The sequence below is a fragment of the Frigidibacter sp. MR17.24 genome (assembly GCF_037095655.1).
Classification (GTDB): Bacteria; Pseudomonadota; Alphaproteobacteria; order Rhodobacterales; family Rhodobacteraceae; genus Frigidibacter.
Window position 1 is genome coordinate 965,970 of sequence record NZ_JBAWKE010000002.1, and the last position, 54,495, is coordinate 1,020,464.

Genomic DNA, 54,495 nt, shown 5'->3' on the forward strand with positions numbered 1-54,495 from the left:
GGCTCGGGGGGGCCTCGCAGGCCCCCCCGACCTTCCGCCCGGCTTTCCGCTTGCCGCATCGCGAGGCGCTGCCTAGATGAGGGGCATGAAACTCAAGGTCCCGTTCCGGTCCCGTCCCCCGATCGTCCCGGTGATCCGTCTCTCGGGCGTGATCGGCGGTGGCGGCCGCCTGTCCCCGGGCCTGACGGATGCCGGCCTCGCGCCGCTGATCGAGCGCGCGTTCCGCAAGGGCAAGCCCGCCGCCGTGGCGCTGGCGATCAACTCGCCCGGCGGCTCGCCCGCGCAAAGCTCGCTGATCGGGGCGCGGATCCGCCGCCTCGGGGACGAGATGAAGGTGCCGGTGCTGGCCTTCACCGAGGATGTCGCCGCCTCGGGCGGCTACTGGCTGGCCTGCGCCGCCGACGAGATCTTCGCCGACGACACCTCGATCCTCGGCTCGATCGGCGTGATCTCGGCCAGCTTCGGCTTCCCCGAGTTCCTCGCCCGGCACGGGATCGAGCGGCGGGTGCACACCGCGGGCGGATCGAAAAGCTTCCTCGACCCGTTCCGGCCGGAAAAGCCCGACGACATCGCGCGCCTGACCGCGCTGCAGGAACAGATCCACCGCACCTTCATCGCGCATGTGCAGGCGCGGCGCGGGGCGCGGCTCGACACGACCCGCGATCTCTTCACCGGCGAGATCTTCGTCGGCGCGGCCGCGGTCGAGGCGGGACTCGCCGACGGCATCGGCCATCTGGCGCCGGTGCTCAAGGAACGCTTCGGCGACAAGGTCCGGTTGCAGCCGATGGGCCGGAAAAAGCCGATCTGGCGCCGCCTCGGCGTGGGGCCCGCGGGCGGCGGCGCGGCGGCGGACATCGCGGCGCAGGTCACGGCAGAGGCACTGGGCGCGGTCGAGGACCGGGCGCACTGGGCGCGGTTCGGGCTTTGATGATCAAGGTCATCTCCCTGTTCCTGATCGCCATGCTGGTCATCGGCATGTTCGGGGCGTTCCGCGTGCGCGGGCAGCGCTGCCGGCGCTGCGGCCGCCCGCTGGTGGCCCGGCACGGCGAGGCCTGCCGCTGCAAGACGCAAGGAACGGGGACGAGATGAGCACGGGCGACGGCGTGGGCAAGGCACTGGTGACGGGGGCGGGCGCGCGGCTCGGCCGGGCGATGGCGCTGCATCTGGCGCGCCGTGGCCACGACGTGGCGGTGCATTACGCCGGGTCTTCGGCGGCGGCCCAGGAGGTGGTGGCCGAGGCGCGGGCGCTGGGCGTGCGCGCCGAGGCGCTGCAGGCCGATCTTCTGGACGAGGCCGCGGCCGCGGCGCTCGTCGGCCGCGCGGCGACTGCGCTGGGCGGGCCGCTCACGGTGCTCGTCAACAACGCCTCGATCTTCGAGCATGACGACATCGCCAGTGCGACCATGGCCAGCTGGGAGCGCCACATCGGCTCGAACCTGCGCGCGCCGTTCCAGTTGATCCAGGCCTTCGCCGCCCAGGCCCCCGCCGCCGGCACCGCGGACGGCGAGCCGGTGGCGACCGGTCTCGTGGTCAACATGGTCGACCAGCGGGTGCTGAAGCCCACGCCCGAATTCGTCACCTACTCGATCGGCAAGGCGGGGCTGTGGTGGCTGACCCAGACCGCGGCCCAGGGCCTCGCGCCGCGGATCCGGGTCAATGCGATCGGCCCCGGCCCGACGCTGAAGGGCGCGCGGCAGTCGCCCGAGCACTTCGCCGCGCAGCGCGCGGCGGTGCTGCTGCAGCGGGGCGCCGACCCCGACGACATCTGCGCCGCGCTGGATTACCTGCTCGCCGCGAAGGCGGTCACGGGGCAGCTGATCTGCGTTGACGGGGGGCAGCATCTGGCCTGGCGGACACCCGACGTCCTGGGGGTCGAGTGACCCCGCGGCAGGGGGCGCGCGGCAAGTTATGCACCTGCCCAAAATCCGTCACGCAGCCGTGATGGAACTTTAATGAAATCAACGTTTTGCCGCTGATGAAAAATAATATCGTTTATCATCAGTAAGTTAAAAAACAGCCCAAACTTTGGGCGAACCGATCCGAGAGCCCGAAAACAAGGGGAATTGCGCGAAGCCGGAAGTTTGTCTCCAGACTTATCCACAGAAACGGTGGAGAGTTTCCGCCTTGCCTCGGGGGCTTCGGCATTGCAGCGAGACCGAGAATCGTTGAGCCAGCAACCATGACCCATCCAAGCGATCCGAACCTGCATCCGGAGGCTGACAAGGGCCCCGCCGCGGCCGCCGAAACCGGCCACGCGGTGATCGCGCGCGAGGTCCGCAAGCTGGATGGCTCGCCCGGCGTCTACCGGATGCTGAACGCGAAGAACGAGGTGCTGTATGTCGGCAAGGCGCGCAACCTGAAGGCGCGGGTGTCGAACTATGCCCGGCCCTCGGGGCATTCGGGGCGCATCGCGCGCATGATCCGCGAGACCGCCTCGATGATGTTCCTGACCACGCGCACCGAGACCGAGGCGCTGCTGCTCGAACAGAACCTGATCAAGCAGCTCAAACCCCGCTACAACGTGCTTCTGCGCGACGACAAGTCGTTCCCGAACATCCTCGTCAGCCACGAGACCGCGTTTCCCCAGATCAAGAAGCACCGCGGCGCGAAGAAGGAGAAGGGCGAGTACTACGGCCCCTTCGCCAGCGCGGGCGCCGTGAACCGGACGCTGAACCAGTTGCAGAAGGTGTTCCTGCTCAGGAACTGCTCGGACGCGATGTTCGCCAGCCGCACGCGGCCGTGCCTGCTCTACCAGATCAAGCGCTGCTCGGCCCCCTGCACCGGCCTGATCGGCGAGTCCGAGTACGGCGCGCTGGTCGCCGATGCCGAGCGCTTCCTCCAGGGCCGCTCGACCACCGTGCAGGAGGAGCTGGCGGCGCAGATGGCCGCGGCCTCCGAGGCGATGGAGTTCGAACGCGCGGCGGCGATCCGCGACCGGATCCGGGCGCTGACCAACGTGCAGCAGGCGCAGGGCATCAACCCGCGCGGCGTGGCCGAGGCCGACGTGGTGGCGCTGCACATGGAAGGCGGGCAGGCCTGCGTGCAGGTGTTCTTCATCCGCGCCAACCAGAACTGGGGCAACCACGACTTCTACCCCCGCACCGGCTCGGGCGCCGACGAGGCCGAGGTGCTCGAGGCGTTCCTCGCGCAGTTCTACGACGACAAGCAGCCGCCACGGCTGATCCTGCTCAGCCATGCGATCGAGGACGAGGACCTGACGGTCGCGCTTCTGTCCGAGCGCGCGGGCCGCCGGGTCGAACTTGCCGTGCCGCAGCGGGGCGAGAAGGCCGAGCTGGTCGAGAACGCGGCCCGCAACGCCCGCGAGAGCCTCGCGCGGCGGATGAGCGAGAGCGCGACGCAGATCCGCCTGCTCGAGGGGCTGGCCGAGGCCTTCGGGCTCGACGGCCCGCCGCAGCGGATCGAGATCTACGACAACTCGCACAACCAGGGCACCGACGCCGTCGGCGGCATGGTCGTCGCGGGGCCCGAGGGCTTCGTGAAATCGCAGTACCGCAAGTTCAACATCCGCGGGACCGACATCACGCCGGGCGATGACTTCGGCATGATGAAGGAGGTGCTGACCCGCCGTTTCCAGCGCCTGCTGAAAGAGGACCCCGACCGCCAGACCGAGGCCTGGCCGGACCTGCTGCTGATCGACGGCGGCGCGGGCCAGGTCTCGGCGGTGCAGTCGATCCTCGAGGATCTGGGGGTCGAGGACGTGGCGATGATCGGCGTGGCCAAGGGCATCGACCGCGATCACGGCAAGGAAGAGTTCCACCGCACCGGCCGCCAGCCCTTCGCGCTGCGCCACGACGACCCCGTGCTCTACTTCGTGCAGCGCCTGCGCGACGAGGCGCACCGCTGGGCGATCGGCGCGCATCGCACCAAGCGCGCCAAGCATGTGGGCGCGACTCCGCTCGACGACATTCCCGGCGTCGGCGCCGCGCGCAAGCGGGCGCTGCTGGCGCATTTCGGCTCGGCCAAGGCGGTGGCGCGCGCGGGCCTGTCGGACCTCAAGGCCGCCCCGGGCATTTCCGAGACCATGGCGCAGGCGATCCACGACCACTTCAACGCCAGAGGCTGACGCCCCCGTCCAGCTTTCGCGTTGGTCGAAATATCCCGGGGTCCGGGGCAGCGCCCCGGTCCGACGCCCGCCTCTTGCGCGAAGACGATGGGAAAGGGGTGGGGGGGAGCGAATTTGGCCCACCGCTCCCCCATTCGCGCCACCGGCACCGGAGATCCGGAGCTTGCATCGCCGGTGATGCGATCCAGTGGTGCCGGGGGGGAACGACTGTCGCCCCCTTGGCACCGTTAGCGTTAACATATGCTGTGCGCATCGCTTGCGCAAGGATTTCCTTTCGCAGTAATCAGGTGTCAACCGAGGAGCGAGGACGCGCGAGTGAGTACGCCAACCATGCCGACCGATCCGCGCCGACCGCTGACGCTGCGCGACGTGTCCGAAGCCTCGGGCGTGTCCGAGATGACCGTGAGCCGGGTGCTTCGAAACCGCGGCGACGTCTCGGACGCCACCCGCGAGCGGGTGCTGGCCGCGGCGAAGTCGCTGGGCTACGTGCCCAACAAGATCGCGGGCGCGCTGGCCAGCCAGCGGGTGAATCTGGTGGCGGTGATCGTGCCCTCGCTGTCGAACCTCGTGTTCCCCGACGTGCTCACCGGCATCTCGCGCACGCTCGAGGATACCGGGCTGCAACCGGTCTTCGGCGTCACGAACTACCGCCCCGAGCGCGAGGAGGCTGTCCTTTACGAGATGCTCAGCTGGCGCCCGACCGGGGTGATCATCGCCGGGCTCGAGCATTCCGAGGCCGCGCGGGCGATGATGATGAACGCGGGCATCCCGATCGTCGAGATCATGGATGTCGACGGCGAGCCGATCGACAGCGTCGTCGGCATCTCGCATTTCCGCGCCGGGCACGAGATGGCCAAGGCGATCGTCGCGGCGGGATATCGCCGCATCGGCTTCCTCGGCACGAAGATGCCGCTCGACCATCGCGCCCGCAAGCGGATGGAGGGGTTCGAGCGCGGGCTCGCCGAGGCGGGGCTGAAGCTTCAGGACCGCGAGTTCTACGAGGGCGGCTCGGCGCTGGCCAAGGGCCGCGAGATGACCGCGGGGATGATGGCGCGCAGCCCGGATCTGGATTTCCTTTACTATTCCAACGACATGATCGGCGCGGGCGGCCTGCTGTGGTGCCTTGAACAGGGCATCGACGTGCCGGGCCGGCTGGGGCTTGCCGGGTTCAACGGCGTCGACCTTCTGGAGGGGCTGCCGCGGCGGCTGGCGACGATGGATGCCTGCCGGCACGAGATCGGGCGGCGCGCGGCGAAGCTGGTCGCGGGCCAGAGCGAGACGGGTCTGGTGGGCGGCGAGCGGGTCGAGCTGACGCCCACGCTCGACATGGGCGACACGATCCGCAGGCGATGATCGGCGCGGGTGCCCGCACCGATGGACATTCGCGCATGGCTGGGGCATTAACCGCCGCGATCCAGAGCATGCGAAGCAGGGGGCGACGGGATGACCGACGTATCCATCGTGATCCCGATGAAGAACGAGGAAGGCAATGTCGCCAACCTGCTGGCCGAGATCCAGCAGGCCTGCGCGTCCGGCCCGTCCTTCGAGATCATCGTCGTCGATGACGGCTCGACCGACCGCACGGGCGAGATCGTGGCCGACCTGTCGAAAACGATGCCGAACCTGCGGCTGCTGCGCCATCCCGCGTCCGGCGGGCAGTCGGCGGCGGTGCATTCCGGCGTGACCGCGGCGCGCGGCCACATCTGCGCGACGCTCGACGGCGACGGGCAGAACCCGCCCTCGGAACTGCCGCGGCTGATGGCGCCCCTGCTCGAGGACCCGGCCGGGCGGATCGGCCTTGTCGCCGGCCAGCGCGTCGGCCGGCAGGACACCGCGTCGAAGCGCTATGCCTCGAAGGCGGCGAACGCGCTGCGGGCGCGGATGCTGCACGACGACACCCGCGACACCGGCTGCGGGCTGAAGGCGTTCCGGCGCGAGGCCTTCCTGTCGCTGCCGTTCTTCAACCACATGCACCGCTACCTGCCGGCGCTGTTCATCCGTGACGGCTGGCGCGTGGCCCATGTCGACGTCAGCCACCGCGAACGGCAGTCGGGGTCGTCGAACTACAGCAACTTCCAGCGCGCGATGGTCGGCGTCTACGACCTGATCGGCGTGGCCTGGCTGATCAAGCGGCGCAAGACCGCCCGCGCGACCGAGGTCAGGCTGCCCGGGTCCCCGCGATGAAGGACCTGCTGTTCGAGGCGCTGAACATCGATCACTGGGGCGAGTTCTGGTGGATCGTCATCGGCCTGCTGGGGCAGGCGATGTTCACGGGCCGCTTCCTCGTGCAGTGGCTCGCCTCTGAGAAGGCGCGCAAGTCGGTGGTGCCGGTCGCGTTCTGGTGGTTCTCGATCGGTGGCGGCCTGATCCTGCTGGCCTATGCCGTCGCGCGCCACGACCCGGTGTTCATCATCGGTCAGGCCACGGGCCTGTTCATCTACATCCGCAACCTCTGGCTCATCCGGGCCGAGCGCCGTGCGGGCTGACCGCAGCCTCTGGATCGCGCCCGCACTGGTCTTTCTGGCGGCGCTGACGGCGCTGCGGCTGGTCACCCTGGCGCTGACGCCGATCGACCTGTTCGTCGACGAGGCGCAGTACTGGCTGTGGGGGCAGAACCTCGCCTTCGGCTATTACTCGAAGCCGCCGCTGGTCGGCTGGGTGATCCGCGCGACCACGGCGCTGGGCGGCGACGGCACGTTCTGGGTCCGGCTCGCGGCGCCGCTGCTGCACGCGGCGACCGCGCTGATCCTTGGCGGGCTGACCGCGCGGCTGGCGGGGCCGCGCGCCGCGCTTTTCGTCGCGATCAGCTATGCCACGCTGCCGATGGTGGCGCTGTCGTCGATCCTGATCTCGACCGACACGGTGATGTTCCCGTTCCTCGGGCTCGCGCTCTGGGCCTGGGTGATCGCGGCCGGGCGCGGCGGCGTCGGGCCGGCGGTCTGCGCGGGGCTCGCGCTGGGGCTGGGGCTGATGGCGAAATACGCCGCCATCTACGTCCTTGGCGGTTTCGTCCTGCTGCAGGCCCTGGTGCCCGCGCTGCGGCTGGGGGCGCGGCAGTGGCTGGGCTTCGGCCTCGCGCTGCTGGCGACGGTCGCGCCGAACCTGCTGTGGAACGCCGCGCACGGTTTCTCGACCTTCGAGCACACGCTCGACAATGCCGACTGGGTCCGCGATCCCGAGGACCGGATCGCGCTGTCGCCGGCCCGGGCGGCCGGCTTCCTGCTGGCGCAGTTCGGCGTCTTCGGCCCGGTGCTGTTCGGGGCGCTGATCGCGCTGGTGGTCTCGGTCGCGCGCGGGGCGACCGGGGCGCCGCAGCGCTGGCTGCTGGCCTTCGTGCTGCCCGCGATCGCGGTGGTGACGGCGCAGGCCTTCCTGTCGGGGGCCTATGCGAACTGGGCGGCCTCGGCCTATCTGGCCGCCACCGTCGCGCTGGTGCCCTGGCTGATGGGCCGGGCGCGGGTCTGGCTGGTGGTGTCGCTCGCGCTCAACACGGCGCTGGCGGTGGCGCTGGCGGTCGGCACGATCTTCGCCGACCGGATGCCGGGGCTTTACGCGCGCTACCTCGGTCGGGCCGAGGTCAGCCACCGCATCCTCGAGACCGCGCGCCAGCAGCAACTGCAGACCGTGGTGGCCGCGGATCGCGGCCTGCTGGCCGACCTGTTCTACACCGGGCGCGACAGCGGCCTGCTGCTGCGCGCCCGCCCCGAGGCCGGACGCCCGAGCAGCCATTACGCGCTGAGCTATCCGCTCGAGCCCGGCATCGCCGGCGACGTCCTTTATGCTGACCGGTCGGACGATCCGCCCGCCTGCCCGGACCGGGCGGTCGAGGTGGGCGTCTTCACCCCCTCGGCGGGCGCCTGGGCCGGCGACGACATCCACATGTACCGGGTGCCGGCCGACTGCCTTGCCGTCGTGGCTCAGGCGGGCGGCCTCTCGGGCAGCTCGACCGGCACGCCGGCGCCGCGCAGCAACCCGTAAAGCGCCGCGAAGGCCTCGGCCGAGCCGGTGGCCTCGCCCTTGCGCTGGCTCAGGAACCGCTCGGCCGGATCGGCGAAGGCCAGCGCCTGGTCGGTCTCGGGATCGGTGCCGGGGCGGTAGGCGCCGATGCGGATCAGGTCCTCCATGTCGGCGAAGCGCGCCATCGCCCGGCGCGCCGCCTCCATGATGGCGTAGTCCTGCGCCGAGTGGCAGCCGGGCAGCATCCGGCTGAGCGAGCGCTGCAGGTTCACCGCCGGGTAGCGCCCGCGTTCGGCGATCCGGCGTTCGAGCACCACGTGGCCGTCGGTGATCCCGCGCACGGCGTCGGCGATCGGCTCGTTGTGGTCGTCGCCGTCGACGAGCACGGTGAACAGCGCGGTGATGTCGCCCGCGCCCCGAGGGCCGGGGCCCGCGCGTTCCAGCAGGCGCGGCAGCTCGGCGAAGACGGTCGGCGGATAGCCCTTCGCGGTCGGCGGCTCGCCCGCCGACAGGCCGATCTCGCGCTGCGCCATCGCGAAGCGGGTGACGCTGTCGATCATCAGCAGCACCTGCTTGCCACGGTCGCGGAAATGCTCGGCCACCGCGGTGGCGGTCCAGGCCGCCTGCCGGCGCATCAGCGGCGGCTCGTCCCCGGTCGCGGCGATGACCACGGCGCGCGCCATGCCCTCGGGGCCGAGGTCCTCCTCGATGAAGTCCTGCAGCTCGCGCCCGCGCTCGCCGACGAGGCCGATCACGATCACCTCGGCATCGGTCTGGCGCGCCAGCATCGCCATCAGCGTCGACTTGCCCACGCCCGAGCCGGCGAAGACCCCCATCCGCTGGCCCCGGCAGATCGGCGCGAAGATGTCGAGCGCGCGGATCCCGGTCTCCAGCCGCGCGCCGACCCGGCGGCGGCCGAAGGCGGGGGGCGGGGCGGCCCGCACCGGGCGCAGCGCGGTCCCCTCGAAGAACCGCGCCGGGTCGAAGGGCCGGCCGAGCGCGTCCAGCACATGGCCGATCCAGGTGTCGTCGGGCGCCAGCATCGCCGGGCCCAGCAGCTCGACCCCGTCGCCGATCGCGACGCCGTCCCAGTCGCCGAACGGCAGCACGCTGAGCCGGCCGTCGGCGATCGCCACGACCTCGCCCTCGACCGGCCCGCGCCGGCCATGCACGCGCACCCGGTCGCCGAGCCCCGCCGCACGGTCGAGCCCCGCCGCCGACAGCGTCATGCCGCCGACCGCCGCCACGCGCCCCTCAATCCTTGCCTCGGGCAGGGAGCGCAATTGAGAGGTCAACCCGGAAAAGATCGTGTGCATGAATTAACTCTATCAATCCTTGGAGCACATGCTATGTATTGCAAGGATAGTTCGAGGCGGACAAGATGAAACTGGATGAGATGTCGTTTTTCCGGCTCGCATCGCAGCGGCTGGACTGGTTGAGCGGGCGGCAGCGGGTGCTGGCCGAGAACATCGCCAATGCCGACACGCCCGACTATCGCGCCAAGGATGTCCAGAGTTTCGAGAGCTTCCTCGAGGACGGCGCCGCCGAGAGCGCGCGGCAGGCCGAGGCCGGGGCCGATCCCTCCAGCCTGCTGGGTCCGCGGCGCGAGGTCGAGGATGCCGAGACCGAGGCCGCCTGGGGCGAGAGCTTCGACGGCAACAACGTCACGCTCGAGCAGCAGACGATGCTGTCGAGCGAGACCGCGGGCCAGTACCGGCTGGCCGCGAGGCTGTACCGCAAGGGCTATGAACTTCTGACCGTCGCCGCGACGGGCAACCGCTGAGGCTGAGGAGGCTGCACCATGGATCCGCTGAGCTCTATCGGGAAGATCGCGTCGAGCGGGCTGCGCGCCCAGAGCGAGCGGCTGCGGGTCGTGGCCGAGAACGTCGCCAACGCCGATTCCACCGGTGACGCGCCCGGCGCCGATCCCTACCGGCGCAAGACCATCAGCTTCGAGGAGATGGTCAACGACGCCACCGGCGACAGCGAGGTCGACGTGTCCGAGATCGGGCGCGACCGGACCGAGTTCACCCTGACCTATGATCCCGCCCACCCGGCGGCGAATGCCGAGGGCTACGTGAAGATGCCCAACGTCAATCCGCTGATGGAGATGGGCGACATGCGCGAGGCCTCGCGCAGCTATGAGGCCAACCTGAACATGATGGAAACGGCACGGCAGATGCGCCAGCAGATCATCGATCTGCTCGGCTGAGGGTGAACGGAATGGTCGAGATCACGAACACGTCTATCATCGCCTCGTCGGCGGCGCGGGCCTACCGCGGCGGCCAGGCGATGGGCGGCTCGGAAGAGCTGCTGCCGCTGGTGGCCCCGGCCGAGAGCCAGCCGCAAAGCTTCGCCGATGTCCTGCGCGAGACCGCCGAGCAGGCCGTGCGCACCGTGCAGGAGGGCGATGTGGCCGCCCGCGCGGGCATGGTCGGCGCGATGCCGACCCAGCAGGTCGTCGAGGCGACGATGGCGCTGGAATCGACCGTGCGCACCACGGTCGCCGTCCGCGACCGGCTGGTCGAGGCCTATCAGGAAATCATGCGGATGCAGATCTGACGGATCATGAACGAGGCCGATGTCTTCACGATGCTGCGTGACACGATCCTGGCGGTGCTGATCGCCTCGGGTCCCGTTCTCGCGCTCGCGCTCATCGTCGGCCTGGTCATCGCCTTCTTCCAGGCGCTGACCCAGATCCAGGAGATGACGCTGACCTTCGTGCCGAAGATCGTCGCGATCTTCCTTGGCATCGTCGCCTCGCTGCCGTTCATCTACGCCACGCTGACCGGGTTGTCGGACCGGGTGTTCGACCTGATCGGGCGGGGCGGGCCATGAGGGCGGCGGCGATCGCCCTGCTGGCCGTCATGGCCCAGCCGGTGCTGCCCGCCGCGGCCCAGGGATGGGGCGGCGGGCTGTTCGCGTTTCCGGCCGGGGATGCCGGTACTGGCGACGATACTGGCGACGGCATGGGCGACGCGACGACGCTGGCCCCGGCCGGGGTGCCCGGCGCGGCGCCGCTGCCGGCCGCCCGGGCGCCGGCCTCGGCCTTCGGCGGCGAGGGCGCGCGCCCCGAGCCCGGCAACGGCCGCGCCGGCACCCCGGCCTATGACTTCGAGACCGACGTCGCGGGCGAGGACGGCGCCTGCCTGCGCGAGATCCTGACGGCACAGACCCGCTACGGCATCCCCAACAACCTGCTTCTGGCGCTGGGGCTGCAGGAGGCGGGGTTCAACCGCCGCTCGGGGCTGACGGTCTGGCCCTGGTCGGTCAATGCGGCGGGCGAGGGCCGGGTGTTCAAGAGCCGCGACGCCGCGCTGTCGTGGGTGCGCGCGCGGCAGGCCGCCGGGATCACCTCGATCGACGTCGGCTGCATGCAGATCAACCAGAAATGGCACCCCGAAGCCTTCACCACGCTGGAAGAGGGCTTCGATCCCCGCCGCAACGTCGATTATGCCGCCCGCTTCCTGCTGTCGCTGCACGAACGCACCGGCGACTGGCTGCAGGCGGCCGGATCCTACCATTCGTTTAACCCCGGGCCGCGCTCAGTCTATCTCGCCTCTCTCAGGAAAAACCTCGAGGTCGCGAACGCCCGGATCGAGCAGTTCTATGCCAAGGCCGAGAGCGCGGGCCTGACGCAGATGATGCTGGCCTCGGCCGAAACCGGCAGCGCCGACTGGGGCAGCGCCGACTGGGATGGCGCGGACCGGGGCGGCGATGGCGCCGCGCGCGGCCGGCCGATCGCCAACGTGCCGATCGGCAGCTATCGCCCGAACCCCGACGCCCCGCCGATCGCGGTGTTCAACCCGCTGCCGCGCCGCCCGGGCGCGTCCCCCGCGCGGACCCGCGTGGCCGCGGCCGAGCCCGACGCGCCCTTCGTGCCGCCCACGGGCCCGTTCTGGAGCGCGGGCATCAGCCAGCAGGACGCGGCCGTGCTTGCCGATGCCAGCGGCCAGAATGCCGACGCGGTCGCGGCCTCGGTGCGCCGGTCGATCTACAGTTCGCAGGATCTCGAGCCGATCCTGCCCAACTTCACCCCCGTGTTCTGAGGCTCTCCCGATGGCCGCCCAGCCCCGCCGCATCGCCTCCAGCCGCCCGGTCGCAGCGCTCGGCTCGTCCGCGCAGTTCCGCCGCGGCCTGAACCTTGGTCTCGCCAACCGCGACATCGCCTTCGCCGTCGGAGTCTGCCTCATCCTCGGCATGCTGTTCGTGCCGCTGCCGACGGTGCTCTTGGACTTCGGGCTGGCGGTGTCGCTGGCGCTGTCGGTGCTGGTGCTGATGGTCGCGCTGTGGATCCCGCGGCCGCTGGATTTCAACAGCTTCCCGACGCTGCTGCTGGTCGTGACCATGCTGCGCCTGGCGCTGAACGTCTCGTCGACCCGGCTGATCCTCAGCCAGGGCCACACCGGCACCCAGGCCGCGGGCGACGTGATCCAGGGCTTCTCGCGCTTCGTCGTCGGCGGCGACTTCCTGATCGGCGTGGTGATCTTCGCGATCCTCGTCGTGATCAACTTCATCGTCATCACCAAGGGCTCGACCCGGATCGCAGAGGTCTCGGCGCGGTTCTCGCTCGACGCGATGCCGGGCAAGCAGATGGCGATCGACGCCGACCTGGGCGCCGGCCTGATCGACGAGGAAGAGGCCAAGAAGCGCCGCAAGGATCTGGCGGACGAAAGCGCCTTCTTCGGGGCGATGGACGGTGCGTCGAAATTCGTGCGCGGCGATGCGGTCGCGGGGATCATCATCACGATGATCAACGTCATCGGCGGCATCCTGATCGGGCTGTTCTCGCATGGGCTGTCGCTGAGCCAGGCGGCGAACAACTACACGGTGCTGACCATCGGCGACGGCCTGGTCACGCAGGTGCCCGCGCTGATCGTCTCGCTGGCCGCGGGCATGATCGTGACCAAGGGCGGCACCGAGGGCGCGACGAACGAGGCGCTGTTCCAGCAGCTCTCGACCTTCCCCAAGGCGCTCTACATGGCGGCGGCGCTGCTTCTGGGGCTGGGCCTGCTGCCGGGCTTCCCGTTCCTGGTGTTCCTGCTGCTGGCCGCGATCATGGCCGCGCTGGGCCGCGTGGTCGAGACGCAGGCCGCCGAGCGCGAGCGGGCGGCCGCGGCCGAGACCGTGAAGAAGGACGAACCCGCGGCCGAGTCGCCCAAGGACCTGCTGAAGGTCGACGACCTGCGGCTGGACCTGGGCCAGACCCTCGTGCCGCTGATCGCGAGCAAGGAGGCCGCGCTGCCGGGCAAGGTGCAGTCGCTGCGCAACCTGTTCGTGCGCGATTTCGGCTTCATGCTGCCCTCGGTGCGGATCAAGGACGACCCGGCGCTGCCGGTCACCAGCTACGCGATCCTCGTGCAGGGGGTCGAGGTCGGGCGCGGCGAGATCCGGCCCCATTCGCTGCTGGTCATCGACCCGCAGGGCTCGATCAGCGACCTGCCCGGCGAGAAGACGCGCGAGCCGACCTTCGGGCTGGCCGCGATCTGGGTCGACCGGCAGCATGCCGAGCTGGCCGAGCAGCGCGGCTATACCGTCGTCGACCCCGAGAGCGTGATCACCACCCACCTGACCGAGGTGGTCAAGGACCACCTGCCCGACCTGCTGACCTACGGCGCGGTGCAGGAGCTGGTGAAGGGGCTCGACAGCGACTATCGCAAGCTGGTCGGCGAGATCCAGAACCCGAGCCCGGTGATCCTGCTGCAGCACGTGCTGCAGGCGCTTCTGGCCGAGAAGATCTCGATCCGGAACCTGCCGCTGATCACCGAGGCCGTGGCCGAGGCCGCCGCGACCTCGAAGAACGTGACCACGATCACCGAGCATGTGCGGCGCAGGCTTGCGAACCAGATCTGCCGCTCGCTCGCCGACAAGGCGGGCTATGTGCCGGTGATCGTGCTGTCGAATTCGTGGGAAAGCGAGTTCACCGCCGCGGTCAAGGGCGCGGGCGACGACAAGACCTTCCTGATGTCGCCGCAGCGGGTGCAGGAATTCATCCTGGCCGCCCGGCAGGAGATCCAGAAGTTCGCCGCCCGCGACGAGTGGCCCGCGCTGATGGTCAGCCCCGAGACGCGCAGCTTCGTGCGCTCGATGCTCGAGCGGGTGTCGCCGATGACGCAGGTGATCTCGCATTCCGAGGTGCACAGGAAGGCCTCGCTGCGCACCGTCGCGACGATCGGCCCGTGACGTGGATCCCGCGGGGATCATCAGCGCGCAGGTCTTCGGCTGGATGCTGGTCTTCGCGCGGATCGGCTCGGCGCTGATGTTCCTGCCGGGCTTCGGCGAGACGCAGATCACGATCCGCGCCCGGCTGATGTTCGGCATCATCCTGACGCTGGTGCTGTACCCGGCCTCGCCGGTGCCGGCGATGCTTCCGGGCGACGCGGTGCAGATGGCGCAGCTGATCGGGACCGAGGCGCTGATCGGGCTGTGGATCGGCAGTGTCGCGCGCACGATCCTGTCGGCGCTGGATTTCGCGGGCTATCAGGCGGGCTATGCCACCGGCCTTGCCAATGCCTTCTCGCCCTCGCTCGGCAGTTTCGAGGGGGCGACGGCGGTGGCCTCGTTCCTGCTGATGTCGGCCACGGCGCTGATCTTCGTGACGAACCTGCATCACGTGATGCTGCGCTCGCTGATGTTCTCCTACGAGGTGTTCCCCTTCGGCACGCTGATGCCGGGCGATCTGGCCGACCAGTTCGCCAAGGCGCTGGCGGGCTCGCTCTACATCGGGGTGACGCTGGCGGCGCCGTTCTTCGTGATGGGCCTGCTGATCAACCTCGGGCTTGGCCTTGCCAACCGGATGATGGCCAGCCTGCCGGTGTTCTTCGTCGCGGGCTCGGTCCTGACCGGCGCGGGCTTCCTCGTGCTTGCCTTCGCCGCGCCGGCGATGCTTCATGGCTTCCTCGATCGCCTCGCCGACTGGCTGGGCACCTTCCGGTTCTAGCACGGGGTCTGGGGCGCGCGGATGGCCGAGGGCGACGAGGACAAGGACCAGCGCAGCGAGCTTCCGACCGAGAAGCGGATGCGCGACGCGCGCGAGAAGGGCGATGTTCCGTCCTCGCGCGAGGCGGGGGCGATGATGACCGCCTTCGGGATGTTCCTGCTGATGGTCTTCGTGCTGCCCGCGACCGCGCCGCGGATCACCGGCGGGCTGGCCGCCCTGTTCGAGATGGTGGGCCAGGCCCATGTCGGCCGCGGCACCGCGGGGCTGTCCGACCTGCGCGACCTGCTGTCGGGCTATCTGCTTGCGATCGCCATCGCGGCCGCGCCGGTCTTCGGGGTGCTGATCCTCGCCGCCGCGGTCGCGGTGCTGATCCAGGGCGAGATCGTCGTCGCGGCCGAGCGCATCCGCCCCCAGCTCAGCCGGCTGTCGCCGATGGCGGGGATCGGGCGGCTGTTCTCGTGGAACACGCTGATCGAATTCGCCAAGAGCGTGACCAAGGTGCTGATCGTCGGCGCGGTGGCGGTCTGGATCGCCTGGGCCGCGATCGACCGGCTGCTGCCCGGGGTCGAGATGCTGCCCGAAAGCCTGCCGGCCTACCTGTCGGGCTATGCCGGCCGGATGCTGATCGGCTGTTCGATCTTCCTCGTGCCGGTGGCGATCCTCGACATCATCTGGAAGCGGATCCAGTGGATGCGCAAGCTGCGCATGACGCTGCAGGAGGTGAAGGACGAACGCAAGGACGCCGAAGGCAACCCCGAGATCAAGGCCAAGCGCATGCAGATCCGCCGCCGCCGGGCGCAGCAGCGCATCGCCCAGGCGGTGCCGACGGCGACGATGGTGCTGACGAACCCGACCCACTACGCGGTGGCGCTGCGCTATGACCGGGGCATCGACCCGGCGCCGGTCTGCGTGGCCAAGGGGGCGGACCTCGTCGCCGCGCGGATCCGCAAGATCGCGCATGACAACGACATCCCGGTGATCGAGAACCGCGACCTGGCGCGGGCGCTGCATGCCGCGGTCGAGGTCGACGACGTGATCCCCGAGCAGCACTGGCAGGCGGTGGCCGAGCTGGTGAGCTTCGTGATCGACCTGCGCCGCCGGATCCGGCGCCGCCCGCCCGCCGGGTCCGAACTGCGCGACGACTGAGCGGCGCCGCGCGCCCGGGCCGTCAGGGCACGCGCACCTGCACCGGCCGCTGGTCGCCCGGCATCTTCGAGCGCTCCATGATGATCTTCGAGATCGCGCGCACCCGGTCGGGCTTCATCTTGGCCATGATCCGTGCGGCGCTGCGCTCGTCCATCTCGGCCAGCGTCAGCACCGACACCTCGAGGTCGAGCTCGTTCATGATCGTGGCGGCGTCGTTGGGCTTCATGCCCTTGTACAGCGCGACCAGCTTGTCGAGATCCTCGATTCGCTGCGCCGAGGCACGGTCCAGCAGCGCCTGCACGGTGGCGCGCAGCTCCTCGAGCTGGGCGGTCTCGGTCTTGATCGATTCATGCGCCAGATCGGTCTCGGCGGCGCGGGTCGCGATCTCGGCCTTCTGCTTGTCCAGAAGAACCCGCTCGCGGTCGATCGCGGCCAGAAGCTCGGCCGGGGCGTCGCAGCCCGCGACCTGCGTCGGCAGCGGCACCTCGGCGCTGCCCGCGGGCAGCTCGGCCAGCGCGGGCATCGCGGGTTCGGGCGCGGCGAAGGCGGCAAAGCTCGTGTCGCCGCCAAGCGCCAGCAGCCCGAAGCCGAGCTTGGCCGCGCACAGGACCGCGAGACCGCCGCCGAGAAGGACCGCGCCGCGCGCCATCAGACCGCCCGGCTGCGCGAGGTTTCGAAGAAGCTGCGCACGAGATCGGCCTTGTCGGCGCCCAGCTGCATCAGCCCTGCCGTGGCGGCCGCCGCGATCGGCGCCGCGGCGCCGGCGCCGGTGCCGCGACCGCGGCGCGAGGCGAAGGTCGCGTCGCCCTCGGCCATCACGCGGGCCGCGGCGGGCATCGCCACCTGCGCCGGCGCGACCGGCGCGGCGGCGGTCATCCGCGGCTCGACCCGCTGGGCGGCGGTGGTCTCGGCGGCGGTCTTCAGCTCTTTCACCGATTCCTCGGACTTGTCGACCGCGGCCGAGAACGCCCGCACCATCGGTTCAAGCTCGTGCAGCACGGCCATCAGCCGCGAGACGCGGCGCGAGATCATCCAGCCGTAGACCAGCGCGGCGCCCAGAAGGACGACGATGACGGCATCAATCGCGAGCGAGATCATGGAGGGCCTCCTTCGAAGGGGTCAGGTCTTTGGTGATGCGCAGCGCGACAGAGCCGTTCTGGCGCCGCCCGGTGGCGCCGCGGAACACGGGCTCGCCGCTGCAGAAGACGGTGGCCTCGTGGTCGAGGCCGACATGCAGGTCGATCGTCGTGCCGGCCTTCCAGCCCAGCACCTCGGTCAGCGGCACCTCGATCTCGTGCAGGACCGAGGTCAGCTTGACCGAGGATTGCGAGATCCGCTCCTGGATGTGGTCGCGCCAGCCCTGGTCGGCGCCAAGCCGGTCGCCGAAGAACACCTTGGCCAGCAGCGGCCGGATCGGCTCGACCGCGTGGTGCGGCAGCAGGATCGACAGCCGGCCGTGGGTGTCGCCGAGGCGGACGTTGAAGCTGGCCAGCACGCAGGGGCTGATCGGCTTCGAGATCGAGGCAAGCTGGGGCGACCCCTCCATCCGCTCGACGCTGAAGACGACCTCGGCCACCTGCCGGAAGCTCGAGCCAAGCTCGCGCAGCATCAGCTCGGCCAGCGTCTGGCCGATCCGCCGCTCGATCGCGGTGAAGCCGCGGCTGGTCTTGGCCGTCGGCGTGTTGCCGTGGCCGCCCAGCATGATCTCGAGCGCGGAATACAGGAAGTCGCCATCCATCCCGACCGCGAAGGCGCCGTCCCAGCTCTCTTCGTGGGCGATCGCCAGCAGGCAGTTTTCGGGCAGCTCGCGCAGGGCGCCGGCATAGGTGGTCGAGATCAGCTTGGTCATCTCGACATCGGCGACGGTGGCCGTGAACGACTTCAGCGCCGCCGCATAGGCCAGCGCGAACCGCTCGAAGATGACGTCGAGCATCGGCAGACGCTCGAAATTCGTCATCGACATCGCGATGATCTGTTCCTCGATCGCCTCGCTTCTGGGATCGCGCATCGCCATCGCCCCTATTGCACCACCAGGTCGCGGATCAGCACTTCGCGCGGGACATCCGCCCCCATCACCGCCTTGGCGCGCTTCAGCAGCTCGGCCTTCACCGTCGCGAAGCCCAGCGAGCCGTCGAGGTCGCGGGTGGTGATCTGGCGCAGATAGTCGAGGAACACGTCGCGCAGGTGCGGGATCGAGGCGTCGATGCCCGAGGGTGCGGCCTCGCCGCCGCCATGGCCGCCCCCGGCGGCCTCGGGCGCCTCGCCCGCGTGCCGCTCGAGCGCGTCGGCATCGTAGGACAGCGTCATGCTGATCCGGATCAGCCGGTCGACCGGCGCGCCGGTCGGCGTGAAGCCGCGGATGTTCAGCGTCATGTCCTGAAGCTCGTAGAGCGCCTCGGCGCCGGGCTCGGCCGGCTCGGCCGCGCCGTGGCCCTCGGCGGCATGCTCCTCGCCGCCCTCGGCCGGCGCCTCGCCATGGCCGTCCTCGGCCGCGGTCTCGGTCGTGTCGCCGTCGCGCATGAACAGCGCGAAATACAGCCCGCCGCCACCGGCCAGCAGCGAGACCGCGATCACCGCGATCAGGATCAGCTTGCGCCGCCCGGTTCCCGCAGGCGCGGCCCCGGCCGCCGCGGGCGCGGCGTCGGCACCCTTGCGGGCAGAGGCGGGGGCTTTCGACATGACCAGATCCGGCTGCAAGAAGAAACAAGATGATTATCTGGCAATGTTGCAAGTATAGCAAGATTTTCTTTGCTTGATACGGGCGGGTGTCGTAAGAATTGTTCATGAAACGGAAGCATTGACAGAGGGCCGTGTGAACCAGCTTCTCGCCAACCTGCGGGCGCTTGGGCGCGGACGCCTTCTCACGCTGGGCGGCGTGGGCCTCGGCGTCGTGCTGGCGGCGCTGTTCGGCCTGTCGACGGTGATGACGCCCGAGTACCGCGCGCTCTACACCGGGCTGTCGGCGACGGATGCCAGCCGCATGGTCACCTCGCTGGAGCAGGCGGGGTTCTCTGTCCGCGTTTCGGATGACGGCTCGGTCGTCAGCGTGCCCGAGGGCGACCTGCCGCGGGCGCGCATGGCCGTGGCCGAGACCGGGCTTCCGGACCAGGGCATGCCGGGGTGGGAGCTGTTCGACCAGACCTCGGGCCTCGGGATGAACAGCTTCCTGCAGAACGTGAACCGCCTGCGCGCGATGGAGGGCGAGCTTGCCCGCTCGATCCAGACGCTGGACGGGGTGGAAAGCGCCCGCGTCCACCTGGTGCTGCCCGAGCGCGAGGCCTTCACCCGCGACCTGCCCGAGCCCTCGGCCTCGGTCGTGATCCGCACCGCGCGCGGGGCCGACCTGTCGCGGCGCGAGGCGCTGGCGATCCGCAACCTCGTGGCCTCGGCGGTGCCGGGCCTTTCGGGCACCCGCGTGACCGTGCTGTCGGCGACCGGCGAGACGATCCTGGCCGAGGATGGCGCGGACGGCACCGAGGCCGGGCTGGAAGGCAAGCGCGCGCAGCTTGAAGACCGCATGGCGCGCAACATCGAGCAGATCCTCACCGCCCGCGTCGGCGCCGGCAATGCCCGGGTGCAGGTCTCGGTCGAGCTGAGCCCCGAACGCCAGGTGGTCGTCGCGCAGACCTACGATCCCGATCAGCAGGTCGTGCGCTCGACCACGACGCAGGAAGACCAGCAGCAGGGCCAGGAGGCGCAGGGCGCCGTGGGCGTGCAGGGCAACCTGCCGCCGGCACTGGCACCGAATTCCGGCCAGAACACCAATTCGAACAGCCGCGCCCGCACGCAGGAAAGCACCAGCTACGAGATCGGCAACACCCGCCGCGAGACGGTGACCGAGGCCGGCTCGATCCGGCGCATCACCGTGGCGGTGCTGGTCAACGGCATCTTCGAGATCCAGGACGGCGGCGACAGCCAGTATGCCGAGCGCAGCCCCGAGGAACTTCAGCGCCTGACGCAGCTGGTGCAGTCGGCGGTAGGCTATGACGAGGCCCGCGGCGACCGGGTCTCGGTCGACAGCCTGCGGTTCATGGACTACTCGATGGGGCTGGGCGAGCCCGAGCGGCTGACGCTGGGCCAGCAGCTGCTGGCCTCGCTGCCCGCGGCGCTGCGCTGGCTGTTCGCGCTGTCGATCGTGGCGGTGGTGCTGTTCTTCGGCGTGCGCCCGGCGCTGAACCGGATCCGCGCCGAGGGCGAGGCCGCGGCGGCGCTCGCCGGTCCCTCCGGCGCCGCGCCCGAGGGGCTGCCCGGCGGTGCGCCGGGCGTCACCGGCGAGACGCTCGGCGCGGCCGAGGACATGGGCCAGATCGCGGGCGGGCAGCGGCCCGGCGCGATCCCGGGCCAGCGCGGCCCGATCGGCCTGCGTCGCCTCGACCCGGTCGAGATCGAGGCCGAGGACGCCGATTTCGTTCATCTCGCGCCCGGCGGGCTGCGGCCCGGCCATCTCAAGGACCGGCTGGCGGCCATGGCGCAGGTGATCGACGAAGAACCTGAGGCGGCGCTGCGGATGCTGCGCGGCTGGCTGGCGCAGAGGGCATGACGATGGCGGCCAAGGGCGTTTTCCTGCGCAATTTCGACGAAGAGATCGAGGCCGAGCGCCGGGCCCAGGACCTGTCGCTCGCGCAGCGCTTCACCGAGGACGAGATGGCCGAGGCGGTGGCCGAGGCCCGCGCCGAGGCCTTCGCCGAGGGCCGCGCGATCGGCAAGCTCGACGGGATCGAAGAGACCCAGGCGACGCTGGCCGCCCGTCAGGTCGAGGTGCTGGCCGCGATGATCGGCCCGCTGCGCGAGATCGCCGAGCGCACGGGCGAACATCATGCCGCGCTCGAGACCCAGGTGACGGATTTCGCGCTGTCGGTCTGCGAGCGGGTGTTCCCGGAATTCCTCGCCACCCGCTCGGTCGCGGCCGCCCGCACCGAGGTGCGCCGCGCGCTGGCGCTGGCGCTTGGCAAGCCCGCGGTGAAGATCCGCCTCTCGCCCACCAGCCACGCGATCCTCGCCTCCGAGATCCGCGACCTCGTCGAGGGCGAGCCGGGCGCCCGGCACGTCGATCTCGCGCCCGACGCGAAGCTGGGCGACGGCGATGTCGAGGTCGCCTGGGACGACGGCTTCATGAGCTATGGCTACGCGCAGGTCTGCGCGCGCATCCTTTCCGCCCTGCGCCAGGTCGCGGGCGGTTCGCAACCGCAACAGAAGATCGGGACCGATAGCGATGACTGACCCCGTTCCGCCCGGCGGCAACGACACCCCGCCCGGCGCCGCCTCCGACCCTCAGCGCGAGACCCTGCGCGACAGCGGCGTGCTTGGCGCGATGATCGGCGACGATCCGAACGCGCTGACGCCGCGCTCGCCCACCGCCGAGGCCGGGCACAACATCAACGCGATGCTGAACGTCAGCCTGAATGTGCAGATCGTGCTGGGCCAGGCGCGGATGCCGATCGCGCAGCTGCTGACGCTGTCGCGCGGGTCGGTGATCGAACTCGACAAGCGCATCGGCGAGCCGGTGGACGTGATGATCAACGACCGCCTCGTCGCCCGCGGCGACCTCGTCAAGGTCGGCGAGAACCGGATCGGCGTGACGCTGACCGAGATCGTCAAGGACTACGTGTCGGACCTGTGATGGCGCGGCCCTCCTCCCGCCTGATGCGCCCGCTGCTGCTCTCGGCCCTGGCCGGAGGGCTGGTGGCGCTTGGGGCGGGCATGGCGCTGGCGCAGGATGTCGCGCTGCCGCCATCGGGGGGCGACCTGCTGGGCAGCCTGTCGCAGGCGCTTGACGGGCTGACGCAGGGCGCGGGCGGGGCGGCGGGCGGCAGCCAGACGCTTTCGGGCCGGATCCTGCAGCTGATCGCGGTGATGACGGTGATCTCGATCGCGCCGGGGCTGCTGGTCGTGATGACCAGCTTCACCCGCTTCGTGATCGTCTTCTCGATGCTGCGCTCGGCGCTGGGGCTGAACCAGACCCCGCCGAACATGGTGCTGTCGGCGCTGGCGCTGTTCATGACCATCTACGTCATGCAGCCGGTGTTCGACGATGCCTGGTCGAACGGCCTGCAGCCGCTGCTCGAGGGCACCGAGACCGAGCAGCAGGCGCTGCCGGCGATCGCGGCGCCGTTCCACGCCTTCATGGCCGCCAACACCCGCGAGCTGGACATGCGCCTGTTCCTGAACCTGACCGAGGCGGACCAGCCGATGCCCGAGGACCTGTCCGAGGTGCGCTGGTCGGTGCTGGTGCCCGCGTTCATGATCTCGGAGATGCGCCGCGCCTTCACGATCGGCTTCCTGGTCTACCTGCCCTTCATCGCCATCGACCTGATCGTCGCCTCGGTGCTGATGGCGGCGGGGATGATGATGCTGCCGCCGGTGATGATTTCCCTGCCGCTCAAGGTTATCTTCTTCGTGCTGATCGACGGCTGGTACATGCTGGCCGGATCGCTGATGCAATCCTACGCCGCCGCGACCTGACGGAGAGCCGACATGGCCACGCCCGACAACTTCGACGACCTGACCGGCATGGAAAAGGCCGCGATCGTGTTCCTGTGCCTGGGCCAGGCGCGCGGCTCGAAGCTGATGCAGCAGCTCGAGGAGCAGGAGATCCAGTCGATCTCGCTGGCGATGGCGGCGCTGGGGTCGGTGACGCCCGAGATGGCCGAGCGGGTGATGTCGCAGTTCGTCTCGGGCATGGCCGACGGCGGCGGCATCTTCGGCTCGCAAAGCGCGACCGAGCGGATGCTTGCGGGCTTCCTGCCGCAGGAGAAGGTCGCCGGCATCATGGCCGAGATCCGCGCCCCGCTGAGCGGGCGCAACGTCTGGGACACGTTCAACCAGCTGAACGAGCACGTCATCGCCGGCTTCCTGAAGGACGAGCACGACCAGACCGCCGCCGCGATCCTGTCCAAGGTCAAGGCCGACGTGGCCGCGAAGGTGCTGCCGCTGCTGGGGCCCGAGCGGATGGCCGAGGTGACCGGACGGATGCTCGACATCGACACGCTGCCGCGCCACGTGCTCGAGGATATCGAGACCGTGCTGGAAAAGGACTTCCTCGGGGCCGTCACCCACCGCACCGGGCCCGACACCCAGCAGCGGATGGCCGACCTGTTCAACAAGATGGACAGCGCGGTCTTCGAGCAGCTGTCGCAGCATCTCGAGGTGCGCGCGCCCGAAAGCTTCAGCGAGATCAAGAAGAAGATGTTCACCTTCGACGACCTTGCGCGGCTGGATGCGAATTCGCTGGCCCGGGTCATGCGCGCGGCCGAGGGCAACGCCCTGCCGCTGGCCCTGCGCGGCGCCAAGAAAGAGGTGCGCGACGTCTTCCTCGGCGCGCTGCCGGCGCGGTCGCGCGAGATGCTGCTGGACGAGATGAACACCATGGGCGCGGTGCGCGCCAAGGAGGTTCAGGGGGCGCAGGTCACGCTGGTCGAGGCGGCGATGGAGCTTGCGCGGCAGGATGTCATCACCCTGCCGATGACCGACGACGACATGCTGGTCGACTAGCGGTAGCGCGAGGCCGAGAAGCCCTGCACGGCCTCGATGTCGATCGTCACCGGCACGAACGTGCCCGAAGAGCTTGAGGTCATCAGCTGGATGATCGGGTTCGACGACAGGTTGTCCGACGCGGTCTGCGCATCCGAGATCGCGAGATAGGTGCGGATCAGCTTCTCCTGCACCTCGGGGTCCTGCAGGTCCTCGATGTCCATCTTCTTGGCGAACAGCTTCGCCTGCATGTCGACATCGGCGGTGGACAGGCTGTCGGGCAGGCCGAGCGCGGTGCGGATGAAGCCGCTCATCGTCTCGTCCGCCAGCACCTTGTACCAGCTGGTCAGGGTCGAGGCCTTCTCCTTGAACTCGAGAGCGGCCCCGACGGACTCGTTCTCCTCGCTCTCGGAGTTGATGAACACCTGGTTGGTGTACTGCGCGACCAGCTCTTCGACCCAGTCGGCGTTCTGGAACGTCTCCTCGGTGCCCGAGGCGAAGTCGAGCCCCTCGTAGATGGTCTTGAAGCGGGTGTCGGTCAGCTTGTTGACCAGCGCATCCTCGTCCGAGCTGTCCTGGCTGAGGATCTTCTTCATCATCGCCTTGCCGAAGATCTGGTCCTCGAGGTCATAGGCCTTCATGACGAAGCTGTAGACTTCGTAATTCTCCATCAGGTCGTCGACCGAGGTGATCGACGCGGCGTTCTCGCGGAAGGCCGCGATCTCGCGCTTGGCGAGACCCTGGTTCGCGGTGATCTCCAGCTGCTTGTCGCGGGTGCGCTCGATCAGCGAATAGGCCACCGACCCGGTGAGACCTGCCGTCAGACTGACCATCTCAGACCTCCTCCTCGGGCGGGGCGGGGGACAGGCTGGCGACGATGTGTCCCAGCACGGTCTCCTCGTGGCGCATCACCGGGCGCATGGCGCGCAGCGCGGCGTAGTAGTTGCCGATCGACACGTTCGAGGCGGCCTCGAACACGTTCTGGGCGATCTCGGGGCGGAACACCGGCACCAGCTTGGCCAGCAGGGTGCGGATCTCGGGCCCGAGGCTGTCGCGCAGGTCGGACTGCAGCACGCAGCACTGGATCATGAAATAGGCCTGTGCCGCCGGGCTGGTCACCGGCGGCTCGTCGATCAGTTCGTTCTCGCGGATGACGTCGGCGCGGTTCTCGATGACGAAGACCTGCCGTCGGTCGGCGTTGCGGATCACGCAGCCGTTGATGACCACCCGTTCATTCGGCTTGAGCGTGAGCTTGAGCGCCATGATCCGTCTCAGAAGGCTCCGGCAGCGGCCGGGCGGTCGCCCGCATCACCGGCAAGACCGGCGATGATGTTGCGGTTGATGTCGATCAGCGGCGTGACGCGCGCGGTCCCGCCCAGAATGGCATTGGTCTGGCGGTCGACCCAGTGCGACAGCGACAGCAGTGCCGCGCGCAGACCCTGGGGCAGGGTGTTCTGGGGGCCGGCGAGGTCGGCACGGAAGGCGAACCACACCTTCTGGTTCTCGACCAGCGCCTCGCGCAGGCCCTGCGACAGCACGCCGAGCCGGTCGGCGCTGTCCTGGGCCGCATCATAGGCGGCGGCGAAGGATTCCAGCTTCACGTTCGCGGCCAGCAGAATGCGCCGTTCGATCTGGCGCGGGTTCTCTGTCTCGCGGATGGTGCGCTTGTATGCGAGGATGCTCATGCCTGTGTCTTCCGTATCTGATCGCTGCCAAGGCCCGGCTTCTGGCGGCCGGGACTACTCGTCGGTCGGAAATAACGCGGTCTCCGGCGGGCCTGGAGAGCGGGGGCCGAAGCCCCCGCCGAAGACCGCGCGGTACGGGTTACTGGAACAGGCTGAGCAGGTTCTGCGGCGCCTGGTTGGCGATCGACAGCGACTGCGTGGCCAGCTGCTGCTGGACCTGAAGCGCCTGCAGGCGGGCGGCTTCCTCTTCCATGTTGGCATCGACCATGGCGCCGACGCCGGTGTCGATGTTGTCCGAGAGCTGGGTCAGGAATTCCTGCTGGTTCTCGATCGACTTCTCCGACACGCCCAGCGAGGTGGCCGCTTCGGTCGCGCGCGACAGCACCGATTCCGACGAGCTCAGCACACCGGCAAGATAGTCGGCGCCGACGGTGCCGCCCGAACCGTTGTCGGTGGTATTGGCGCCGTTGGTCGCGAAGCTCGAGGCGATGGCCGTGAAGTCGGCCAGCATCGCCGAGAGGTCGACGGTGCCGATGTCCATCTTCGTCGCGGTGATGCCCGAAGCGGTCCGGGTGATGCCGGTGACGACGCTGCGGTCGGCCGGCGCGGTGTAGCCCGCATCCGCCGTGGCCGAGGTCAGCACGCCGGTGGAGGCATCGACCGCGGCGTTGGCAACCGAGCCGGCATTGGTCGCGTTCACCATGTCATCGCCGTTGAAGGTCGAGGACTGGATGGTGTTGGTCATCTGTTTGACCAGCGAGTCGAGTTCGGTCTGGATGTCTTCCAGGCCGCCGGTCGCACCCTGGGCGAACGACACGCGCTCGACGAACTGCTGGGCCAGCTCCTGGAAGCTTTCGGCGCCGAGGCGCGCGGTCGCGACCGAGTTCTTGGTCAGCGTCAGGCCGTCGTTGATGGCCGTGTACGACGCCGAGTCACCCTTCATCGTCTCGGAGATGTTGAAGTAGGCGGCGTTGTCCTTGCCCGACGAGATCTGCAGGCCGGTCGAGATGCGGCTCTGGGTCGTGTTCAGGTTCGTGTTGATGTTCCGCAGCGTCGACAGCGCGTTCATTGCGGAGTTGTTGGTCATGATCGACGACATGTGTCGTTACCCTTCGTGCTTTCTGCTTCGATGTTGCCCCGGATCTTTTCTGCCCGAGGGTGAGGCGCGTCCGCATTCTGCGGTTCGGCTCTCACGCATATGAATAAGCTAAACAATTCGGGCGCAATTGTGGCGAGTGTTGATCACCTTCTGGACCACACAGAATGCGGGTCACCTGTTGCGCAACGGCAACTTAACGGTGAGTCAGTCGTGCAACCCCCGCGCGAGGGGCGGGGGCGCATCTCAAAGCGCGCGGTCGATCCGGTCCTTGCCGGGTCCCTCGTCGCGCTCGCGGGTCTGGCCGTCGCGACCATAGAGCCCGGCGGTCGAATGCCGGTCCCTTATCCGTTGAATCTCGTCCGAAATCAGCCGCGCGCTCTCGGCCGCGGCGGACAGCATCGCGGCATTGCGCGCCGCGGTCGCGCGCAGCTGGTCAAGCCTGGCGCGCAGGGGCTCGTGCTGTGCAAGCTGGTCCTGAAGGCCGGGCAGGCCGGCAAGCCGCTCCTCGACCCGGGCCAGCGCCTCGGCCTTGCGCGGCCCGCTCTCGGCCAGGGTGGCGAGGCGCCCGGTCTCGGCGGCGCGGGTCTCGGCCTCGAGCACGGCGATCAGCTCGCCGATCTCGCGGTCCAGCACCGCCAGCTCGGGGTCGGCGGGCGGCGAATCGGGGACCGCTGCCGCCAGGCGCGAGTCGCGCAGGCGGTCGACCATTTTCTGTCCGAAGCGCGCGATCAGCTCCCGGGGATCCTGCCCGCCACCGCTCATGTCTCGCCTCCGCCCTCGGTCTCGCCATAGGCGCCCAGCATCCGCTCGATGCTCTGGGCGATGCCGGTGGTCCGGCTCTCGGCGATCTTGCCGGCAATCGCCTCGGCGAGGAAGCCGTTCCAGGTCTTTTCCGCGTCGCTGGATCCGATGGCGCCGGTGCCGGCCTCCTTCAGCATCTGCTGCACGGTCTCGGTCAGGAACACCGCCTCGAACCGCGTCGCGACCTCGGCCCGCTTCTGCGCCGCCGCAGATGTGCCCGCCGCAGACGTGCCTGCCAGCGATGTGCCCGGCATGCCCGTGATCCCGGGGGCGACCGCGCGATCGACCATCAGATCACCTCGAGGTCGGCATGCAACGCGCCCGCGGCCTTGATCGCCTGCAGGATCGAAATCGTCTCCTGCGCGCCGATCCCGATCGCGTTCAGCCCGTCGACGAGGTCCTGCAGGCTCACGTCGCCCTGCAGCAGCGCGAAGCCGGAATTCTTCTGCTGCACGTTGATCTCGGTCTCGGGGACGACGACGGTCTCGCCGATGGTGATCGGGTTCGGCTGGCTGACGTTGGCGCTTTCGCGCACCATGACCGTCAGGCCGCCCTGGCTGACCGCGACCTCGTCGATGCGCACGTTCGAGCCGATGACGATCGTGCCCGACTTGGCGTCGATCACCACCTTGGCCGGGCTGTCGGGCTGCACGCGCAGGTTCTCGATCCCCGCCATCAGCCCGGGGATGTCGGTCTTGTCGACGATGCCGACCTCGACCGTGCCGTTGTCCAGCACCCGGGCGCGGCCCATGCTTTCGTCGTTGATCGCCTCGGCGATGCGCTGTGCGGTGGTGAAGTCGGGCTCGCGCAGGGCGAGGCGCAGGTTGTTGAGGTCGTTCAGGCGGAACTCGATCTCGCGCTCGACGATGGCGCCATTGGGGATCCGCGCCACGGTCGGCACGCCGCTGACGACGCTGGCCGCGGTGCCCTCGGCCGCGTAGCCCGAGCTGGAGACCGGGCCCTCGGCCACCGCGTAGATCTCGCCGTCGGCGCCGGCGAGCGGGGTGACGATCAGCGTGCCCCCGCGCAGCGAGGTCGCGTCGCCCAGCGACGAGACCATGACGTCGATGTCGCCGCCGCGCCGGGCGAAGGGCGGCAGGCGGGCGGTGACCATGACGGCGGCGGTGTTGCGCGTCTTGATCTGGTCGTTGGACAGGTTGCCCACCCCCAGCCGCGCCAGCATCCCCTCGATCGACTTGCGGGTGAAGGGGCTGTTCTTGAGGCTGTCGCCCGTGCCGTCGAGGCCGACGACAAGGCCGTAGCCCACCAGCTGGTTCTCGCGGACGCCCTCGAACTGGACGATGTCCTTGATGCGGACGTCGGCCTGGGCCGGGGACAACAGCAGCAGGCCGGAACAGGCCAGGCCTGCCAGCTTTCGCAGCGAACGGACGGTCCGGGTCTTGGGCATGGTCGTCAGGGGTCCTCGTCCACGGGTCTGTGGAAACCTTATCCAAGAATTGGGGCGCGTTCAAAGAATAAAATCGGCACTTGTTCAGTATACCCATGAATTGCTTGACAGCATCGCCGAATTTACTGATGTTAATTCTTACCTATACTTGCTTTTCCGCGCCAGGCGGGAGGTCCGATGCACATCTACGTCTACGAGACACGACCGGAGCGTCACGCGCCCCTGGTGGCCGAGCTCACGGCTGTCGGTCTTGCGCCGGCTCTCGTTGACCCGGGCTTCTTCAGCCGTGACATCGACCAGCTGACGCGGCGCGGCGCCGACACCCGGCCGATCCTGATCGCGGCGGCGCCGGGAATGCCGGTGGCGCCGGCCGAGCTGATCCGCGGGATCCGCGGGGCGGGGGTGCAGAACCCGGTGATCGTGCTGCGCGACACCCGCAACGCGCGCGAGGCGGCCGAGGTGCTGGACGCGGGCGCCGATGATGTGGTCGTGGCGCCGCTGAAGGGGATCGAGCTGGCGAGCCGGGTGCATTCGATCCTGCGCCGCTCGCACGGCTTCGCGGCCGAAAGCGTGACCGTGGGCGAGATCACCGCCTATTTCGACGGGCGCGATCCCGAGGTCTCGGGCGAGCGGCTGAAGCTGTCGCGGCGCGAGCACGCGATCTTCCAGCACCTGATCCTGAATTCGAACAAGGTGATCTCGAAGGGCGCGATCTACGACGCGGTCTACGGCATGAGCAGCGAGCAGCCGTTCGACAAGGTGATCGACGTCTACATCTGCAAGCTGCGCAAGAAGATCGGCGATGCCGCGGCCAGCGGCCAGCAGTACATCGAGACCGTCTATGGCCGGGGCTACAAGTTCGGGCTGGCCGAGGCGCGCGCCTCGGCCTGAGGGCGTCAGAGGAAGTTCAGGATGCTCATCTCGTTCAGCCGCGCGGTCACCGCGTAGCTGGCCTCGATCTGGCTCTGCAGCAGCGTCACCCGGGTCGCGGCCTCGTAGGGATCGACGCCCTCGAGATCCACGATCTGGTTGTTGTACAGATCCGACAGCGTCTGCTGGCGCGTCGTCTGCTGCTCGACCATCTTCATCTGGTTGCCAAGGATCGAGCGCTGCTCGTCGATGCCGTCGATGCCGCCTGACAGGGCCGAGATCGCCTCGCCGACCCAGGCGGAATAGGCGTCGGCATCGGTGATCTGGCTGACGTCGGTCGTGGCCAGCATCGCAAGCCCGCGCAGCGTGTCGAGGATCGCGGGGTCGTTCGCCTGGATGCCGTAGTCAAGCGTCACGCCGTCGGCGACGCGCACGGTCTGGCGAGCATTGGCGACGCCGGCGGTCTCGGCCGGGGTGCCGTTGTAGAACGTGCCCTCGAAATCCGCGTCGGTGCCGGTGCTTGATGCGAACATCTGCTCGATCTGCGCGATCATCGCGGCGGCATCGGCGGCGGTCAGCGGGCCGTCGCCCACGGCATCGGCCATCGCCGTCTCGGGCGAGACGCCGGTGGTCGCGCTCTGCGCGCTCCAGGACTGCAGCGCCGAGCGGTTGGTCGCGGTGCCCGAGAACAGCGCGCTGCCGGCATAGTTGCTGTTCAGCGCGGTGACGATCTGGTCGAAGGCGGCCTTGGCCTGCATCTGCAGCGTGCCGGCGGTCTGCGTGATCTCGGTCGCGTTCGGGATCGCGAGCGCCAGCACGTCCTGCGCCGCGTCGCGCGCGGTCGACAGGGCGCTGTCCATCGCCGACATCCGCCCGCTGACCGAGGTGTTCGACACCACGAAGGCATCGGCCAGATCCATCTGCTGGCGCAGCATCAGCGTCTGCGAGGCCCGGCTGCCCAGCGCGCCGTAGACGTCGCTTTTCAGCCCGGTCGAGACTTCCTGGTTTGCCGTCAGCAGGTCCGCGTTCAGCCGCGCGATCTTCAGGCGGTTGTCCATGCTCATCTGGTAGGTCGAGACGGTGGAGACGGTGGTCATGGTGAAGTCCTCAGACCGCGTTCAGCAGCGTGTCGAGCATGTCGACCAGCGTGGTGAGCACCTTGGAATTGGCATTGTAGTTCTGCTGGATCAGCAGCAGCTTCTGCATCTCGTCGTCGATGTTGACGCCGCGCAGGTTCTCGCGCGTGGCGCTGACCGTCTCGGCCGAGACCGCGAGCGCGGCGCTGCGGTCCTCGGCGCTGCTGACCGTGGTCTGCTGCGCCGTGACCATCTGCGCGACATAGTCGCCCAGCGTCATGTTGCTGCCCAGCCCGGTGCTGGCATCGAAGCTCTGGTTGCTTTCCAGCACGCCGATGAAGGCGTTGATCTGGGTCGCGTCGCCCTCTTCGGTGATGGCGCTGGTGCCGAAGCCGTCGCGGATCAGCGAGACGCTGCCACCCTGCGTGGTGTCGGCGGCGGCATTGACCTCGATGCTGGCGGCGAGCCCCTCGATCGAGGTGCCGTCCCAGGCAAGGCCCGCATCGGTGAACAGCCCGGCCTCGCCCGCCGCAAGCGAGGCGTCGGCGGCCTGGAAGCCCGAGATCAGCGTCGCCGCCATCGCGTCGAGCTGCGCGGTGAAGGTCGGCAGGATGTCGGTCTTCAGCTGGAACAGGCCCGACAGGCTGCCCTCCGAGAAGCCGCGCGCCGTCGTGTCGCCCGGGGTGACGTCGACGCCGCCAACCGTCAGCCGCTCGCCGTCATAGCTCAGCTGCTGCGTGGTCTGACCGTCGACCAGCGTCATGCCGTTGGGCGCATAGACCGTGGTGATCCCGGTCTGGGTCTGGCTGACGCGGAAGTCGACATAGCTCGACATCTCGTCCAGAAGCCGGCCCATCTCGTCCTGCAGGTCGCCGTTCTCCAGCGTGCCGGCGGTCGTGCGGTTCAGCTGCACGTTCAGCTCGCCGATCTGTGTCAGCAGGTCGTTCATCCCGTCGACCTGCGCGCCGATCTCGCTCTCGACCTGGGTCGAGACCTGCGCCACCGCGGCGGCATTGTCGTTGAGCGAACTTGCGAGCGCGCGCGCGCTGTCAAGCGCGCTGCGCTGCGCCACCGCGCTCGACGGGTCGCTCCCGAGCGTCTCGAGCGAGGTGCGGAAGTCCGTCAGGTAGCTGACGAGCGAGACCTCGTCATCGGGCTGGCCAAGCTGGGCGCTGTAGCCCGCCAGCACCGAGGCGATCGTGTCCTGGCGGGCGATCTCGGCGGTGCCCTGGCGGGTCATCGCGTCCAGCGACACGCTGACGCTGCGGGTATAGGCGCTGACCGTCACGCCGCCCGACAGGGTGGTGATCTGCGCGTCCTTGCGCGAATAGCCCGCGGTCGAGGCGTTCGCGATGTTGCGCGACACGCTGTCGGCCCAGGCCTGCGTGGTGCGCAGCCCGCTCGCGGCGATGGTGAGCCCGGTGCTGAGTGACATCGGTCAGTCCCCGTCAGCGTTTGATCTGGGTGGTCTCGGTCAGCATCTCGTCCGCGGTCGTCACGACCTTGGCGTTCGAGCTGTAGGCGCGCTGGATGCGGATCAGGTCGGTCAGTTCCTGCGCGATCTCGACGTTCGAGGCCTCGAGCGCGCCCGAAACGATCGTGCCCGCACCCGAGGCGCCGGCCTGCTGGATGTTCAGCGTGCCCGCCTCGCGCGAGACGCGGTAGGCGTTGGCATCGACTTCGGACAGGCCGTCGGGATTGGTGACGGTGGCGACCGGGATCATGTAGAGCGCCTTGCGCACGCCGCTTTCGTAGACGCCCCAGACGGTGCCGTCGTCGGTGATCTCGGTGCGCGACAGGGTCGAGACCGGGAAGCCGTCGGTGGTGAAGTCCTGCGCCGAGAAGTCGCCCGCGAACTGGGTGATGCCGTCGAGGCTGCCGGGGGCGCCCATCTCGAAGCTGACGACCTGGGGCGAGGTGGCGTTGTCGATGGTCAGCGTCGCGGTGCCGGTCGCGGTGTCGAAGCCAAAGCCGGTGCCGGCGCTGACGACGGTATAGCTGGCGGGCGACCCGGCGGTGGTGCCGCTGTCGGCGAAGGTCACGTTGACCACGCCCAGCTCGGTGCCGTTCGAGTCGGTGAACGAGATGTCCCAGCTGTTGGCCGTGGTGGTCGGCGTCCAGGTCATGCTCAGGCTCTGGGTCGCGCCCAGCTCGGTGTAGAAGTTGGTCGACGAGATGAAGGCGGTGCCGGTCGAGGCCGCGCCCGTCTCCTGCGACGGCAGGTTGCCCGCGACCGAGATCGACGTCGTCGGGCTCGCGTCGAGCGAGCTGTCGGTCAGGTTGATCGTCTCCATCGACGAGAAGCCGTTGGCGTCGAAGGCGGGAAGGGTGCCGTCGTCGTTGTAGGCATAGCCCGATAGGTAGTAGCCGCCGGCATTGCGCAGGTAGCCCTCGTCATCGACGGTGAACGAGCCGGCGCGGGTCAGCATGTAGTTCGCAAGGATCGTCTCGTTCGGGTTCGAGGTGACGACGAAGAAGCCGTTGCCCGAGATCGCGAGGTCGGTGACAGAGCTGGTGGCGGTGATCGCGCCGGCCTGGCTGACGCTCTTGGTCACGTCGGCGCCGACGCCGCGGCTGGCGACGGCCTGGCCGGTGGTCGAGGTCACCATCTGCGCGAAGCTGCGCTTGTAGCCCACGGTCGAGGCGTTGGCGATGTTCTCGGAGACCTTCTCGATCGCGACCGAGTTCGCCGTCAGGCCGCTCACGCCGGTCTGCATCGCGTTGGAGATGCCCATTCCGCCTGTCCTTCGTCTCTCGCGCCGCCTCGGTTTCCCGCCGCGACGACGCCTGCCTCGATTGATTGGGGTTGCCGGCACAGGGCTGCCCGCCTCGCAGAATAGCAGGGCCGGATTTAAATGACGTTAAGAGATTGGTAACTAATCCACAGGACACCACCAGAACGTGTCCCGGCGGCAACAGCGTTACTGGCTTGGAGTCCCGCCCGTCCCCTCGGCGCCGGTGGCCGCGACCGTCTGCAGGTCGCGCAGCTGGGTGACCGCCTGCTCGGTGCGCGACATCCGCCGCTCGATCGCCTCGTCGCGCAGCGGCACGATCGGCTCGGGCGTGGCAAGGATCGTTTCCGCGACCGTCTTCCAGCCCGCGTCGCTGGCAAGGTCGGGGAAGGCCTGCGCGACCGTGCTCGCGACGACGCCATCGCCCGACCGGTGCGCCGACAGGAACAGCCGCGCGGCGTCGGCAAAGCCGAAATCGCGCGGGTGGTCGTGCCAGAGCGCGCGGTACAGCTCGGCCGCCTTCGCCCAGTCGGACCGGTCGAAACGGGCGTCGGCGATCCGGCGCAGCTCGGTCGTGCCGGGGTCGCTGCTCAGCGGTTCGCGCGACAGCTCGTCCAGCGCGCCGCTCGCCCACAGCGCCTCGACCCGCAGCTGCGCCAGCCGCTGTTCGGTCTCGGGCGCGATCCGGCCCGCCTGCGCGGGCGCCAGCAGCGCCAGCGCCGCGGGCACCTGCCCGCCGGCGATCAGCGCCTCGGCCTCGTCGAGCCGGGCCGAGGTCTCGCGCTCGGCCGAGACCTCCCACAGCCCGGCGGTGGCGCCCTCGGCCAGCCCGCCGCGGATCGCCGCGAATTCCTCGGCCGCCGCGGCAGTGGCACCCAGCGCCAGCAGCCGCTGGCCCAGCTTGCGCGCCTGCAGGTCGAACCCCTCCATCCGCAGGAAGTCGGGGGCGATGTTGCGGTGCAGCCGCAGGAAGGTGCCGATCTCGATCCGGCCGGCGCCGCCGTCGGTATAGACCCGGTTGAGAAGCGCGCCGGTCTCTTCCTGCGCGTGCGCGGCCTCGGGCGTGTCGGGGAACAGCGTCAGGATCTGGCCGTACCAGCGCAGGGCCGCGGGCGCGTTGCCGATCCGCTGCTCGACCCGGGCGAGCCGGTCCAGCAGCCCCAGCTCCAGCGGGCCGCCGCGCCAGTCGTAGCGCACCGAGGTCAGCATCTCGGCGGTCTGGCGCAGGCTGGTCCCGCCCGCGGCGATCCCCAGGTCGGCCAGGGCGAGCCGCGCGCGCTGCGCATCGGCGCCCTGGCCCGAGGCGGCGCGGGCATAGGCGTCGAAGGCGGCCTCGGGCTGGCCGCTCGCCGCCGAGGCCTTGCCCAGCAGCAGGTTGTAGCCCGGCGCGTCGCGCAGCCCGGGGCGCGCCGCGATCCGCTCGGCCAGGGCGCCCGACAGATTCCACTGCCCCGCCTCGATCGCCGCGTCCAGCAGCGGCAGCAGCACCTCGTCGGTGAACGGCGTTGGCTGGTGGTCGATCATCTCGATCGCGCCGGGCAGGGTGGCGGCGACCAGCGCGTGGTCCCCGGCGCGATACCCCGCGAGCGCGGCCCACAGCGGCCGGTCCGCCCAGGCGCCGGGCCCCTCGGCCAGCGCGGGCGTGTCGGCGGGCACGGTCTCGCCATCCATCAGCCGGAACGCGGTCTGCAGCGCGCCAAGCCGCGCCGCCGTGGCGGGCTGCATCGCCGCGGGCGACAGCGCCGCGAGGATCGAGCGCCCCTCGGGGCGCATCTGGTGCGCGAGATAAAGCGTCGCCAGATCCATCGCCGCCGCGTCGCGCGCGGCGTCACCCGTCGCGGCGGCATAGGCGGCCGACAGCCGCGCCCGGTCCCGCAGGAAGCTCGCGGCGCGGTACTGCCCGAGCGCGAGTGGCGGCGGGGCGATGGGCGGGGCCGCCGTCACCGGCTGCGGCGCCGTGCCGGGTGTCCCCTGCGGCGCCTCTTCGGCCAGGGTCTGCGGCGCCGTGCCGTGGCCGGAGGCCGCCGGGGCAACCGGCTCCGCCGTGCCATGCGGCGCCGCCTCGTGCGCCGTCGTGTCCCCGTGCGCCGGTGCGTCCCCGTGCGCCGTCGTGTCCTCGTGCGTCGGTGTCGGGCCATGCGCCGGACCATGTGCCGGGGGTGCGTCCGTGGCCTGCGGCGTCGCGTGCCCCTCGGCCTGCGGCGCGTCGTGCGTCGGCGCGGCGTGGAAGGCGGGCCCCGGGGCCTTGACCCGGACCGGGATGCCCGCCGCCGGCTCGGCCTCATGGCTGGTTGCGTGACCCGTCGCCCCGGCGGGTTCGGCGTCCGCCTGCGCGGCGACCTCCTCGATCGAGGGCAGCGCCAGTTCCAGCGGGTTGTCGGGACGGATCTGCGGCCGCGGCGTGTGCTCGACCGCGCGATGGGTGGCGTCCGGCGCGATCAGCCGCAGGTCCTCGGGCCGGTCGTTCGGGCGCGGCGGGTCGATGGCGATCACCTGGGCCAGCGCGGCGCTGCCCGACAGCGCGACCAGAAGCCCCACGCGAAGGGCCCCCCGCGCGCCCGTCGTCCCGAGCTTCAATCCATCTCGTTTCATGGCACTTCATTTGCGCGGCGGATCGCCTGCTTAAGGATTATTATGAACAGTGCCATTGGTAAATGCTTTCTTTTCATGCTGGATCATTCTATACCTTGCGCAAGGTCCGGGGTCTGTTTCCGGGCGGGTCTGACCAACGGGCGGTGGAATGGACAATTCCAGTTACATCTCGCTGACGCTCGCCTCCTCGCTCGAGCGCAGCCTGGACATCTCCGCGAACAACCTCGCGAACGTGAACACCGCCGGCTTCAAGGGCGAGCGGACGCTGTTCGAAAGCTACCTGCTGCAGCCGACCGACATCGGGAAGGACGACGTCTTCTTCTCGATCGACAGCGGCAGCTACATGGATCCCACCCAGGGCGCGCTGATCGCGACCGGCAACCCGCTGGATGCCGCCGTGCTGGGCGAGGGCTGGTTCGCCTATCAGGCCGAGGGCGGGCAGACCGCGCTGGGCCGCAACGGCCAGTTCGTCGTCGATGCCGACGGCGCGCTGCGCACGGCGGGCGGGGCGCAGGTGCTCGACGCCGGCGGCGGCCCGATCGCGATCCCGGTCGAGGCGACCGCGGTCTCGATCGGGGCCGATGGCACGATCTCGGACCAGAACGGCGAGGCGGTGGCGCAGCTCGGCGTCTTCGCGGCCCCCGACATCCAGAGCTATGCGCGCCTGACCGGCGGCATGTTCGCCCCCGCCGACGGCACGGCCCCGCCGCTGCTCGCGGTCGAGGCGCCCCGGCTGCTGCAGGGCCACCTGGAGCAGAGCAACGTCGAGCCCGTGGTCGAGATGACCCGGATGATGGGCATCCAGCGCGCCTACGAACGCGCGATGACCCTGCTCGAGGACGAGAATTCGCTCAGGCGCGACACGTTGCAGCGCCTCGGGCCGACGAGCTGATAGGGAGATCGCGCGATGAGAGCGATGGGCATCGCCGCCACCGGCATGATGGCGCAGCAGACCAACGTGGACGTGATCGCGAACAACATCGCGAACGCCAACACCACCGGCTTCAAGTCGATGCGCGCGGCCTTCCAGGACCTGGTGTACCAAAGCCAGATCCGCGAGGGCGCCCTGACCAACGAGGATGGCACCGCCCGCCCCGTCGGCGTCGACATCGGCCTGGGCGTGCAGACCGCCGGCGTGATCCGGCTGAACACCCAAGGCGGCCTGACCGCGACCGAGAACCAGCTGGACGTCGCCATCGACGGCAAGGGCTTCTTCGTCGTCAACATGCCCGACGGCACCCAGTCCTACACCCGCGACGGCAACTTCCAGCTGTCGGCCGAGGGCACGCTGGTGACCAAGCAGGGCTACGAGATCGACCCCGGCGTCACCATCCCCGAGAACACGACCAGCGTCGCGATCTCGGAACAGGGGATCGTCAGCGCCTATGTCGGCAACGACCCGACCCCGGTCGAGCTGGGCCAGCTGAGCATGGCCACCTTCGTCAACGAGGCCGGCATGAAGGCCGAGGGCGACAACCTTCTGTACGAAACGACGGCCTCGGGCGAGGCGGTCGCCGCCAACCCGGGCGACGAGGGCGTGGGCGTGCTGCGCCAGGGCTACCTCGAGGCGTCGAACGTCAACATCATCCAGCAGATCACCGACCTGATCACCGCCCAGCGCGCCTACGAGATGAACTCGAAGGCGATCGAGACCGCCGACCAGATGCTGTCCTCCGCCAACCAGATCCGGTGATCGCCATGTCCCGCAGGTTCGTCTCCCTCTGCCTTGCCGCGCTGGCCGCCGCAGTGCCCTGCGGCGCCGCCCGCGCGGTGCCGCTCGACCAGCTGGTCGAGGAGAAGGCGACCGAGACCTGGGGATACCAGATGCCCGAGGCCGGCACCTTCGACATCGCGGTGCAGTCGGCCCCGCCCTCGAGCGAGCCGCTGATGATCTCGGACTGGTGGCTCGACCAGCAGACCGGCCAGTTCGTCGCCAATGTCGTGACCCGCGAGGGCGCGACCGAACGGGTCTGGGGGCTGGCCACGCTGACCGTGCCGGTGCCGGTGCCCACGCGCCGGATCATGCCCGGCGAGACCATCACCGGCGCCGATCTCGAAGAGGTCGCGCTGCCGGCCGCCAGCCTTGGCACCTTCGCCGTGACCCGGGCCGAGAAGCTTGACGGGATGGAAGTGCGCCGCGTGCTGGTGCCCGGCCGCCCGGTGATGATCCAGTCGGTGGGCGAACCCATCGCCGTTCCGAGGGGCGAGCGCGTGACCCTGTCCTATCGCCACGGCGGGCTCAACCTGACCGCGCCGGGCCGGGCGCTCGGCGACGGGCTCGAGGGCCAGGAGGTCCGCGTCGTCAACCTGCAAAGCAACAAGACCGTCATCGGCATCGCCCGCGCCGACGGCACCGTGGAGGTGACCCCGTGACCCGTTCCGCCGTGACCCGTTCGGCCGCCGCGCGCGGTCTTCGCCCCCGTCTCGCGCTCTCGGTCGCGGCGATCGCGCTCGCGGGCTGCGCGGGCGATCCGTTCCAGCGCGATCCCAAGGTCTCGGACCTCACGCTCGACGCCAGCACCATGGCCGAGGCCGGCCGCGTGCAGGTGCCGATGCCCGATCCCGAACCCTACCGCGCCCCCACCCGGGCCGAGGCCGCTTCGCTGTGGCAGCGCGGCTCGCGCGGGTTCTTCGGCGACCAGCGCGCCAGCCGGGTCGGCGACCTGCTGACCGTGACGATCGAGATCAAGGACGAGGCGCAGCTCGAGAACGAAAGCGACCGCTCGCGCAGCTCTTCGACCAGCGTCGACACCCCCTCGGTGCTGGGCCTCGACGTCTCGAGCCTCAGCTCGAACGGCCGCCTCATCGACCTGAATTCCGAAAGCGCCGAAAACGGCCAGGGCTCGATCCAGCGCAACGAGACCATCAGCCTCAAGATCGCGGCGCTGGTGACACAGAAGCTTCCGAACGGCAACTTCGTCATCGCCGGCCGGCAGGAGGTCAAGGTCAACCACGAGCTGCGCGAACTGCGCGTGGCCGGCATCATCCGCCCGGTCGACATCGAGATGGACAACACCGTGCCCTACGACAAGATCGCCGAGGCCCGCATCACCTACGGCGGCCGCGGCCAGCTGTCCAAGGTCCAGCAGCCGCGCTATGGCAGCGACGCGCTCGACGTCGTGCTGCCGTATTGAGCGCGGCCTCCGCCCGGACCGGCGCCGAGGAGGACCGCAAGCGCTGGCTGCGGCTGCTGCTGCTGCTGCCGCCGGTGCTGTGCGCGCTGGGCGGCTTCATCGCGGGCGAGCGGCTGCGCGAGCAGCGCCAGCGCTCCGCGCTCGAACGCCAGGCCGATACCGAGACCTTCGCCGACTCCCGCCTCGTCCAGCTGGGCCGGGTGGCGCTGCCGCTCGAGACCGGGCTGGCCGCGATGACGCTGACCGCCACCGTCGACGTGGCGCTGAGCGATGACGACGTCGCCTATGCGACGCGCCGCGGCGACGGGCGGGCCGAGATCAAGGACGCGGTGATCCTGGCGCTGGCAGATGCGATGCAGGTGCCGGGCGTGCAGCAGAACCTGTCCGACAGTGCCCGCATCGCCGATCTTCTCGCCCGCGACCTGCGCCGCAGCCGCCCCGACCTCGCCGGGGTGCGGCTGACCGGGCTGCAGGTCGTCGATGCCCATGGCGTCAGCCTCGACCTGACGCGGCCGCTGCCCGGCAGCTGACCGCGGGCCCGGGGCGCGCCCCGGCTCAGTTCACCGCGAGGATCGCCGACATGTCGACCGAGGTGCCGTTGCCCAGCCGCAGCATCGCGCCGCTCTCGGCCATCACCACACCCTGCACGGTCGCGGCGGCATAGGTACTGCCGCTGACGGTCGAGCCGGCGGAATCCGTGGCCACGATCTGCACGTTGTAGGTGCCGTCCTCCATCAGGTTGCCCGCGTCGTCGAGCCCGTCCCACGAGACGTCGTGCAGCGTGCCGCCGGTCACCGCGAGGTCCGAGATCGTGCGCACCGCGTTGCCCGAGCTGTCGGTGATCACCGCCCGCGCCGTGGCGGCGGTGCTGTCGAGCGCATAGCTGAACGACGAGGCGCCGTCGGCCATCCCCAGCTGCGAGGTCTCGACGGTGACGTCGCGCCCGATCAGGTTGACCCCCGAGAGCGAGGCCGCGGCCGAAAGGCTGGCCACGATCGATTCCAGCTGGCTGTTGGCCTGAACCGACTGCTCGACCTGGCTCAGCTGCGCAAGCTGGCTCACGAATTCGGTCGAATCCATCGGCGCCAGCGGGTCCTGGTTCGAGATCTGCGCCGTCAGCAGCTTCAGGAACGCCTCGTAATCCTGGCTCAGCGAGGCAAGGCTCGAGGCGCTGGCCGTGGTGCTGGTGCTCGTGGTGGTGGAGGCGGTGGTGCTGTCGACGGCCATGGCAGGCTCCTCAGGTCAGAAGGTCGAGACGGCCGTCCGCGGCGATCATCCGCGTCGGGCCGGCCTCGGCCTCGGTTTCGCCGATCTCGGCGATCTCGGTGCGGCGGCCAGAGGTGGCGCGCCGGTCGCGGTCCTGCTGCTGGCCGCCGAACTGCTCGAAGTCGGGGCCGCCGCCCTGCATCGAGAAGCCGCGGTCCTGCATCATCTCCGTCATCACCAGCCGGTCGGCGCGCAGCGCGTCCAGCACGATCGGGTTCTCGGCCCGCATCGTCACCTTCAGCGTCCCGTCGGGCGCCTGCGCGATGTCGATCTCGATCTGGCCAAGCCCGTGCGGCCGCAGCTCGATCCGGGTGCTGCCGTCCTCGATCGCGACGCCGCGCACCTGGTCGGCCACCGACTGCGCCAGCCGCTGCTGGGCGGGCGTCGGATCGGCCGGGGCCTGCGCCGCCGGTGCGGCCGTGGCCTCGGTGCGCGAGGTCATCGATGCGGCCGCAAGGCCCGCCGCCGATGCCGCGCCCGCCTGGCTTGCGGTGGCCTGGCTTGCGGTGGCCTGGCTTGCGCCGGCCGGCGCGGCGCCCGCCGGGTCGGTTCCCGTGCGGGCCGCGTCGGCCAGGTCGGCACCGGGCTGGCCGGCGCCCGACAGCGCCGTCTCGCCCGCGGCCCGGCCGGCCTCGGGCGCGTCCGCCGCGCGCCCGGTGCCGTCGCGCAGCTTCGCCACCAGCGCGTCGAAGGGTTTCGGCGGGGCGGCGGCGGTATCCTCCGCCGTGTCCGCGGCATCGCCTTGCGACGTCGCGTCCGTCGTCGCGGCCACCGTGGGCGCGGCGGTCGCGATGACGGGCGCCTGTGCCGCAACCGCAGCAGAGGCCGCGGCAGGGCCGGTCGGCGCCAAAGCCTGCGTCGCCGGGTCCGGCGCCGCCGCGCTGTCGGCCGCCGTGCCACCGGCAAGCGACAGCGCCGCCGGCGACAGCGCGGGCGGCAGGTCCTGCGGCATCAGCCCCGCGATCAGCGCGCCGATCTCGTCCAGCAGCGCCTCGGCCGGGTCAGCAGCCTCTGCGTCCCCGCCGCTCTCGTCGGCGGTCGCGGCGCTGTCCGGCCCGTCGGGCGCCAGCGTCGCCAGCGCCTCGGCGAAATGCCCGGCGGCGGTCGCGGTGTCCTCGGCGGTGCCGGGGCGCGCGGTCTTCAGCGCGTCGCGCAGCGCGCTCAGCACGTCCTGCAGCGCCTCGGGGTCGTCGGTGCCGCTCTCGGCCAGCGCCTCGAGGCTCTCGGCCGCGGACTCGAGCACCTCGTCGGCGGTGGGCGCGCTCTCGTCCCCGGCCGGCTCGCCGCCCTGGGGCAGGCTCTCGCCCTTGGGCTTCACCAGCTGGTCGAAGCGGCGCGCCGTGTCGCCCGCCACGCCGATGTCGGCGGCGCTGCGGCTTGCAACGGCCTTCGACCCGGCGGCGCCAAGCGCCCCGAGCCCCTGCATGATCTCGATTGCCAGTCCAGCCACCCGCACCCCCCGGACCCTACCGGAACAACGCCCGCCTAACCTTGCCGATCTTGCCAGACCGGCGGGTTTGTCGGAAGGAAAACGTCGTTAAGCAAAGATTAAAGGCAGCAGTTCATGCGCAGGTGATGCAGTCGCGCACCGCGCCCTGACCCTCATCGGTCGTGCCCCGGGGCAGGACGTCGGGGCAGCGCGGCAGCTCAGGCGGCGGTGGGCGCCGTCCCGAGATGGCGGCGCAGCGCGCCCGCGACGGCCGCGGCCCAGTCCTCGAACCGGCGCGACAGGCTCATCGGCTGCAGCAGCAGGTCGGGCACCGCCGCCGCCGGCTGGCCCGAGAACGCCGGGTCGAGCGCGCGCAGATAGCGGGTGACCTCGTCGCGGTCGAGGAAGTCCGCGCCCTGGATCGGCGCCATCGCGTCCCCGGCCCAGAACCGGCCCAGCGCGGCCGCAAGACCCTCGCCGAAGTCCAGCGCGTCGAAGCCCGGCAGGTGCCCGGCCAGCTGGTGCCCGCGTGCGAGGCTGGCCCGCGCCAGCCGCACCAGCGCCTCGGTCTCCTGCGTCACCGGCAGCTCGGCCCAGCCGACCAGCCGCTCGAGCAGGTCGCCCATCGCCTCGCCGGCCAGCCGCGAGGTCGAGCTTTGGCCGCCGACATCGGCCACCAGCACCAGCGTGCCCGTCGGCACCTCGAGGCCCATCTCCTCGACCAGCACGTCGCCCAGCGGCAGGTCCGGAAGCAGCTCGGCCGAATCCGGCAGCAGCAGCGGCCGCGCGAGGCAGTGATGGTCGAGCGCCAGCAGCCGGACCGGCAGGAAAGCGTCAAGCATCGCCGCCAGCTCGGCCGTCGCGTCGCTTCCGGCGGGGCGCAGGTTGCCCGTCCAGATCTCTTCAAGAAGCGCCGCGGATTGCATAGGGGTAGTGGCCTCACTTAGGTGTGACACTAGATATATCGGCAACAACGCGCATCTCGAAGGCATTAACTGTTAACACCTGTTGACGAGCCGGGGTCCTTTCCGGCCCGGCTTATCCACAGGCGGGCGGACGGGCGCGGAATGCGGTGCCCAAGATGTCGCGAATCAGGGGGTGGGAAACTAAATGTTGTGGCTGACCCTGAAGTTTCCCACAGTCCGCGGTGAGTCGGGTGCCTGCCGGGTTTAAGGCCGTCTTAACAATTCGGCGCCTTGACCCTGCCGTCAGCCCTCGAGCCGGTAGCCTTCGCTGCGCACGGCGGCGACGTGGTAGCGGTCGCCGAAACTCAGCGACAGCTTGCGCCGGATCCGGGTGACATGGACGTCGAACTTGCGGTCGCCGTATTCCCAGTCGCAGCGGTCGATCTGGCGCGACAGCGCGTCGCGGGTCACGGTCCGGCCGGCCTCGCGCACCAGCACGCGCAGGATGTCGGCCTCGTTCGGGGTCAGGCGCAGCGGTTCGGTCCCGGTGCCGGGGTCCAGCTCTACCGCGTCGCCGGCGCGGCTCGCGGCCAGCCGGTACAGCAGCGGGTCGCCGCGCCCGGCGATGGTCGGGATCCGGCGCAGCCGCGCCTCCAGCTCGGCCCGGCACAGCGGCAGCCGCACCGCCTCGTCAAAGCCCGCGCTCAGCGCGGCGGCGAGGCCCGCGCCCTCGGGCGCCGGGTCCAGCGCCAGCCGCAGCTCTGCCGGCAACAGCGCGGCGGCGGCGGCCGCGGCGGGGGTCGGCAGCTCGACCGCGACAAGACGGCCCGGGCCGGCGAGCGCGCGCGCCTCGTCCAGCCGGGCGGCGTGGCTGGTCCACCAGCCGAAGGTCGTCGCGAACAGATCGACCAGCGTCGCCACCAGGGCGGGGTCTGCGCTGACCACCACCGCCGACGTCACGCGCGGCAGCCCGGAGGCGTCCGGGTCGATCTGGTCTGGAATCGGTGGTTGCATCGCTCTCTTCCGCAAGCCTCCGACATGGCCCGTTCGGGCGCCCCGGGTCAAGTCCAGTGAACCGTGCCGAGGAAGATGTAGCCGGCGCCGTAGATCGTCTTGATCAGGCGCGGGTTTTTCGGGTCCTCGCCCAGCTTGGTGCGCAGCCGCGAGATCCGCACGTCGATCGCGCGGTCAAAGCCCTCGCCGGCGGCGCCGCCCAGCGCCTGCTGCATCTGCGCCCGCGTCATCAACCGCCGCGGCGCCTCGAGGAACAGGCGCAGCACCTCGCCCTCGGCCTGGCTGAAGGCGGTCTCGGCGCCGCCGGCATCGATCAGCGCGAAGCGGGCGAAGTCGGCGGTCCAGCCCGAGAAGCGCGCGACCTCGGGCCGGGCCGGCCCCTCGCTGCGCGGGCGGCGCAGCCGGGCGCGGATCCGGGCCACGACCTCGGCGGGGTCGAAGGGCTTGATGATGTAGTCGTCCGCGCCCAGTTCCAGCCCCGTCACCCGGTCCTGCACCTGCGCCCGGCCCGAGATGATGATGATCGCCGCCCCGCTGTCGAGCGCGAGCCGGTGCACCAGCGCCAGCCCGTCGCGGTCGGGCAGGCCCAGGTCGACGAGGCAGACATCGGGCGCGGCGCGGCGCAGCGCGGCCTCGAACTCGGTCGCGCGGGCGAACTGGGTGGTGCGGAAGCCGGCCTCGTCCAGCGCGTCGGCCAGCAGCCGGCGGATCTCGGGCTCGTCGTCCAGGATCGCGACGTGCGGGGCGTCGGGGGCGGGACAGGCGGTCATGCGGCATCCGCCCCCGGCCGCACCGGCGGCAGCCGCGCGGCGAGCGCGGCGCCGGCCACGGGCTTGGACAGCACCGGGCAGGGCGCGCGGGCGCGCAGACGGTCGCCGGGCGGCAGCGCCGTCATCAGGCAGGCGGGCAGGTCGGGCCGCAGCCGCGCCGCCTCGGCCACGAGGTCGATCCCCGAGAGATCGCCGGGCAGGTTGATGTCGGACAGAAGGAAGCCGACTTCGGGCAGCGCCAGCAGGTCGAGCGCCTCGGCCGCGGTCGCGGCCTCGATCACCGCGTGGCCGAGCCCGCGCACGAGGCCGCGCAGCTCGGCCCGGATCGCCTCGCTGTCCTCGACCAGCAGCACCAGCCGCGGCTCGCCCTGCGGGGCGGCCGGGCGCAGCGGCAGCCGCAGCGTGACCCGGGCGCCGCCGGTGTCGCGGTTGGCAAGCTTGACGGTGCCGCCCGCGAGCCGCGCGTGGTCGAAGACCATCGACAGCCCCAGCCCCGATCCCTCGCCGCCCCGCGTGGTGAAGAACGGGTCGAGCCCCTGCGCCAGCGCCGCCGGCGAGAAGCCGGGGCCGTCGTCCTCGACCGTGACCGACAGCCAGGTGTCGCCGGTCGCGTCGGCGCGGATCGCCACGGTTCCGGGCCGGCCGGCCAGCGCGTCGCGGGCGTTCAGCAGCAGGTTCAGCAGCGCGTCCTGCAGCGAGCCCGCATCGAGCATCAGCGGCGCCTCGGGCCCCGCGACCTCGGTCGTCAGCGCGATCTCGGGGCCCAGCGTCGGCCCGGCAAGGACCACGAGGTCGGCCAGGAAGGGGCGCAGGTCGACCGGGTGGGGCGAGAGTTCGCGCGGGCCCGAGATTGCGGCGATCCGGTCGAGAAGCGTGCCGCCGCGCCGCGCCGCCGCCTGCGTCGCCGCGATCAGACCGCGCGCCGCGGGCGTCATCCCCTCGGCCCGGTCGAGCCGCGCCTGCAGCCCCAGGATGATCGTCAGCAGGTTGGCGAAGTCATGCGCCAGGCCCGAGGTCAGCTGCGCCGCCAGTTCGCGCTTGGCGCCCTGCACCAGTGCTGCGCGGGTCTGCGCCTCGGCGGTGACGTCGGTCGACAGGATGTAGACCCCCTGCACGCCCCCCGACCCCGCGGGGCCGCCCGGGGTCTGGCCATCGGCGCCCTCGTCCGGGGTCAGCGCGATCCGCACCCGCCGCCCCGAGGGGACATGGGTGATCTCGGTCACCTGCGCCGTGCCCGCCAGCGCCCGGTCGATCAGCGGCAGGATCCGCGCCGCCGTCTCGGGGCCGAGGCAGTCGGCCATCGGCATCCCGACGATGTCGTTGAGGCTGCCCGGCATCACCGCCGACAGCCGCCTGTTGGAATAGGTGTAGACCCGGTCGCGGTTCACATGGGCGATGTGGGCCGGCGTCGCCTCGGTCACCAGCCGGATCCGGGCCTCGGCCTCGGCGCTGGCGGCGCGGCTTTCGGCCAGCGCGGCATTGCTGGCCGCCAGCGCCCGGTTCGTCGCCGCCAGCCGCTCGGCATGGGCCAGAAGCTGGTCCGACAGCTCTTCCGAGCGGGCGCGCAGCAGCGCCTCCTGGCGCTTGATCGCGGTGATGTCGGTATAGACCGTGACCCAGCCGCCCTGCGGCAGCGGGCTGCCCTCGACCGCGACCCAGCGGCCGTCGGCGCGGCCGCGCTCCATGTAGTGCGGCACGAAGGCGCGCGCCTGTTCGACCCGCTGGCGCACCGCGGTCTCGATGTCGTCGACGGGGCCGTATTCGCCGCGCCGGACAAGGAAGCGGATCGTGTCCTCGAAGCTGGCGCCGCGGGCGGCCAGCGCGTCGGGCAGGTCGAACATGCGCTGGTACTGGCGGTTGCTGACCGCGAGGTTCAGCGCGCTGTCGAAGATCGACAGCGCCTGGCCGATCAGGTTCAGCCCCGCCTGCACGAGGGTGTCGCGGTCCTGTGGTGCCACCCGTCGCCCTCCCTGCGCCAAGCTGCACGCCATCTGGCGACGCGCCGCGCCGGGGGTCAAGCGTGGCGCAGCGTCCCGGCGGGGCGGTGAAACATTTCGTTGGGATTGCGAAAAACTCGCGTAATCTTTCCCGGCAAGCCTGAGGGCCGGTGCAGCGCGGAAGAGGAGCCGCGCGGCGCCCGGTGCGGCGGGTCCCCCCTGACGGGGGGCGGTCGCGGGCGAGGGAGGAGAGAGCGGTGAGCGAGCACGCGGCTTCGGGCGCGCCCGGGACTGTTGCCGAAACCATTCCTGCGCTGCTGGCGCTGAACGCGCGGCGCCACGCCGGCCGGCCGGCGTATCGCGAGAAGGAATTCGGCATCTGGCAGCAATGGACCTGGGCCGAGGCCGCGGCCGAGGTGCGGGCGCTGGCGCTGGGGCTGATGCGGCTGGGGCTGGGGCCGGGCGACCACCTGGCGATCATCGGGCGCAACCGGCCGCAGCACTACTGGGCGATGATCGCCGCGCAGATGTGCGGCGCGGTGCCGGTGCCGCTGTATCAGGACGCGGTGGCCGAGGAGATGGCCTTCGTGCTGGGCCATTGCGGGGCGCGCTTCGTGCTGTGCGGCGACCAGGAGCAGGTCGACAAGGTGATCGAGGTGCAGGGCGCGGGCGGCGGCGCGCGGGTGGCGCACGTGCTTTACACCGACGGGCGCGGGCTGCGGAACTACGACCACGGCGGCATGGATTCGCTTGAGGAGCTGCGCGCCAGCGGCCATGCCGCGGGGCCCGAGGTGGCGGCGGCGCTGGACGCCCGCATCGCCGCGCTGGGGCCCGAGAGCACCTGCGTGATGCTGTACACCTCGGGCACGACGGGGCGGCCGAAGGGCGTGGTGCTGTCGATGCGCAACATCCTGGCCACCGCGCGCAACACCGCCGAATTCGACGCGCTGCGGCCGGGCGACGAGGTGCTGGCCTATCTGCCGATGGCCTGGGTGGGCGATTTCATCTTCTCGATGGGGCAGGCGCTGTGGACCGGGTTCTGCATCTCGTGCCCCGAGAGCCCCGAGACGATGATGACCGACCTGCGCGAGATCGGGCCGAGCTATTTCTTCGCCCCGCCGCGGGTGTTCGAGGGGCAGCTGACGCAGGTGATGATCCGGATGGAGGATGCGGGCGCGCCGAAGCGGTGGCTGTTTCGCCATTTCATGGATCTCGCCCGCCGCGTCGGTCCCGCGATCCTCGACGGCCGGCCGGTGGGGCTGGTCGACCGGCTGCACTACGGGCTGGGCCGGGTGCTGGTCTACGGGCCGCTGAAGGACACGCTGGGTTATGGCCGCATCCGCGTCGGCTATACCGCCGGCGAGGCGATCGGGCCCGAGATCTTCGACTTCTACCGGGCGCTGGGCATCAACCTCAAGCAGCTCTACGGCCAGACCGAGGCCTCGGTCTTCATCACCCAGCAGCCCGACGGTCAGGTCCGTGCCGACACCGTCGGCGTGCCGAGCCCGGGGGTCGAGCTGCGCATCGCCGAGAGCGGCGAGGTCTTCTATCGCTCGCCCGGCAGCTTCGTGGAATATTTCGGCAATGCCGAGGCCACCGCCGCGACCAAGGACCGCGAGGGCTGGGTCGCGACCGGCGACGCGGGCTTCATCGAGCCCGAGACCGGCCACCTGCGGATCATCGACCGGGCCAAGGACGTGGGCAAGATGGCCGACGGCAGCCTGTTCGCGCCGAAATACGTCGAGAACAAGCTGAAGTTCTATCCCGACATCCTCGAGGCCGTGGTGTTCGGCGCGGGGCGCGCGCAGTGCGCGGCCTTCCTCAACATCGACCTGGCGGCGGTGGGCAACTGGGCCGAGCGCACCGGCATCGCCTATGCGAGCTATCAGGAGCTGGCGGCGCATCCAGCGGTGATCGCGCGGCTCGCCGGTCACGTGGCCGCGGTCAACCGCTCGATCGCCGGGGACCCGATGCTGTCGGGCTGCCAGATCCGCCGCTTCCTGGTGCTGCACAAGGAGCTGGATGCCGACGACGGCGAGATGACGCGCACGCGCAAGGTGCGCCGCGGCGTGATCGCCGAGAAATACGCCGACCTGCTGGCGGCGCTTTACGACGGCTCGGCGCGGGTGCGCACGGCGACCGAGGTGACCTACGAGGACGGGCGCAAGGGCGTGATCCGCGCCGAGCTGGCGATCACGGAGGCCGACTGCGTCCCCGTGGGGACGTCGGGGCAACTGGCAACGGGAGTGGCGGCGGAATGATGATGCGCGACCTGCAGGCGCCCCCGGAGGCCGGGGCCGGAACCGGGACCCAGACCGAAGCCGGGCCGGGACCGGGCCGGCGCACCGGCGCGGTGGTGATGGAGCTGCGCAACATCACCCTGCGCTTTGGCGGCGTGGTGGCGATCAAGGACATCTCCTTCGACATCCGCGAGGGCGAGATCCGCGCGATCATCGGCCCGAACGGTGCGGGCAAGTCCTCGATGCTGAACATCATTTCCGGGTTCTACACCCCGAGCGAGGGCCAGGTCGTGTTCCGCGGCCGGCCGCGCCCGCCGATGCGGCCCTATCAGGTCGCGGCGCAGGGCATCGCGCGCACCTTCCAGAACATCGCGCTGTTCGACGGGATGACGGTGCTGGACAACATCATGACCGGGCGGCTGACGCGGATGCGCTCGGGGCTCATGGCGCAGGCGCTGTGGTGGGGCCGGGCCGAGGCCGAGGAGCTGGCGCACCGTGCCCGGGTCGAGCGGATCATCGACTTCCTCGAGATCCAGAAGATCCGCAAGACGCCGGTCGGGCGGCTGCCCTACGGGCTGAAGAAGCGGGTCGAGCTGGCGCGGGCGCTGGCGGCCGAGCCCGAGATCCTGCTGCTGGACGAGCCGATGGCGGGGATGAACGTCGAGGAGAAGGAGGACATGTGCCGCTTCATCCTCGATCTCAACGACGAGTTCGGCACCACGATCGCGCTGATCGAGCATGACATGGGCGTGGTGATGGACCTGAGCGACCGGGTGGTCGTGATGGATTACGGCAAAAAGATCGGGGATGGCACGCCGGACGAGGTGCGGGCGAACCCCGAGGTGATCGCGGCCTATCTGGGGGTGGATCATGCGTGATATCAAGGATTTGACGGGGGTGACATCCGTGCGCCCCCTGTGCACCCCCCGTACACCCCCACCGCGCGGGCCGTTCACCGGGGGGAAACGCCATGCAGCTGCCTGACCAGCTTCTGTTCGCGATGGAGGTCACGCTGAACGGCCTGATGGCGGGCGTGATGTACGCGCTGGTGGCGCTGGGCTTCGTGCTGATCTTCAAGGCCAGCGGCATCTTCAACTATGCGCAGGGGGTGCTGGCGCTGTTCGCGGCGCTGACGCTTGTCGGCATCCAGTCGGGGCAGGTGCCCTTCGCGCACCTGATCAACGCGGTCTTCGGCACCAGCCTGCACCATTTCGGCTGGACGGTGCCCTCGGTGCTGGCGATCGGGCTGACCGGCGCGGTGATGGTGGGGCTGGCCGTGCTGGTCGAGCGGCTGGTGCTGAAGCATCTGGTCAACCAGCCGCCGATCATCCTGTTCATGGCCACGATCGGGCTTGCCTGGTTCCTCGAGGGGCTGGGCGACGTGATGTGGGGCGCCGACATCAAGACGCTGGACGTGGGCCTGCCGCAGGGCATCTCGGACAGTGTCGAGGCGGCGACGGCGGCGGTGTTCGGCTATGGCTTCTTCATCGACCGGCTGGACGTGGTCGCGACGCTGATCGCGGTGGCGCTGGTCGCCTGCCTGACGCTGTTCTCGCAGTATTCCAAGCAGGGCCGCGCCCTGCGCGCGGTCGCCGACGACCACCAGGCGGCGCTGTCGGTGGGGATCAGCCTGCGCTTCATCTGGGTGCTGGTCTGGTCGATCGCGGGCTTCGTCGCGCTGGTCGCGGGGATCATGTGGGGCACCAAGTCGGGGGTGCAGTTCTCGCTGAGCCTGATCGCGCTGAAGGCGCTGCCGGTCTTGATGCTGGGCGGCTTCACCTCGATCCCCGGGGCCATCGTCGGCGGGCTGATCATCGGCGTCGGCGAGAAGCTGTTCGAGTTCTGGGTCGGCCCGATGGTCGGCGGCGCGACCGAGACCTGGTTCGCCTATGTGCTGGCGCTTCTGGTCCTCGTGTTCCGGCCGCAGGGCCTTTTCGGTGAACGAATTATCGAGCGGGTATGAAAATGTTCAGGAACGACAGGTTCATGACAGGTTTTGCTGCGCTGCGGCGGGGAATTGCCCTTGTGGATGGTTTAGGAATCATGTCCTTTGGTCTGCGTCAGGCTGTCGCAGCCGGGGAGGGCCCGACAGCAGACACGCTGATTGCAGCGGACGATCGGATCGGACTTGGGAGGGTTCGTCACGATGCGGATGCAGATGCGGCTTGCCGCGTTCGCGTTCATTATCGGCTGGTCTTCGTTGCTGGCGTTCGGCTGGCTGGCGCTTTCGGCGCCGGCCAGCGACTTTCCCCCGATCATCGTGACCGACAGCCTTCTGGCCGCCTGCGGGGGCGCCGCCGGGCTGTGGTCGTGGCTGGCGCTGCGCCGGGCGATGCCCTGAGCCGCCTGCCGTCCAGCCGGCCCGCAAGCATCCGGCCTGCCGCGCGCCGCGCCGCCCCGCATGTGGAGGCCGCGTGATGCTGTACCGCGAGGCCGGAGACTTCAAGACAAGCTACCGTGACGATGGCCAGACCTTTCCGATCAGGTTCGACCGCTGGGCCTATTACGCGCTGGTGGCGGTGGCCTTCGCCGTGGTGCCCTTCGTCATCGACGACTACTGGGCCAACGCGGTGCTGGTGCCGTTCCTGATCTACGCGATCGCGGCGCTGGGGCTGAACATCCTGACCGGCTATTGCGGCCAGGTCAGCCTGGGCACCGGCGGCTTCATGGCGGTGGGGGCCTATGCCGTCTACAAGCTGATGACCGCCTTCCCGGCGGTGCCGTTCCCGGTTCACGTGCTGATCGCGGGCGCGATCACCGCCGGGGTGGGGGTGCTGTTCGGCCTGCCCTCGCTGCGCATCAAGGGGTTCTACCTCGCGGTGGCGACGCTGGCGGCGCAGTTCTTCCTGGTCTGGCTCTTCAACAAGGTGCCGTGGTTCTACAATTATTCGGCCTCGGGCCAGATCACGGCGCCGGCGCGCGAGCTGATGGGCATCGCGATCACCGGCCCGGCCGCGAGCGCGGGCGCGCGCTATCTGACCTGTCTGTGCTTCGTCTTCGTGCTGGCCTGGGTCGCGCGCAACCTGACGCGGGGCGCGGCGGGGCGGCGCTGGATGGCGATCCGGGACATGGACATCGCCGCCGAGATCATCGGCGTGAACCCGATGCGGGCGAAGATGACGGCCTTCGCGGTCTCGTCCTTCTTCATCGGCGTGGCGGGGGCGCTGTTCTTCGCGGTCTACCTGGGCGCGGCCGAGGTCGGCGAGGCCTTCGGCATCACCAAGAGCTTCCTCGTGCTGTTCATGGTGATCATCGGGGGGCTGGGCTCGATCTTCGGCAGTTTCGCGGGGGCGGCGTTCCTGGTGCTGCTGCCGGTGGCGCTGAAGAACCTGCTGGTGGGCAGCCTGGGCTGGCCGACGGATCTGGCCGCGCATGTCGAGCTGATGATCGTGGGCGCGCTGATCGTGGTCTTCCTGATCGCCGAGCCGCACGGCCTGGCCCAGCTGTGGCGCATGGCGAAGGAGAAGCTGAGGCTTTGGCCCTTCCCGCATTGAGGAGTGCGGGCCGGGCCGGAACAACCATCCGAGGGAGGAGACCGAGGGATGAAGACCAAGACCATGACGCTGATCGCGGGGGCGCTGGCGGGCACGCTGGCGCTGGGGGGCGCGGCGCGGGCCGAGCTGATCGTGCCGGACCTGAGCTATCGCACCGGGCCCTTCGCCGCCGGGGGCATCCCCTATTCCGACGGCTTCCACGACTATTTCACGCTGCTGAACGAACGCGACGGCGGCATCGGCGGCCAGCTGGTGAAGGTGCCCGAATGCGAGACCGCCTATAACACCGAGAAGGGGGTCGAGTGCTACGAGGCCACCAAGGGCAACAGCCCGCTGGCCTACAACCCGCTGTCCACCGGCATCACCTATCAGCTGATCCCCAAGGTCAGCCAGGACGGCGTGGTGCTGTACACCCCCGGCTACGGCCGCACCTCGGCCGCGAACGGCAAGACCTTCGAGTGGATCTTCAACTACCCCGGCAACTACTGGGACGGGGCCAGCGTGATGATCAAGTACCTGCTGTCGGAGAACGGCGACGATCTGAAGGGCAAGAAGATTACGCTGCTCTACCACAACTCGGCCTATGGCAAGGAGCCGATCCGCACGCTGGAGGAGCTGTCGAAGAAGCACGGGTTCGAGTTCTCGACCATCCCCGTCGACAGCCCCGGACAGGAGCAGAAGAGCCAGTGGCTGCAGATCCGGCGGGAAAAGCCCGACTACGTGCTGTTCTGGGGCTGGGGCGTGATGAACCAGGTCGCGATCCAGGAGGCCGCCAACATCCGCTTCCCGATGGAGAACATGATCGGCATCTGGTGGGCGGGGTCCGAGAACGACGTGAAGCCCGCGGGCGCCGGCGCCGACGGCTACAAGGCGGTGACGCTGCACGGCCTGGGCATGGACTATCCGATCTATGCCGACCTGAAGACCCATGTCTATGACGCCGGCAAGGCGGCGGGCGCGGGCGACCAGGGGGGCACGGCGGTCTATTCGCGCGGCATGTACGCGGCGCTGGTGATCTCCGAGGCGATCCGCAAGGCGCAGGAGCTGGCGGGCCATGCCGATGTCACCGCGGCCGAGGTGCGCGAGGGCTTCGAGAACCTCGAGATCACCGAGGCGCGGATGACCGAGCTGGGCCTGCCGGGGTTCGGGCAGCCGTTCAAGGCGACCTGCGAGGATCATGGCGGCCCCGGCGCCGCGATGGTGCAGCAATGGGACGCCTCGGCGCAGAAGTGGACGCTGATCACCGACTTCATCGCGCCGGATGACGAGGTGCTGACCCCGCTGATCGCCGAGGACAGCGCCGCCTATGCCAAGGAGGCGGGCCTGACGGACCGCTGCAACTGACCTGACCCGGGGGCCGGTGTGCCGGCCCCCCTTTTCCTGCGGAGGATGCGATGCTGGATGCACGGGCCCAGGCGAGGGCGGCCGAACCGGACGGAGCCGAACCGGCCGGGGCGGGCGAGAGCCTGCTCGAGGTCAACAACATCGAGGTGATCTACAACCACGTGATCCTGGTGCTGAAGGGCGTGAGCCTGAGCGTGCCCAAGGGCGGGATCACCGCGCTTCTGGGGGGCAACGGCGCGGGCAAGACCACGACGCTGAAGGCGATCTCGAACCTCTTGCGCTCGGAACGCGGCGAGGTCACCAAGGGCCAGATCCTCTATCGCGGCGTGCGGGTGCAGGATCTGGACCCGGCGGCGCTGGTCAAGCGGGGCGTGATCCAGGTGATGGAGGGGCGCCACTGCTTCGAGCATCTGACCGTCGAGGAGAACCTGCTGACCGGCGCCTATACCCGCACCGACGGCCGGGCCGCGATCGCGGCGGATCTGGAGATGGTCTATTCCTACTTTCCGCGGCTGAAGGAGCGGCGCCGCAGCCAGGCGGGCTATACCTCGGGCGGCGAGCAGCAGATGTGCGCGATGGGACGCGCGCTGATGAGCCGGCCCGAGATGATCCTGCTGGACGAACCCTCGATGGGGCTGGCTCCGCAGCTGGTCGAGCAGATCTTCGAGATCGTGCGCGCGGTCAATGCCGGCGAGGGGGTCAGCTTCCTGCTGGCCGAGCAGAACACCAGCGTGGCGCTGCGCTATGCCCATCACGGCTACATCCTGGAAAGCGGCCGGGTGGTGATGGACGGGCCGGCCGCGGCGCTGCGCGAGAACCCGGACGTGAAGGAGTTCTACCTCGGCATGTCCGAGGAGGGACGCAGGAGTTTCAGGGACGTCAGGAGCTATCGGCGCCGCAAGCGCTGGCTGGCCTGACGCCGGAGGAGGGATCATGGCAGAACTGGCAGCACGCCCGGGGTACGCGCCCGCGGCGACCGGGGCGGCGCGTCCCTACGACGCGCTCGAGGGCCGCTCGGCCGACGCGCGGGCGGCGGCGCTGGCACGCGACCTGCCTGCGGCGGTCGCGCGGGCGCTGGCCGCGCCGGGGCTGGCGGCGCATC

The 54,495-nt window shown here is 70.2% G+C and carries 57 protein-coding genes (1 of these 57 cut by a window edge); 35 read left to right on the plus strand and 22 right to left on the minus strand.

Annotated elements, in window-relative coordinates; translation table 11 throughout:
• Positions 1–85: 85 nt before the first annotated feature.
• From V8J39_RS11920 to V8J39_RS11955, 8 genes are all read left to right on the plus strand, one after another.
• On the plus strand, positions 86–928 hold the full coding sequence (locus tag V8J39_RS11920) for a S49 family peptidase (RefSeq protein ID WP_336461098.1): 843 nt from the start codon (positions 86–88) through the stop codon (positions 926–928).
• Complete coding sequence (locus tag V8J39_RS11925; RefSeq protein WP_336461099.1) at positions 928–1,089, plus strand: hypothetical protein; 162 nt, start codon at positions 928–930, stop codon at positions 1,087–1,089. Before V8J39_RS11920 ends, V8J39_RS11925 begins: the two co-directional genes overlap by 1 nt.
• On the plus strand, positions 1,086–1,880 hold the full coding sequence (locus tag V8J39_RS11930) for an SDR family oxidoreductase (protein ID WP_336461100.1): 795 nt from the start codon (positions 1,086–1,088) through the stop codon (positions 1,878–1,880). The genes V8J39_RS11925 and V8J39_RS11930 overlap by 4 nt, the downstream gene beginning before the upstream one ends.
• Before the next feature lie 299 nt (positions 1,881–2,179).
• Positions 2,180–4,084 (plus strand): excinuclease ABC subunit UvrC, encoded by a 1,905-nt coding sequence (gene uvrC / locus V8J39_RS11935; protein ID WP_336461101.1) that lies wholly within the window; start codon positions 2,180–2,182, stop codon positions 4,082–4,084.
• A 330-nt stretch (positions 4,085–4,414) separates the two neighbouring features.
• On the plus strand, positions 4,415–5,437 hold the full coding sequence (locus V8J39_RS11940; RefSeq protein WP_336461211.1) for a LacI family DNA-binding transcriptional regulator: 1,023 nt from the start codon (positions 4,415–4,417) through the stop codon (positions 5,435–5,437).
• Between the two features lie 90 nt (positions 5,438–5,527).
• Positions 5,528–6,268: a glycosyltransferase family 2 protein gene (locus V8J39_RS11945; protein WP_336461102.1), complete on the plus strand. Its 741-nt coding sequence runs from the start codon at positions 5,528–5,530 to the stop codon at positions 6,266–6,268.
• The gene (locus V8J39_RS11950) at positions 6,265–6,570 is read left to right on the plus strand and encodes a lipid-A-disaccharide synthase N-terminal domain-containing protein (protein WP_336461103.1); all 306 of its coding nucleotides are present in this window, start codon (positions 6,265–6,267) and stop codon (positions 6,568–6,570) included. The genes V8J39_RS11945 and V8J39_RS11950 overlap by 4 nt, the downstream gene beginning before the upstream one ends.
• A complete protein-coding gene (locus V8J39_RS11955) occupies positions 6,560–8,062 on the plus strand; it encodes an ArnT family glycosyltransferase (protein WP_336461104.1) in 1,503 nt (500 codons plus the stop codon). The genes V8J39_RS11950 and V8J39_RS11955 overlap by 11 nt, the downstream gene beginning before the upstream one ends.
• Here the strand turns inward: V8J39_RS11955 and V8J39_RS11960 are convergent.
• Positions 8,002–9,357 (minus strand): FliI/YscN family ATPase, encoded by a 1,356-nt coding sequence (locus tag V8J39_RS11960; RefSeq protein ID WP_336461105.1) that lies wholly within the window; start codon positions 9,355–9,357, stop codon positions 8,002–8,004. The two genes, V8J39_RS11955 and V8J39_RS11960, sit on opposite strands and share 61 nt — an antisense overlap.
• Positions 9,358–9,422: 65 nt before the next feature.
• On the opposite strand from V8J39_RS11960, the gene V8J39_RS11965 reads away from it, so the two are divergent.
• The 8 genes from V8J39_RS11965 to V8J39_RS12000 are packed head-to-tail and all read left to right on the plus strand — an operon-like array spanning position 9,423 to position 16,127.
• Positions 9,423–9,824: a flagellar basal body rod protein FlgB gene (locus V8J39_RS11965; RefSeq protein ID WP_336461106.1), complete on the plus strand. Its 402-nt coding sequence runs from the start codon at positions 9,423–9,425 to the stop codon at positions 9,822–9,824.
• A gap of 18 nt (positions 9,825–9,842) precedes the next feature.
• Positions 9,843–10,253 carry a flagellar basal body rod protein FlgC gene (gene flgC, locus V8J39_RS11970; RefSeq protein WP_336461107.1) on the plus strand — a complete coding sequence of 137 codons (411 nt, stop codon included), beginning with the start codon at positions 9,843–9,845 and terminating at the stop codon, positions 10,251–10,253.
• An 11-nt stretch (positions 10,254–10,264) separates the two neighbouring features.
• The gene (locus tag V8J39_RS11975) at positions 10,265–10,603 is read left to right on the plus strand and encodes a flagellar hook-basal body complex protein FliE (RefSeq protein WP_336461108.1); all 339 of its coding nucleotides are present in this window, start codon (positions 10,265–10,267) and stop codon (positions 10,601–10,603) included.
• Positions 10,604–10,609: 6 nt separating this feature from the next.
• Positions 10,610–10,879, plus strand: coding sequence for a flagellar biosynthesis protein FliQ (fliQ, locus tag V8J39_RS11980; RefSeq protein WP_336461109.1), 270 nt, complete (start codon positions 10,610–10,612; stop codon positions 10,877–10,879).
• Positions 10,876–12,090, plus strand: coding sequence for a transglycosylase SLT domain-containing protein (locus V8J39_RS11985; RefSeq protein ID WP_336461110.1), 1,215 nt, complete (start codon positions 10,876–10,878; stop codon positions 12,088–12,090). Before fliQ ends, V8J39_RS11985 begins: the two co-directional genes overlap by 4 nt.
• Positions 12,091–12,100: 10 nt before the next feature.
• Positions 12,101–14,224 (plus strand): flagellar biosynthesis protein FlhA, encoded by a 2,124-nt coding sequence (gene flhA / locus V8J39_RS11990; RefSeq protein ID WP_336461111.1) that lies wholly within the window; start codon positions 12,101–12,103, stop codon positions 14,222–14,224.
• Between the two features lies 1 nt (position 14,225).
• Positions 14,226–14,981 carry a flagellar biosynthetic protein FliR gene (locus tag V8J39_RS11995; protein ID WP_336461112.1) on the plus strand — a complete coding sequence of 252 codons (756 nt, stop codon included), beginning with the start codon at positions 14,226–14,228 and terminating at the stop codon, positions 14,979–14,981.
• A 21-nt stretch (positions 14,982–15,002) separates the two neighbouring features.
• The gene (locus tag V8J39_RS12000; RefSeq protein ID WP_336461113.1) at positions 15,003–16,127 is read left to right on the plus strand and encodes an EscU/YscU/HrcU family type III secretion system export apparatus switch protein; all 1,125 of its coding nucleotides are present in this window, start codon (positions 15,003–15,005) and stop codon (positions 16,125–16,127) included.
• A 22-nt stretch (positions 16,128–16,149) separates the two neighbouring features.
• Here the strand turns inward: V8J39_RS12000 and V8J39_RS12005 are convergent, their stop codons facing one another.
• The 4 genes from V8J39_RS12005 to V8J39_RS12020 are packed head-to-tail and all read right to left on the minus strand — an operon-like array spanning position 16,150 to position 18,806.
• On the minus strand, positions 16,150–16,776 hold the full coding sequence (locus V8J39_RS12005; protein ID WP_336461114.1) for a MotE family protein: 627 nt from the start codon (positions 16,774–16,776) through the stop codon (positions 16,150–16,152).
• Positions 16,776–17,225 (minus strand): flagellar motor switch protein, encoded by a 450-nt coding sequence (locus V8J39_RS12010; RefSeq protein WP_336461115.1) that lies wholly within the window; start codon positions 17,223–17,225, stop codon positions 16,776–16,778. The genes V8J39_RS12005 and V8J39_RS12010 overlap by 1 nt, the downstream gene beginning before the upstream one ends.
• Positions 17,206–18,135 carry a flagellar motor switch protein FliM gene (locus V8J39_RS12015; RefSeq protein WP_336461116.1) on the minus strand — a complete coding sequence of 310 codons (930 nt, stop codon included), beginning with the start codon at positions 18,133–18,135 and terminating at the stop codon, positions 17,206–17,208. Before V8J39_RS12015 ends, V8J39_RS12010 begins: the two co-directional genes overlap by 20 nt.
• Positions 18,136–18,146: 11 nt before the next feature.
• A complete protein-coding gene (locus V8J39_RS12020) occupies positions 18,147–18,806 on the minus strand; it encodes a flagellar basal body-associated FliL family protein (RefSeq protein ID WP_336461117.1) in 660 nt (219 codons plus the stop codon).
• A gap of 133 nt (positions 18,807–18,939) precedes the next feature.
• Here V8J39_RS12020 and fliF point away from each other — a divergent pair, with 133 nt between their 5' ends.
• From fliF to V8J39_RS12045, 5 genes are read left to right on the plus strand one after another with little or no spacing between them, the layout of a single operon-like run.
• Entirely contained in the window at positions 18,940–20,667 is a 1,728-nt protein-coding gene (fliF, locus tag V8J39_RS12025) for a flagellar basal-body MS-ring/collar protein FliF (RefSeq protein WP_336461118.1), read from the plus strand.
• A gap of 2 nt (positions 20,668–20,669) precedes the next feature.
• Positions 20,670–21,347 carry a FliH/SctL family protein gene (locus V8J39_RS12030; protein ID WP_336461119.1) on the plus strand — a complete coding sequence of 226 codons (678 nt, stop codon included), beginning with the start codon at positions 20,670–20,672 and terminating at the stop codon, positions 21,345–21,347.
• The gene (gene fliN / locus V8J39_RS12035; protein ID WP_442902584.1) at positions 21,340–21,747 is read left to right on the plus strand and encodes a flagellar motor switch protein FliN; all 408 of its coding nucleotides are present in this window, start codon (positions 21,340–21,342) and stop codon (positions 21,745–21,747) included. Before V8J39_RS12030 ends, fliN begins: the two co-directional genes overlap by 8 nt.
• Positions 21,747–22,589 (plus strand): flagellar type III secretion system pore protein FliP, encoded by an 843-nt coding sequence (gene fliP, locus V8J39_RS12040; protein WP_336461120.1) that lies wholly within the window; start codon positions 21,747–21,749, stop codon positions 22,587–22,589. Before fliN ends, fliP begins: the two co-directional genes overlap by 1 nt.
• 12 nt (positions 22,590–22,601) lie before the next feature.
• Complete coding sequence (locus V8J39_RS12045; RefSeq protein ID WP_336461121.1) at positions 22,602–23,618, plus strand: flagellar motor switch protein FliG; 1,017 nt, start codon at positions 22,602–22,604, stop codon at positions 23,616–23,618.
• On the opposite strand, the gene V8J39_RS12050 is transcribed toward V8J39_RS12045, so the two are convergent.
• The 7 genes from V8J39_RS12050 to V8J39_RS12080 all read right to left on the minus strand — a co-directional run bounded on the left by V8J39_RS12050 (position 23,615) and on the right by V8J39_RS12080 (position 28,590).
• On the minus strand, positions 23,615–24,430 hold the full coding sequence (locus tag V8J39_RS12050; protein ID WP_336461122.1) for a DUF1217 domain-containing protein: 816 nt from the start codon (positions 24,428–24,430) through the stop codon (positions 23,615–23,617). The genes V8J39_RS12045 and V8J39_RS12050 overlap by 4 nt on opposite strands.
• 1 nt (position 24,431) lies before the next feature.
• Positions 24,432–24,860: a flagellar biosynthesis repressor FlbT gene (locus V8J39_RS12055; protein WP_336461123.1), complete on the minus strand. Its 429-nt coding sequence runs from the start codon at positions 24,858–24,860 to the stop codon at positions 24,432–24,434.
• Positions 24,861–24,868: 8 nt separating this feature from the next.
• Positions 24,869–25,282, minus strand: a complete 414-nt coding sequence (flaF, locus tag V8J39_RS12060) for a flagellar biosynthesis regulator FlaF (protein WP_336461124.1) — start codon at positions 25,280–25,282, stop codon at positions 24,869–24,871.
• Positions 25,283–25,421: 139 nt separating this feature from the next.
• The gene (locus V8J39_RS12065) at positions 25,422–26,381 is read right to left on the minus strand and encodes a flagellin N-terminal helical domain-containing protein (protein ID WP_336461125.1); all 960 of its coding nucleotides are present in this window, start codon (positions 26,379–26,381) and stop codon (positions 25,422–25,424) included.
• A 243-nt stretch (positions 26,382–26,624) separates the two neighbouring features.
• Positions 26,625–27,143: a hypothetical protein gene (locus V8J39_RS12070; protein ID WP_336461126.1), complete on the minus strand. Its 519-nt coding sequence runs from the start codon at positions 27,141–27,143 to the stop codon at positions 26,625–26,627.
• Positions 27,140–27,472, minus strand: a complete 333-nt coding sequence (locus tag V8J39_RS12075) for a rod-binding protein (protein ID WP_336461127.1) — start codon at positions 27,470–27,472, stop codon at positions 27,140–27,142. Before V8J39_RS12075 ends, V8J39_RS12070 begins: the two co-directional genes overlap by 4 nt.
• Positions 27,472–28,590: a flagellar basal body P-ring protein FlgI gene (locus V8J39_RS12080; RefSeq protein ID WP_336461128.1), complete on the minus strand. Its 1,119-nt coding sequence runs from the start codon at positions 28,588–28,590 to the stop codon at positions 27,472–27,474. Before V8J39_RS12080 ends, V8J39_RS12075 begins: the two co-directional genes overlap by 1 nt.
• A 177-nt stretch (positions 28,591–28,767) precedes the next feature.
• Between V8J39_RS12080 and V8J39_RS12085 the strand changes: the two genes are divergently transcribed.
• Positions 28,768–29,481 (plus strand): response regulator transcription factor, encoded by a 714-nt coding sequence (locus tag V8J39_RS12085; protein ID WP_336461129.1) that lies wholly within the window; start codon positions 28,768–28,770, stop codon positions 29,479–29,481.
• Between the two features lie 5 nt (positions 29,482–29,486).
• On the opposite strand, the gene V8J39_RS12090 is transcribed toward V8J39_RS12085, so the two are convergent.
• The 4 genes from V8J39_RS12090 to V8J39_RS12105 all read right to left on the minus strand — a co-directional run bounded on the left by V8J39_RS12090 (position 29,487) and on the right by V8J39_RS12105 (position 35,860).
• Complete coding sequence (locus tag V8J39_RS12090; protein ID WP_336461130.1) at positions 29,487–30,557, minus strand: flagellin; 1,071 nt, start codon at positions 30,555–30,557, stop codon at positions 29,487–29,489.
• 10 nt (positions 30,558–30,567) lie between these two features.
• Positions 30,568–31,971 (minus strand): flagellar hook-associated protein FlgK, encoded by a 1,404-nt coding sequence (gene flgK / locus V8J39_RS12095; protein ID WP_336461131.1) that lies wholly within the window; start codon positions 31,969–31,971, stop codon positions 30,568–30,570.
• Positions 31,972–31,984: 13 nt separating this feature from the next.
• Positions 31,985–33,271, minus strand: coding sequence for a flagellar hook protein FlgE (locus V8J39_RS12100; protein WP_336461132.1), 1,287 nt, complete (start codon positions 33,269–33,271; stop codon positions 31,985–31,987).
• Between the two features lie 186 nt (positions 33,272–33,457).
• On the minus strand, positions 33,458–35,860 hold the full coding sequence (locus V8J39_RS12105; RefSeq protein ID WP_336461133.1) for a hypothetical protein: 2,403 nt from the start codon (positions 35,858–35,860) through the stop codon (positions 33,458–33,460).
• A 148-nt stretch (positions 35,861–36,008) separates the two neighbouring features.
• Here V8J39_RS12105 and V8J39_RS12110 point away from each other — a divergent pair, with 148 nt between their 5' ends.
• The 5 genes from V8J39_RS12110 to V8J39_RS12130 are packed head-to-tail and all read left to right on the plus strand — an operon-like array spanning position 36,009 to position 39,524.
• Entirely contained in the window at positions 36,009–36,752 is a 744-nt protein-coding gene (locus V8J39_RS12110; RefSeq protein WP_336461134.1) for a flagellar hook basal-body protein, read from the plus strand.
• A gap of 15 nt (positions 36,753–36,767) precedes the next feature.
• Positions 36,768–37,553, plus strand: coding sequence for a flagellar basal-body rod protein FlgG (gene flgG, locus V8J39_RS12115; protein ID WP_336461135.1), 786 nt, complete (start codon positions 36,768–36,770; stop codon positions 37,551–37,553).
• Between the two features lie 5 nt (positions 37,554–37,558).
• Complete coding sequence (gene flgA / locus V8J39_RS12120; protein ID WP_336461136.1) at positions 37,559–38,233, plus strand: flagellar basal body P-ring formation chaperone FlgA; 675 nt, start codon at positions 37,559–37,561, stop codon at positions 38,231–38,233.
• Positions 38,230–38,994: a flagellar basal body L-ring protein FlgH gene (gene flgH / locus V8J39_RS12125; protein ID WP_336461137.1), complete on the plus strand. Its 765-nt coding sequence runs from the start codon at positions 38,230–38,232 to the stop codon at positions 38,992–38,994. The genes flgA and flgH overlap by 4 nt, the downstream gene beginning before the upstream one ends.
• Entirely contained in the window at positions 38,991–39,524 is a 534-nt protein-coding gene (locus V8J39_RS12130) for a hypothetical protein (RefSeq protein ID WP_336461138.1), read from the plus strand. The genes flgH and V8J39_RS12130 overlap by 4 nt, the downstream gene beginning before the upstream one ends.
• Positions 39,525–39,549: 25 nt before the next feature.
• Here the strand turns inward: V8J39_RS12130 and V8J39_RS12135 are convergent, their stop codons facing one another.
• The 6 genes from V8J39_RS12135 to V8J39_RS12160 all read right to left on the minus strand — a co-directional run bounded on the left by V8J39_RS12135 (position 39,550) and on the right by V8J39_RS12160 (position 46,369).
• Entirely contained in the window at positions 39,550–40,221 is a 672-nt protein-coding gene (locus V8J39_RS12135; protein ID WP_336461139.1) for a flagellar hook assembly protein FlgD, read from the minus strand.
• A gap of 10 nt (positions 40,222–40,231) precedes the next feature.
• Complete coding sequence (locus tag V8J39_RS12140) at positions 40,232–41,710, minus strand: flagellar hook-length control protein FliK (protein WP_336461140.1); 1,479 nt, start codon at positions 41,708–41,710, stop codon at positions 40,232–40,234.
• 197 nt (positions 41,711–41,907) lie between these two features.
• Positions 41,908–42,615 (minus strand): hypothetical protein, encoded by a 708-nt coding sequence (locus V8J39_RS12145; protein ID WP_336461141.1) that lies wholly within the window; start codon positions 42,613–42,615, stop codon positions 41,908–41,910.
• Positions 42,616–42,897: 282 nt separating this feature from the next.
• A complete protein-coding gene (locus tag V8J39_RS12150) occupies positions 42,898–43,608 on the minus strand; it encodes a helix-turn-helix domain-containing protein (RefSeq protein WP_336461142.1) in 711 nt (236 codons plus the stop codon).
• A gap of 47 nt (positions 43,609–43,655) precedes the next feature.
• Positions 43,656–44,378, minus strand: coding sequence for a response regulator transcription factor (locus V8J39_RS12155; RefSeq protein WP_336461143.1), 723 nt, complete (start codon positions 44,376–44,378; stop codon positions 43,656–43,658).
• A complete protein-coding gene (locus V8J39_RS12160; protein WP_442902585.1) occupies positions 44,375–46,369 on the minus strand; it encodes a PAS-domain containing protein in 1,995 nt (664 codons plus the stop codon). The genes V8J39_RS12155 and V8J39_RS12160 overlap by 4 nt, the downstream gene beginning before the upstream one ends.
• Before the next feature lie 203 nt (positions 46,370–46,572).
• Between V8J39_RS12160 and V8J39_RS12165 the strand changes: the two genes are divergently transcribed.
• The 8 genes from V8J39_RS12165 to V8J39_RS12200 form a co-directional block, all read left to right on the plus strand.
• A complete protein-coding gene (locus V8J39_RS12165) occupies positions 46,573–48,576 on the plus strand; it encodes an AMP-binding protein (RefSeq protein ID WP_442902586.1) in 2,004 nt (667 codons plus the stop codon).
• A gap of 98 nt (positions 48,577–48,674) precedes the next feature.
• A complete protein-coding gene (locus V8J39_RS12170; protein WP_336461214.1) occupies positions 48,675–49,433 on the plus strand; it encodes an ABC transporter ATP-binding protein in 759 nt (252 codons plus the stop codon).
• A 98-nt stretch (positions 49,434–49,531) separates the two neighbouring features.
• Positions 49,532–50,518: a branched-chain amino acid ABC transporter permease gene (locus V8J39_RS12175; RefSeq protein ID WP_336461215.1), complete on the plus strand. Its 987-nt coding sequence runs from the start codon at positions 49,532–49,534 to the stop codon at positions 50,516–50,518.
• Between the two features lie 141 nt (positions 50,519–50,659).
• Positions 50,660–50,896 carry a hypothetical protein gene (locus tag V8J39_RS12180; RefSeq protein ID WP_336461145.1) on the plus strand — a complete coding sequence of 79 codons (237 nt, stop codon included), beginning with the start codon at positions 50,660–50,662 and terminating at the stop codon, positions 50,894–50,896.
• 76 nt (positions 50,897–50,972) lie between these two features.
• Positions 50,973–52,049, plus strand: coding sequence for a branched-chain amino acid ABC transporter permease (locus V8J39_RS12185; RefSeq protein ID WP_336461146.1), 1,077 nt, complete (start codon positions 50,973–50,975; stop codon positions 52,047–52,049).
• Between the two features lie 48 nt (positions 52,050–52,097).
• Complete coding sequence (locus V8J39_RS12190; RefSeq protein ID WP_336461147.1) at positions 52,098–53,393, plus strand: ABC transporter substrate-binding protein; 1,296 nt, start codon at positions 52,098–52,100, stop codon at positions 53,391–53,393.
• A 50-nt stretch (positions 53,394–53,443) separates the two neighbouring features.
• A complete protein-coding gene (locus V8J39_RS12195) occupies positions 53,444–54,310 on the plus strand; it encodes an ABC transporter ATP-binding protein (protein ID WP_336461148.1) in 867 nt (288 codons plus the stop codon).
• Between the two features lie 16 nt (positions 54,311–54,326).
• Positions 54,327–54,495: the 5' end (the start) of a phenylacetate--CoA ligase family protein gene (locus V8J39_RS12200; RefSeq protein ID WP_336461149.1), read on the plus strand. 1,112 nt of this gene lie beyond the right edge of the window; only the first 169 of its 1,281 coding nucleotides appear in the window; it begins with the start codon at positions 54,327–54,329; the stop codon falls past the right edge of the window.

What these genes read in the sequence shown, in the direction of transcription:
- V8J39_RS11920 (WP_336461098.1), top strand. Translation starts at nt 86, where the DNA reads ATGAAACTCAAGGTCCCGTTCCGGTCCCGTCCCCCGATCGTCCCGGTG.
- V8J39_RS11925 (WP_336461099.1), top strand. Translation starts at nt 928, where the DNA reads ATGATCAAGGTCATCTCCCTGTTCCTGATCGCCATGCTGGTCATCGGC.
- V8J39_RS11930 (WP_336461100.1), top strand. Translation starts at nt 1,086, where the DNA reads ATGAGCACGGGCGACGGCGTGGGCAAGGCACTGGTGACGGGGGCGGGC.
- uvrC (WP_336461101.1), top strand. Translation starts at nt 2,180, where the DNA reads ATGACCCATCCAAGCGATCCGAACCTGCATCCGGAGGCTGACAAGGGC.
- V8J39_RS11940 (WP_336461211.1), top strand. Translation starts at nt 4,415, where the DNA reads ATGCCGACCGATCCGCGCCGACCGCTGACGCTGCGCGACGTGTCCGAA.
- V8J39_RS11945 (WP_336461102.1), top strand. Translation starts at nt 5,528, where the DNA reads ATGACCGACGTATCCATCGTGATCCCGATGAAGAACGAGGAAGGCAAT.
- V8J39_RS11950 (WP_336461103.1), top strand. Translation starts at nt 6,265, where the DNA reads ATGAAGGACCTGCTGTTCGAGGCGCTGAACATCGATCACTGGGGCGAG.
- V8J39_RS11960 (WP_336461105.1), bottom strand. Translation starts at nt 9,357, where the DNA reads ATGCACACGATCTTTTCCGGGTTGACCTCTCAATTGCGCTCCCTGCCC.
- V8J39_RS11965 (WP_336461106.1), top strand. Translation starts at nt 9,423, where the DNA reads ATGAAACTGGATGAGATGTCGTTTTTCCGGCTCGCATCGCAGCGGCTG.
- flgC (WP_336461107.1), top strand. Translation starts at nt 9,843, where the DNA reads ATGGATCCGCTGAGCTCTATCGGGAAGATCGCGTCGAGCGGGCTGCGC.
- V8J39_RS11975 (WP_336461108.1), top strand. Translation starts at nt 10,265, where the DNA reads ATGGTCGAGATCACGAACACGTCTATCATCGCCTCGTCGGCGGCGCGG.
- fliQ (WP_336461109.1), top strand. Translation starts at nt 10,610, where the DNA reads ATGAACGAGGCCGATGTCTTCACGATGCTGCGTGACACGATCCTGGCG.
- V8J39_RS11985 (WP_336461110.1), top strand. Translation starts at nt 10,876, where the DNA reads ATGAGGGCGGCGGCGATCGCCCTGCTGGCCGTCATGGCCCAGCCGGTG.
- flhA (WP_336461111.1), top strand. Translation starts at nt 12,101, where the DNA reads ATGGCCGCCCAGCCCCGCCGCATCGCCTCCAGCCGCCCGGTCGCAGCG.
- V8J39_RS12000 (WP_336461113.1), top strand. Translation starts at nt 15,003, where the DNA reads ATGGCCGAGGGCGACGAGGACAAGGACCAGCGCAGCGAGCTTCCGACC.
- V8J39_RS12005 (WP_336461114.1), bottom strand. Translation starts at nt 16,776, where the DNA reads ATGGCGCGCGGCGCGGTCCTTCTCGGCGGCGGTCTCGCGGTCCTGTGC.
- V8J39_RS12010 (WP_336461115.1), bottom strand. Translation starts at nt 17,225, where the DNA reads ATGATCTCGCTCGCGATTGATGCCGTCATCGTCGTCCTTCTGGGCGCC.
- V8J39_RS12015 (WP_336461116.1), bottom strand. Translation starts at nt 18,135, where the DNA reads ATGCGCGATCCCAGAAGCGAGGCGATCGAGGAACAGATCATCGCGATG.
- V8J39_RS12020 (WP_336461117.1), bottom strand. Translation starts at nt 18,806, where the DNA reads ATGTCGAAAGCCCCCGCCTCTGCCCGCAAGGGTGCCGACGCCGCGCCC.
- V8J39_RS12030 (WP_336461119.1), top strand. Translation starts at nt 20,670, where the DNA reads ATGGCGGCCAAGGGCGTTTTCCTGCGCAATTTCGACGAAGAGATCGAG.
- fliN (WP_442902584.1), top strand. Translation starts at nt 21,340, where the DNA reads ATGACTGACCCCGTTCCGCCCGGCGGCAACGACACCCCGCCCGGCGCC.
- fliP (WP_336461120.1), top strand. Translation starts at nt 21,747, where the DNA reads ATGGCGCGGCCCTCCTCCCGCCTGATGCGCCCGCTGCTGCTCTCGGCC.
- V8J39_RS12045 (WP_336461121.1), top strand. Translation starts at nt 22,602, where the DNA reads ATGGCCACGCCCGACAACTTCGACGACCTGACCGGCATGGAAAAGGCC.
- V8J39_RS12050 (WP_336461122.1), bottom strand. Translation starts at nt 24,430, where the DNA reads ATGGTCAGTCTGACGGCAGGTCTCACCGGGTCGGTGGCCTATTCGCTG.
- V8J39_RS12055 (WP_336461123.1), bottom strand. Translation starts at nt 24,860, where the DNA reads ATGGCGCTCAAGCTCACGCTCAAGCCGAATGAACGGGTGGTCATCAAC.
- flaF (WP_336461124.1), bottom strand. Translation starts at nt 25,282, where the DNA reads ATGAGCATCCTCGCATACAAGCGCACCATCCGCGAGACAGAGAACCCG.
- V8J39_RS12065 (WP_336461125.1), bottom strand. Translation starts at nt 26,381, where the DNA reads ATGTCGTCGATCATGACCAACAACTCCGCAATGAACGCGCTGTCGACG.
- V8J39_RS12070 (WP_336461126.1), bottom strand. Translation starts at nt 27,143, where the DNA reads ATGAGCGGTGGCGGGCAGGATCCCCGGGAGCTGATCGCGCGCTTCGGA.
- V8J39_RS12075 (WP_336461127.1), bottom strand. Translation starts at nt 27,472, where the DNA reads ATGGTCGATCGCGCGGTCGCCCCCGGGATCACGGGCATGCCGGGCACA.
- V8J39_RS12080 (WP_336461128.1), bottom strand. Translation starts at nt 28,590, where the DNA reads ATGCCCAAGACCCGGACCGTCCGTTCGCTGCGAAAGCTGGCAGGCCTG.
- V8J39_RS12085 (WP_336461129.1), top strand. Translation starts at nt 28,768, where the DNA reads ATGCACATCTACGTCTACGAGACACGACCGGAGCGTCACGCGCCCCTG.
- V8J39_RS12090 (WP_336461130.1), bottom strand. Translation starts at nt 30,557, where the DNA reads ATGACCACCGTCTCCACCGTCTCGACCTACCAGATGAGCATGGACAAC.
- flgK (WP_336461131.1), bottom strand. Translation starts at nt 31,971, where the DNA reads ATGTCACTCAGCACCGGGCTCACCATCGCCGCGAGCGGGCTGCGCACC.
- V8J39_RS12100 (WP_336461132.1), bottom strand. Translation starts at nt 33,271, where the DNA reads ATGGGCATCTCCAACGCGATGCAGACCGGCGTGAGCGGCCTGACGGCG.
- V8J39_RS12105 (WP_336461133.1), bottom strand. Translation starts at nt 35,860, where the DNA reads ATGAAACGAGATGGATTGAAGCTCGGGACGACGGGCGCGCGGGGGGCC.
- V8J39_RS12110 (WP_336461134.1), top strand. Translation starts at nt 36,009, where the DNA reads ATGGACAATTCCAGTTACATCTCGCTGACGCTCGCCTCCTCGCTCGAG.
- flgG (WP_336461135.1), top strand. Translation starts at nt 36,768, where the DNA reads ATGAGAGCGATGGGCATCGCCGCCACCGGCATGATGGCGCAGCAGACC.
- flgA (WP_336461136.1), top strand. Translation starts at nt 37,559, where the DNA reads ATGTCCCGCAGGTTCGTCTCCCTCTGCCTTGCCGCGCTGGCCGCCGCA.
- V8J39_RS12135 (WP_336461139.1), bottom strand. Translation starts at nt 40,221, where the DNA reads ATGGCCGTCGACAGCACCACCGCCTCCACCACCACGAGCACCAGCACC.
- V8J39_RS12145 (WP_336461141.1), bottom strand. Translation starts at nt 42,615, where the DNA reads ATGCAATCCGCGGCGCTTCTTGAAGAGATCTGGACGGGCAACCTGCGC.
- V8J39_RS12150 (WP_336461142.1), bottom strand. Translation starts at nt 43,608, where the DNA reads ATGCAACCACCGATTCCAGACCAGATCGACCCGGACGCCTCCGGGCTG.
- V8J39_RS12155 (WP_336461143.1), bottom strand. Translation starts at nt 44,378, where the DNA reads ATGACCGCCTGTCCCGCCCCCGACGCCCCGCACGTCGCGATCCTGGAC.
- V8J39_RS12160 (WP_442902585.1), bottom strand. Translation starts at nt 46,369, where the DNA reads ATGGCGTGCAGCTTGGCGCAGGGAGGGCGACGGGTGGCACCACAGGAC.
- V8J39_RS12170 (WP_336461214.1), top strand. Translation starts at nt 48,675, where the DNA reads ATGGAGCTGCGCAACATCACCCTGCGCTTTGGCGGCGTGGTGGCGATC.
- V8J39_RS12185 (WP_336461146.1), top strand. Translation starts at nt 50,973, where the DNA reads ATGCTGTACCGCGAGGCCGGAGACTTCAAGACAAGCTACCGTGACGAT.
- V8J39_RS12190 (WP_336461147.1), top strand. Translation starts at nt 52,098, where the DNA reads ATGAAGACCAAGACCATGACGCTGATCGCGGGGGCGCTGGCGGGCACG.
- V8J39_RS12195 (WP_336461148.1), top strand. Translation starts at nt 53,444, where the DNA reads ATGCTGGATGCACGGGCCCAGGCGAGGGCGGCCGAACCGGACGGAGCC.